This window comes from Streptomyces sp. NPDC001858 (genome assembly GCF_053594615.1).
The window spans coordinates 1-57187 of sequence record NZ_JBSFEV010000016.1 but is presented as its reverse complement, the minus strand read 5'-3'; the positions used below and the strand labels follow the sequence as shown (position 1 = coordinate 57187).

General features: G+C 72.2%; 48 protein-coding genes and 2 pseudogenes (1 of these 50 cut by a window edge). 30 read left to right on the top strand and 20 right to left on the bottom strand.

Going from position 1 to position 57187, the window contains the following annotated elements; genetic code table 11:
* From ACWCPF_RS22840 to ACWCPF_RS22830, 3 genes are all read left to right on the top strand, one after another.
* On the top strand, nucleotides 1–234 hold the end of the coding sequence (locus ACWCPF_RS22840) for a peptidase C39 family protein (protein WP_451046895.1). Its footprint begins 1170 nt before the window's first position; only the last 234 of its 1404 coding nucleotides appear in the window; its start codon lies off the left edge, out of view; the stop codon is at nucleotides 232–234.
* Between the two features lie 46 nt (nucleotides 235–280).
* The gene (locus ACWCPF_RS22835) at nucleotides 281–421 is read left to right on the top strand and encodes an SCO1431 family membrane protein (RefSeq protein WP_451046894.1); all 141 of its coding nucleotides are present in this window, start codon (nucleotides 281–283) and stop codon (nucleotides 419–421) included.
* A gap of 74 nt (nucleotides 422–495) precedes the next feature.
* Nucleotides 496–1155 carry a TetR/AcrR family transcriptional regulator gene (locus ACWCPF_RS22830; protein WP_451046893.1) on the top strand — a complete coding sequence of 220 codons (660 nt, stop codon included), beginning with the start codon at nucleotides 496–498 and terminating at the stop codon, nucleotides 1153–1155.
* Between the two features lie 79 nt (nucleotides 1156–1234).
* Here ACWCPF_RS22830 and ACWCPF_RS22825 read toward each other — a convergent pair whose 3' ends face one another.
* The gene (locus ACWCPF_RS22825; RefSeq protein WP_451046892.1) at nucleotides 1235–2494 is read right to left on the bottom strand and encodes a glycoside hydrolase family 18 protein; all 1260 of its coding nucleotides are present in this window, start codon (nucleotides 2492–2494) and stop codon (nucleotides 1235–1237) included.
* A 310-nt stretch (nucleotides 2495–2804) separates the two neighbouring features.
* Between ACWCPF_RS22825 and ACWCPF_RS22820 the strand changes: the two genes are divergently transcribed.
* From ACWCPF_RS22820 to ACWCPF_RS22810, 3 genes are all read left to right on the top strand, one after another.
* A complete protein-coding gene (locus ACWCPF_RS22820) occupies nucleotides 2805–3980 on the top strand; it encodes an acyl-CoA dehydrogenase family protein (RefSeq protein ID WP_451046891.1) in 1176 nt (391 codons plus the stop codon).
* 470 nt (nucleotides 3981–4450) lie between these two features.
* Nucleotides 4451–5575: a hypothetical protein gene (locus tag ACWCPF_RS22815; RefSeq protein ID WP_451046890.1), complete on the top strand. Its 1125-nt coding sequence runs from the start codon at nucleotides 4451–4453 to the stop codon at nucleotides 5573–5575.
* A 4-nt stretch (nucleotides 5576–5579) separates the two neighbouring features.
* The gene (locus ACWCPF_RS22810) at nucleotides 5580–6713 is read left to right on the top strand and encodes a phosphotransferase family protein (RefSeq protein ID WP_451046889.1); all 1134 of its coding nucleotides are present in this window, start codon (nucleotides 5580–5582) and stop codon (nucleotides 6711–6713) included.
* A 28-nt stretch (nucleotides 6714–6741) separates the two neighbouring features.
* On the opposite strand, the gene ACWCPF_RS22805 is transcribed toward ACWCPF_RS22810, so the two are convergent.
* Nucleotides 6742–7197 carry a hypothetical protein gene (locus tag ACWCPF_RS22805; RefSeq protein WP_451046888.1) on the bottom strand — a complete coding sequence of 152 codons (456 nt, stop codon included), beginning with the start codon at nucleotides 7195–7197 and terminating at the stop codon, nucleotides 6742–6744.
* A gap of 287 nt (nucleotides 7198–7484) precedes the next feature.
* Between ACWCPF_RS22805 and ACWCPF_RS22800 the strand changes: the two genes are divergently transcribed.
* The 4 genes from ACWCPF_RS22800 to fxsA all read left to right on the top strand — a co-directional run bounded on the left by ACWCPF_RS22800 (nucleotide 7485) and on the right by fxsA (nucleotide 11616).
* On the top strand, nucleotides 7485–7925 hold the full coding sequence (locus ACWCPF_RS22800) for an Lrp/AsnC family transcriptional regulator (RefSeq protein ID WP_310433982.1): 441 nt from the start codon (nucleotides 7485–7487) through the stop codon (nucleotides 7923–7925).
* A 48-nt stretch (nucleotides 7926–7973) separates the two neighbouring features.
* Nucleotides 7974–9590 carry an amidohydrolase gene (locus ACWCPF_RS22795; protein WP_451046887.1) on the top strand — a complete coding sequence of 539 codons (1617 nt, stop codon included), beginning with the start codon at nucleotides 7974–7976 and terminating at the stop codon, nucleotides 9588–9590.
* Between the two features lie 624 nt (nucleotides 9591–10214).
* Nucleotides 10215–11051, top strand: a complete 837-nt coding sequence (locus ACWCPF_RS22790; protein ID WP_451046886.1) for a polyprenol monophosphomannose synthase — start codon at nucleotides 10215–10217, stop codon at nucleotides 11049–11051.
* Nucleotides 11052–11097: 46 nt separating this feature from the next.
* Complete coding sequence (gene fxsA / locus ACWCPF_RS22785) at nucleotides 11098–11616, top strand: FxsA family membrane protein (protein WP_451046885.1); 519 nt, start codon at nucleotides 11098–11100, stop codon at nucleotides 11614–11616.
* Between the two features lie 223 nt (nucleotides 11617–11839).
* Here fxsA and ACWCPF_RS22780 read toward each other — a convergent pair whose 3' ends face one another.
* From ACWCPF_RS22780 to yczE, 4 genes are all read right to left on the bottom strand, one after another.
* Entirely contained in the window at nucleotides 11840–12214 is a 375-nt protein-coding gene (locus ACWCPF_RS22780) for an RNA polymerase-binding protein RbpA (protein WP_020128921.1), read from the bottom strand.
* A 278-nt stretch (nucleotides 12215–12492) separates the two neighbouring features.
* Nucleotides 12493–13863 (bottom strand): MFS transporter, encoded by a 1371-nt coding sequence (locus ACWCPF_RS22775; RefSeq protein ID WP_451046884.1) that lies wholly within the window; start codon nucleotides 13861–13863, stop codon nucleotides 12493–12495.
* 51 nt (nucleotides 13864–13914) lie between these two features.
* Nucleotides 13915–14682 (bottom strand): glycerophosphodiester phosphodiesterase, encoded by a 768-nt coding sequence (locus tag ACWCPF_RS22770; RefSeq protein ID WP_451046883.1) that lies wholly within the window; start codon nucleotides 14680–14682, stop codon nucleotides 13915–13917.
* Complete coding sequence (gene yczE, locus ACWCPF_RS22765; RefSeq protein ID WP_451046882.1) at nucleotides 14679–15344, bottom strand: membrane protein YczE; 666 nt, start codon at nucleotides 15342–15344, stop codon at nucleotides 14679–14681. Before yczE ends, ACWCPF_RS22770 begins: the two co-directional genes overlap by 4 nt.
* Before the next feature lie 99 nt (nucleotides 15345–15443).
* On the opposite strand from yczE, the gene ACWCPF_RS22760 reads away from it, so the two are divergent.
* Entirely contained in the window at nucleotides 15444–16943 is a 1500-nt protein-coding gene (locus ACWCPF_RS22760; RefSeq protein ID WP_451046881.1) for an SCO1417 family MocR-like transcription factor, read from the top strand.
* A 420-nt stretch (nucleotides 16944–17363) separates the two neighbouring features.
* Here the strand turns inward: ACWCPF_RS22760 and ACWCPF_RS22755 are convergent, their stop codons facing one another.
* Both ACWCPF_RS22755 and ACWCPF_RS22750 read right to left on the bottom strand, forming a co-directional pair.
* Entirely contained in the window at nucleotides 17364–18977 is a 1614-nt protein-coding gene (locus ACWCPF_RS22755) for a hypothetical protein (protein ID WP_451046880.1), read from the bottom strand.
* Nucleotides 18978–19017: 40 nt separating this feature from the next.
* Nucleotides 19018–19212 carry a hypothetical protein gene (locus ACWCPF_RS22750; protein ID WP_020128927.1) on the bottom strand — a complete coding sequence of 65 codons (195 nt, stop codon included), beginning with the start codon at nucleotides 19210–19212 and terminating at the stop codon, nucleotides 19018–19020.
* Nucleotides 19213–19475: 263 nt separating this feature from the next.
* Here ACWCPF_RS22750 and ACWCPF_RS22745 point away from each other — a divergent pair, with 263 nt between their 5' ends.
* The 5 genes from ACWCPF_RS22745 to ACWCPF_RS22725 all read left to right on the top strand — a co-directional run bounded on the left by ACWCPF_RS22745 (nucleotide 19476) and on the right by ACWCPF_RS22725 (nucleotide 25193).
* Nucleotides 19476–19868, top strand: coding sequence for an ankyrin repeat domain-containing protein (locus ACWCPF_RS22745; RefSeq protein WP_451046879.1), 393 nt, complete (start codon nucleotides 19476–19478; stop codon nucleotides 19866–19868).
* Between the two features lie 323 nt (nucleotides 19869–20191).
* Nucleotides 20192–21613, top strand: coding sequence for a HEAT repeat domain-containing protein (locus tag ACWCPF_RS22740; protein WP_451046878.1), 1422 nt, complete (start codon nucleotides 20192–20194; stop codon nucleotides 21611–21613).
* Nucleotides 21614–21829: 216 nt separating this feature from the next.
* On the top strand, nucleotides 21830–22957 hold the full coding sequence (locus ACWCPF_RS22735; protein ID WP_451046877.1) for a glycosyltransferase family 4 protein: 1128 nt from the start codon (nucleotides 21830–21832) through the stop codon (nucleotides 22955–22957).
* A gap of 122 nt (nucleotides 22958–23079) precedes the next feature.
* The gene (locus ACWCPF_RS22730) at nucleotides 23080–24318 is read left to right on the top strand and encodes a glycosyltransferase (RefSeq protein WP_451046989.1); all 1239 of its coding nucleotides are present in this window, start codon (nucleotides 23080–23082) and stop codon (nucleotides 24316–24318) included.
* Nucleotides 24315–25193 carry an SGNH/GDSL hydrolase family protein gene (locus ACWCPF_RS22725; RefSeq protein WP_451046876.1) on the top strand — a complete coding sequence of 293 codons (879 nt, stop codon included), beginning with the start codon at nucleotides 24315–24317 and terminating at the stop codon, nucleotides 25191–25193. The genes ACWCPF_RS22730 and ACWCPF_RS22725 overlap by 4 nt, the downstream gene beginning before the upstream one ends.
* 49 nt (nucleotides 25194–25242) lie before the next feature.
* Here ACWCPF_RS22725 and ACWCPF_RS22720 read toward each other — a convergent pair whose 3' ends face one another.
* The 5 genes from ACWCPF_RS22720 to ACWCPF_RS22700 are packed head-to-tail and all read right to left on the bottom strand — an operon-like array spanning nucleotide 25243 to nucleotide 29747.
* Nucleotides 25243–26115 carry a 5-oxoprolinase subunit C family protein gene (locus ACWCPF_RS22720; protein ID WP_451046875.1) on the bottom strand — a complete coding sequence of 291 codons (873 nt, stop codon included), beginning with the start codon at nucleotides 26113–26115 and terminating at the stop codon, nucleotides 25243–25245.
* Complete coding sequence (gene pxpB / locus ACWCPF_RS22715; protein ID WP_451046988.1) at nucleotides 26112–26765, bottom strand: 5-oxoprolinase subunit PxpB; 654 nt, start codon at nucleotides 26763–26765, stop codon at nucleotides 26112–26114. Before pxpB ends, ACWCPF_RS22720 begins: the two co-directional genes overlap by 4 nt.
* 2 nt (nucleotides 26766–26767) lie before the next feature.
* On the bottom strand, nucleotides 26768–27544 hold the full coding sequence (locus ACWCPF_RS22710) for a LamB/YcsF family protein (RefSeq protein ID WP_451046874.1): 777 nt from the start codon (nucleotides 27542–27544) through the stop codon (nucleotides 26768–26770).
* Between the two features lie 20 nt (nucleotides 27545–27564).
* Nucleotides 27565–28437 carry a putative hydro-lyase gene (locus tag ACWCPF_RS22705; RefSeq protein WP_451046987.1) on the bottom strand — a complete coding sequence of 291 codons (873 nt, stop codon included), beginning with the start codon at nucleotides 28435–28437 and terminating at the stop codon, nucleotides 27565–27567.
* A gap of 8 nt (nucleotides 28438–28445) precedes the next feature.
* On the bottom strand, nucleotides 28446–29747 hold the full coding sequence (locus tag ACWCPF_RS22700; protein WP_451046873.1) for an MFS transporter: 1302 nt from the start codon (nucleotides 29745–29747) through the stop codon (nucleotides 28446–28448).
* Nucleotides 29748–29920: 173 nt separating this feature from the next.
* On the opposite strand from ACWCPF_RS22700, the gene ACWCPF_RS22695 reads away from it, so the two are divergent.
* The 5 genes from ACWCPF_RS22695 (at nucleotide 29921) to ACWCPF_RS22675 (ending at nucleotide 37964) form a co-directional block, all read left to right on the top strand.
* Nucleotides 29921–30622: a GntR family transcriptional regulator gene (locus ACWCPF_RS22695; protein WP_451046872.1), complete on the top strand. Its 702-nt coding sequence runs from the start codon at nucleotides 29921–29923 to the stop codon at nucleotides 30620–30622.
* Between the two features lie 101 nt (nucleotides 30623–30723).
* On the top strand, nucleotides 30724–32250 hold the full coding sequence (locus ACWCPF_RS22690) for a hypothetical protein (RefSeq protein WP_451046871.1): 1527 nt from the start codon (nucleotides 30724–30726) through the stop codon (nucleotides 32248–32250).
* Nucleotides 32247–32396, top strand: a complete 150-nt coding sequence (locus ACWCPF_RS22685; RefSeq protein ID WP_451046870.1) for a hypothetical protein — start codon at nucleotides 32247–32249, stop codon at nucleotides 32394–32396. Before ACWCPF_RS22690 ends, ACWCPF_RS22685 begins: the two co-directional genes overlap by 4 nt.
* Entirely contained in the window at nucleotides 32393–33271 is an 879-nt protein-coding gene (locus ACWCPF_RS22680; protein ID WP_451046869.1) for a hypothetical protein, read from the top strand. The genes ACWCPF_RS22685 and ACWCPF_RS22680 overlap by 4 nt, the downstream gene beginning before the upstream one ends.
* A gap of 73 nt (nucleotides 33272–33344) precedes the next feature.
* Complete coding sequence (locus tag ACWCPF_RS22675) at nucleotides 33345–37964, top strand: hypothetical protein (RefSeq protein WP_451046868.1); 4620 nt, start codon at nucleotides 33345–33347, stop codon at nucleotides 37962–37964.
* 167 nt (nucleotides 37965–38131) lie between these two features.
* Here ACWCPF_RS22675 and ACWCPF_RS22670 read toward each other — a convergent pair whose 3' ends face one another.
* A complete protein-coding gene (locus ACWCPF_RS22670; RefSeq protein WP_451046867.1) occupies nucleotides 38132–38788 on the bottom strand; it encodes a hypothetical protein in 657 nt (218 codons plus the stop codon).
* 420 nt (nucleotides 38789–39208) lie between these two features.
* On the opposite strand from ACWCPF_RS22670, the gene ACWCPF_RS22665 reads away from it, so the two are divergent.
* From ACWCPF_RS22665 to ACWCPF_RS22645, 5 genes and pseudogenes are all read left to right on the top strand, one after another.
* On the top strand, nucleotides 39209–42115 hold the full coding sequence (locus tag ACWCPF_RS22665) for a nitrate- and nitrite sensing domain-containing protein (protein WP_451046986.1): 2907 nt from the start codon (nucleotides 39209–39211) through the stop codon (nucleotides 42113–42115).
* Entirely contained in the window at nucleotides 42112–42546 is a 435-nt protein-coding gene (locus tag ACWCPF_RS22660) for a roadblock/LC7 domain-containing protein (RefSeq protein WP_351917069.1), read from the top strand. Before ACWCPF_RS22665 ends, ACWCPF_RS22660 begins: the two co-directional genes overlap by 4 nt.
* Nucleotides 42547–42555: 9 nt before the next feature.
* Nucleotides 42556–42951, top strand: coding sequence for a DUF742 domain-containing protein (locus ACWCPF_RS22655; protein WP_451046866.1), 396 nt, complete (start codon nucleotides 42556–42558; stop codon nucleotides 42949–42951).
* A 24-nt stretch (nucleotides 42952–42975) separates the two neighbouring features.
* A pseudogene (locus ACWCPF_RS22650) lies at nucleotides 42976–43377 on the top strand (hypothetical protein); the annotation flags it as partial.
* Between the two features lie 81 nt (nucleotides 43378–43458).
* Nucleotides 43459–44064, top strand: a complete 606-nt coding sequence (locus ACWCPF_RS22645) for a GTP-binding protein (protein ID WP_451046985.1) — start codon at nucleotides 43459–43461, stop codon at nucleotides 44062–44064.
* A gap of 629 nt (nucleotides 44065–44693) precedes the next feature.
* Here ACWCPF_RS22645 and ACWCPF_RS22640 read toward each other — a convergent pair.
* From ACWCPF_RS22640 to ACWCPF_RS22630, 3 genes and pseudogenes are all read right to left on the bottom strand, one after another.
* Nucleotides 44694–45280: pseudogene (locus tag ACWCPF_RS22640) on the bottom strand (CBS domain-containing protein); the annotation flags it as partial.
* A gap of 192 nt (nucleotides 45281–45472) precedes the next feature.
* A complete protein-coding gene (locus tag ACWCPF_RS22635; protein WP_451046865.1) occupies nucleotides 45473–46663 on the bottom strand; it encodes a lipid-transfer protein in 1191 nt (396 codons plus the stop codon).
* The gene (locus tag ACWCPF_RS22630) at nucleotides 46660–47085 is read right to left on the bottom strand and encodes a Zn-ribbon domain-containing OB-fold protein (protein WP_451046984.1); all 426 of its coding nucleotides are present in this window, start codon (nucleotides 47083–47085) and stop codon (nucleotides 46660–46662) included. The genes ACWCPF_RS22635 and ACWCPF_RS22630 overlap by 4 nt, the downstream gene beginning before the upstream one ends.
* A 100-nt stretch (nucleotides 47086–47185) precedes the next feature.
* Here ACWCPF_RS22630 and ACWCPF_RS22625 point away from each other — a divergent pair, with 100 nt between their 5' ends.
* Both ACWCPF_RS22625 and ACWCPF_RS22620 read left to right on the top strand, forming a co-directional pair.
* Entirely contained in the window at nucleotides 47186–47995 is an 810-nt protein-coding gene (locus ACWCPF_RS22625) for a M15 family metallopeptidase (RefSeq protein WP_451046864.1), read from the top strand.
* Between the two features lie 47 nt (nucleotides 47996–48042).
* Nucleotides 48043–48579: an NUDIX domain-containing protein gene (locus tag ACWCPF_RS22620; protein ID WP_451046863.1), complete on the top strand. Its 537-nt coding sequence runs from the start codon at nucleotides 48043–48045 to the stop codon at nucleotides 48577–48579.
* Nucleotides 48580–48688: 109 nt separating this feature from the next.
* Here the strand turns inward: ACWCPF_RS22620 and ACWCPF_RS22615 are convergent, their stop codons facing one another.
* Nucleotides 48689–51055, bottom strand: a complete 2367-nt coding sequence (locus ACWCPF_RS22615; protein ID WP_451046862.1) for a glycoside hydrolase family 31 protein — start codon at nucleotides 51053–51055, stop codon at nucleotides 48689–48691.
* Nucleotides 51056–51269: 214 nt separating this feature from the next.
* Here ACWCPF_RS22615 and ACWCPF_RS22610 point away from each other — a divergent pair, with 214 nt between their 5' ends.
* On the top strand, nucleotides 51270–53237 hold the full coding sequence (locus tag ACWCPF_RS22610) for an acetoacetate--CoA ligase (RefSeq protein ID WP_451046861.1): 1968 nt from the start codon (nucleotides 51270–51272) through the stop codon (nucleotides 53235–53237).
* Between the two features lie 187 nt (nucleotides 53238–53424).
* Nucleotides 53425–54318: a hypothetical protein gene (locus ACWCPF_RS22605; RefSeq protein WP_451046860.1), complete on the top strand. Its 894-nt coding sequence runs from the start codon at nucleotides 53425–53427 to the stop codon at nucleotides 54316–54318.
* A gap of 90 nt (nucleotides 54319–54408) precedes the next feature.
* Here the strand turns inward: ACWCPF_RS22605 and ptsP are convergent, their stop codons facing one another.
* Together ptsP and ACWCPF_RS22595 are read right to left on the bottom strand one after the other, a co-directional pair.
* Entirely contained in the window at nucleotides 54409–56079 is a 1671-nt protein-coding gene (gene ptsP, locus ACWCPF_RS22600) for a phosphoenolpyruvate--protein phosphotransferase (RefSeq protein WP_451046859.1), read from the bottom strand.
* 80 nt (nucleotides 56080–56159) lie between these two features.
* Nucleotides 56160–56609, bottom strand: coding sequence for a PTS sugar transporter subunit IIA (locus ACWCPF_RS22595; protein WP_451046858.1), 450 nt, complete (start codon nucleotides 56607–56609; stop codon nucleotides 56160–56162).
* Nucleotides 56610–57187 lie beyond the last annotated feature (578 nt).

Genomic DNA, 57187 nt, shown 5'->3' with positions numbered 1-57187 from the left:
GGCTTCACAGCGGCGGGCGATGTGATCGCCAACGATCCCTACTCGGCGGACGACCTGGCGGTGCGGCGCGTGTACCGGCGGCGGGAGTTCGAGAACATCTGGCTCAGGACCAAGCGCCACAACGCGAGCGGCAACGTCGTCTCCGGCACCGGAGGCGTCTGCTACCTCTACTTCCCGGCGCGCCCGACCGCGCGCCAGCGCCAAGCCCTCACCGCGGTGGGCGTCCCCATGTGAGCAAGGTCTCCGCCGCAAATGCCTCGTGCGGTGGCAAGGTGGACGTATGACCGCACACACAGCCAGCGCCGAACGCACCCGCACCGGCGGGCCCGAGACCGACGGCCCGAAGCTCCTGGAACACATCATGGGCTGGGTTCTCGTCGCGGTCGTCGCGATGCTGATCACCCAGCTCGGACTGCTGTGACGGGTGGGACCTGACGCGCGGTTGACCTGACATACTGCGGATGTCCCGCAGACTGCCCGAGACCAGGGTCGAAATTGAATATCAGTGAACAGCGCGAAGTCGCCCGTCCCCGGGCACGCGGCACCGAGCGCTCACTGGCGCGTCGCGCCGAACTCATCTCCATCGGGCGGAAGTTGTTCGCCGACACGTCCTACGACGCGCTCTCGATGGACGACATCGCCCGGCAGGCGCATGTCGCCAAAGGGCTGATCTACTACTACTTCCAGTCCAAGCGCGGCTACTACCTGGCGATCATCCAGGACTCCGTCGCCGATCTGGTCACCTTCGCCGCGAGCGGTCACGAACTGCCCCAGGTGGACCGGGTGCACCGCACCATCGACAGCTACCTGCGCTACGCCGAGCACAACCAGGCCGCCTACCGGACGATCGTCAGCGGCGGCGTCGGCTTCGACACCGAGGTGCACGCCATCCGGGACGGGGTGCGCGCGGCGATCGTCGCGACCATCGCCGAGGGCGCGTACGGCGGAGGCGACATCCCGCCACTGCCCCGCATGGGCCTGCTGGCCTGGGTGTGCAGCGTCGAGGGCGCCACCCTGGCATGGATCGACCGCCCCGAACTCTCCCGCGAGGTCATGGGCGACCTGCTCGTGAAGACCCTGGGCGGCTCCATGCGCGCCATCGAGGAACTCGACCCCGCCTTCCCCGCGCCGAAGTCGGCCCGGCGCGAGGACTGACGCGAGGGCTGACGCGCCGGACAACGGCACTTGAGGCGAAGGCTCGTGGTCCTCCGCCCCAAGTGCCCTGCCCGGTGGGCTACTTGATCGCCTTGATCAGCTCACCGTTCGCGGTGTCCCCGCTCAGCTCCCAGAAGAACGTGCCGCCCAGGCCCTGCCGCGACTTGTACCGCATCTTCGTGGCGATGGTCGCCGGGGTGTCGTAACTCCACCAGTCGTTCCCGCACTTGGCGTACGCGGTGCCGCCGACCGTGCCGGTCGCCGGGCACTTGGTCTTGAGCACCTTGTAGTCCTCGTTGCCCGCCTCGTACGTGCCCGCCGCCGGCCCGGTGGCCGTGCCGCCCGGCTTCGTCTGTGTGACGCCGGTCCAGCCGCGCCCGTAGAAGCCGATGCCGAGGAGCAGTTTGCGGGCCGGGATGCCCAGGCTCTTCAGCTTGGCGATCGTGGCGGCCGTGTCGTAGCCCTGCTGCGGAATGCCGGGGTACGAGGTCAGCGGCGAGTGCGGCGCCGTGGGGCCGGTGGCCGCCCAGGTGCCGAAGTAGTCGTACGTCATCGGGTTGTACCAGTCGACGTACCGGGCCGCGCCGCCGTAGTCCGCCGCGTCGATCCTGCCGCCGCTCGTGGCGTCCGCGGTGATCGCCGCCGTGACCAGCTCCCGCTTGCCGAACTCGGCGCGCAGCGCCTTCATGACGTCCCGGAAGGCTTCGCGGCCGCTGGTGTCGCAGGTGAGGCCGCAGGCGTTCGGGTACTCCCAGTCGATGTCGATGCCGTCGAAGACGTCGGCCCACCGGGGGTTCTCGACGAGGTCGTGGCAGGACCTGGCGAAGGCCGCCGGGTCCTTGGCCGCCTCGCCGAAGCCGCCCGACCAGCTCCAGCCGCCGAACGACCAGACGACCTTGAGGTTCGGGTGCAGCTTCTTCAGCTTGCGCAGCTGGTTGAAGTTGCCGCTGAGCGGCTGGTCCGCGGTGTCGGCGACGCCGTCCACGGACTCTGTAGCGGTGAACGGCTTGTCGGTGTCCGCCCAGGAGTCGCCGAGGGCGCACTTGCCGTCGGTGACGTTGCCGAAGGCGTAGTTGATGTGGGTGAGCTTCTTCGCGGAGCCGGACGTCTCGATGTTCTTGACGTAGTACTGGCGGTCGTAGATGCCCCAGTCGGTGAAGTAGCCGACGACCTTCGAGCCTGCCGAGCCGGTCGCACCGGTGGCGTGCCCCTTGGTGGGGCCGGGCTCGCGGGCGCTGGCGGTGCCCGCGCCGGCGAGCAGGGCGGCGCCGAGAGCGGCGCAACAGGCGGCTGACAGGAGCGTCCGGAACCGGGCGCGAGAGCGGAGCGGGGTGTGCATCGGGGGTCTCCTCGCAGGGGACAGGGAGGGGATCGCACGCCGATCGGCATGAACGCGGGGAGGCGTTGGACCGAAACGGTAGGTGGACTAGACCAGTTCGGTCAATGGTTCGGACCAATCAACCGTGCGGTGAGGCCGGCTCGGACCGATCGACTCTGCGGTGTCGGCCGGTTCGGACCGATCGGCCGTGCGGTGACGGCGCCCCGCGCGCATACTCACAGCGCGAAGCCGTGCGAAGCCGTGCGAAGCCGCGTGAAGCCCGTGCGAAGCTGCGCGAAGCCGCGCGTCGGCCAGCGAGGAGGAAGCCGCCATGCCCGACCGCCCGCCGACCCCGGTGGACCGCGTCCTGCCCACGGCCGAGGCCCGGCACCTCATGGCGCTGGTCCGCGACATCGCCCGCCGCGAGATCGCCCCGGCGGCCGCCGCGGAGGAGGACGCCGGACGCTTCCCGCGCGAGCTGTTCACCCTCCTGTCCGCATCAGGGCTGCTCGGTCTTCCCTACGACTCCGCGTACGGCGGCGGCGACCAGCCCTACGAGGTCTACCTCCAGGTCCTCGAAGAGCTGGCCGCGGCCCGGCTCACCGTCGGACTCGGGGTGAGCGTGCACACCCTGGCCGCCTATCCGCTGGCCGCCCACGGCACCCGGGAGCAGCGGGCCGCGCGGCTGCCGGCCGTGCTCGGCGGCGGGCTGCTCGGCGCGTACTGCCTGTCCGAGCCGTCCTCCGGCTCGGACGCGGCCTCGCTGCGGACCCGGGCCGTGCGGGAGGGCCGGGGAGACTGGGTGATCACCGGTACCAAGGCCTGGATCACCCACGGCGGGATCGCCGACTTCTACACCGTCATGGCCCGCACCGGCGGCGAGGGCGCGCGCGGGATCACGGCCTTCCTGGTGCCCGCCGACGCCGACGGCCTGACCGCCGCGGCCCCCGAGCGGAAGATGGGGCTGAAGGGCTCGCCCACCGCCCAGGTCCACCTCGACGGCGTACGCGTCCCGGACGACCTACGCATCGGCGCCGAGGGTCAGGGCTTCGCGATCGCCCTGGCCGCGCTGGACTCCGGGCGGCTCGGCATCGCCGCCTGCGCGGTCGGCCTCGCCCAGGCCGCCCTCGACGAGGCCGTCGCCTACGCGGGGCGGCGACGGCAGTTCGGGCGGCCGATCGCCGACTTCCAGGGGCTGCGCTTCCTGCTCGCCGACATGGCGACCCGGATCGAGGCGGGCCGGGCCCTGTACCTGGCCGCCGCGCGGCTGCGCGACGCCGGCCGGCCCTTCGCCCGGCAGGCGGCCATGGCCAAACTCCACTGCACGGACGCCGCCATGCAGATCACCGTCGACGCCGTGCAGGTGCTGGGCGGGTACGGCTACTCCGCCGACTTCCCCGTCGAGCGCTACCTGCGCGAGGCCAAGGTCCTGCAGATCGTCGAGGGGACGAACCAGATCCAGCGGATGGTCATCGCCCGTCACCTGCTGGGTCCGGAGACCCGCTGAACTGCCCCGGCCGCACCTGCGGGGCCGCCAGCCGCGCCCACTCCGGGTCGTGGCGTCCCGGCAGGGTGCGACCCCGGTCGGCCCACAGGCGCAGCAGCGCGCGGTAGATGGGCGGGTCCTGAGGGGTCGGCGGAGCCAGCGGAACCGATCCTGCACGACCGGCCTCGGCGCGAAGGGACTCAGCGCGGACGGGTTCGGTACGGACGGACTCAGTGCGGATGGACTCAGTGCGGACGGATTCCGGGCGGACGGGTTCCGGGTGAAGGGGGGTGAAGAGCTGGCGGTGACGCCCGGGCGCAGCCGAATAGGTGGGGGTCATACCAGGGCAACGCGCGGCCGCGGGGCAGGTCACCGGCGGGCGTGGTCGAGCGTGAGTTCGGGCAGTGCCCCGGTTCCGGACCGACTTTCATCTGGTCGCGGGACCGCGTCTGACGTACCGTCAAATCCCTTGCCCTCAGGGAGGTGTGCTCATGGGCGACGACCGCCCCGTGCCGCTCGACGAGTACCCCGTCCACCAGGTGCCCCTGTCGATGAAACACGTCGCGACCGGGGACCGGAACGCCTACGACCGCTGCATCTTCCACGTCCTCGACCACGAGGGCCGGGCGCTGCTCATCGTCGGCCTCGGGGTCTACCCCAACCTCGGCGTGATCGACGCCTACGCCACCCTGCGCCTCGGCGATCGCCTGTACGCGGTCCGCGCCTCCGACGCCCTCGGCGAGGACCGTATGCGGCTGGAGGTCGGCCCCCTGCGCATCCGGGTCGAGCGCCCGCTGCGGGACTTCGTGCTGAGCTGCGCGGCGGACCCGGACGACCCGGAAGGGCTGTCGTACGAGGTCCACTGGTCGGCGGACTTCCCGGCCCTGTGGGAGCCGCACCACCAGCAGCGGCGCGGTGGCCGGCTCACGCTGGAGGGGAAGCGGTTCGTGCAGGCGGGGCGGTGCGTGGGGTGGCTGCGCGCGGGCGGCGCCTCGACCCGGCTGACGGCCGGCTCGTGGACCGGCACCCGCGACCGCAGCTGGGGCGTACGGCCGGTGCCGGGCGAGGAGGGCGGGCGGCTCGCCCAGGACCATCCGACCGAGGGATTCCACTGGATCTGGTGCCCGGTCCGCTTCGACGACCGCTTTCTGATGGTCATCACCCAGGAGGACGCCGACGGCTACCGCTCCCTGAACGACGCCACGCTCGTCCGCCCCGGCCGCCGTGACCGCCAACTCGGCTGGCCCCAGGCGGAGATCGCCTACCGGCCCGGCACCCGCCAGCCGGAGCGCGCCCTCATCCGGCTGGGGGACCTCCGCAAGCCGCTGGAACTGGAGGCGGAGATCCTCACCTCCTCCCCGCTCGCCGTCGGCGCCGGCTATCCCCCCGCCGACGACTGGCAGCACGGCACCTGGCGCGGCCCCCGCTGGACCGACCGCCGCAGCTACGACCTGACCGGCCCGCACCCCCTGGCCGGGTACGGGGTGACCGACCACGCCGCCCGCTTCCGGCTCGACGGCCGGGAGGGCCACGGGATCTTCGAGCACGGTTCGTTCGGCCGCCACGACCCGAGCGGCTTCACCGGCTTCGAGTCGGTCGCTCCGCAGGGGAGTTGAGAGCATGCCCACGGCACCCCGTCCCCGCACCACCACCCGGGACCCGGCGGAGATCGCCGACCGGCTGTCGGCCTGGCTCGCCGCCCGGCTGCCCGGCGCCAGGGCCGGCGCGATCACCGTGCCCGCCTCCAACGGGATGTCCAGCGAGACCCTTCTCTTCGACATCGAGCACCCGGCCGAGCATGAACTGCCCTTCCGGGGCTGCGCGTTGAGACTGGCCGCCGATCCGTCGGCATACACGGTGTTCCCGGTGTACGACATGGTCCGCCAGTACCGCACCATGCGTCTGGTGGGCCGGCACACGGACCTGCCCGTGCCGCGCGTGCTCTGGCTGGAGGAGGACCCCGGCCCGCTCGGCGCACCGTTCTTCGTCATGGAACGGATCGAGGGACGCGTACCGCCCGACGTCATGCCGTACACCTACGAGGGCAATTGGCTGCACGCGGCGAGCGACGCGCAGCGCGAACGCCTGGAGGCGGCCACCATCGGCCTGTTGGCCCGACTGCACGACCAAGTTCCCGTCGACCAGGCGAAGTTCCTCGCCCTCCCCGGAGACGGAGACGTAGACGGAGGCGGAGGCGGAGATGCGGACGTCTTGCGGCGGCACGTCACGGCCCAACGCGCCTACTACGACTGGGTCGTCGACGGCCTGCCCCGCTCACCGCTCATCGAGGACGCGTTCGACCGGCTCGCGCAGCTCTGGCCGCGCGATCCGGGCGCACCGGTGCTGAGTTGGGGCGACGCACGCATCGGGAACGTCGTCTACGACGGCTTCGAGCCCGTCGCCGTCCTCGACTGGGAGATGGCGGCCCTCGCCCCGCGCGAGGTGGACCTCGGCTGGACGCTCTACCTGCACCGCTTCTTCCAGGACCTCACGGTCGCCTCCGGCGGGCGCGGACTGCCCGACTTCCTGCGCCGGGAACGCGTCGAGGAACGCTATGCGCGGCTGACCGGCCACACCCCGCGGGACATGGACTTCTACACGCTCTACGCCGCGCTGCGGCAGGCGATCGTGATGCTGCGGGTGGCCTACCGGCAGGTGCACTTCGGCGAGGTCGCCGTCCCGGCCGATCCGGACACACTGATCCTGCACCACGGCAGTCTGCGGGCCATGGTGCAGGGCAGCTACTGGGGTTGAGCCGGCGAGACGAGCGCGGGAGCCGTGCTCAGGCGGCCGCGCGGCGCATCGCCGGCACGCGCATCGGGCGCGAGGCCGGGCCGCCGACGTGCGAGAAGGGCTGGGTACGCCAGTCCAGCCCCTGAGGGAGCGTCAACAGCAGCGCGGTGTCCTGCTCCTGGAGCTCGAACGACTCGTCCGCGGGCCGCGCCTCGGAGGCCCCGCGCCCGGTCCCTGCGCAGACCGTCAGCCCGAACGGGTTCCACGGCGAGGCGCACAGCGCGTGCTCCGGCAGCACCTCCTCGTCCGCCAGCAGCGCGATGGGCTGCGTGCAGTCCGGGCAGATCACCCGGTACATCTCGAAGGTGTCGTACGCGTCGAAGTGGTCGGCGTCATCGCCGTCGAAGCCGTCGGCGTCGAAAGGTTCGACGCCCTCCGGCTCGGGCTCGACGACCGACTGGAGCCGCTTGGGCGCGGTGCGACCAGGGCGCTTAAGACTCTGCATGGGATTCTCCCCCTCGGGCTGGGCCGTGAAGGCACTGCGGCCTCGACCACAGCAAGCACTTCCCAACCCGTCTCGGCGGTAATCACGAGGGCATCACGAAGCCTTGACGAGAGCTGTGGCATTCGTCACATGCCACTTGCAGGTGCCCAGGCGCGGCCGGGTGCGGCAGTGACTCACGAGCGACCCACAGCGGGCTCGCGGCCGGCCTCCGCGCACATCACAAACCGGCTATGACCTGGGCTGTATAGGTATACGCGGAGTTCGCGCGCACGGTAGGTTCTTGCGCCATGGAGGAGCTGGACCGACAAATCGTGCAGCTGCTCGTCAAGGACGGGCGGATGAGTTACACCGATCTGGGCAAGGCCACGGGCCTGTCCACCTCGGCCGTGCACCAGCGCGTGCGCCGGCTGGAACAGCGCGGCGTCATCCGCGGGTATGCGGCCGTCGTCGACTCCGACGCCGTCGGGCTGCCCCTGACCGCCTTCATCTCGGTGAAACCGTTCGACCCCAGCGCCCCCGACGACATCGCGGAGCGGCTGGCCGGCGTGCCGGAGATCGAGGCCTGCCACAGTGTGGCCGGCGACGAGAACTACATCCTCAAGGTCCGCGTGGCCACCCCGCACGAGCTGGAGGAACTGCTGGGACGGCTCCGCGCGCTGGCCGGGGTGTCGACGCGCACGACGGTCGTGCTGTCCACCCCCTACGAGGCCCGGCCGCCGCGGATCTGAGGGGTCCCCGTGCCGGGGCGGCCCGGGCGAGGCGCGAGACTGTTCCCCATGAGCGAGCGCACCCCCGAGCCGAACACCGTCCTGCTCCGCCGAGGAGAGGTCCACAGCCCCGCCGACCCGTTCGCGACCGCGATGGTCGTCGAGCGCGGCCAGGTCGCCTGGGTCGGCTCCGAGGGCGCCGCCGACGCCTTCGCGGACGGCGTCGACGAAGTCGTCGACCTGGACGGCGCCCTCGTCACCCCGGCGTTCACCGACGCCCATGTGCACACCACCGCCACCGGCCTCGCGCTGACCGGACTCGACCTGTCCGCCGCCCCCTCCCTGTCCGCCGCCCTCGCCCTGGTACGGGACTTCGCCGCGGCCCGTCCGCAGGACAAGGTGCTGCTCGGCCACGGCTGGGACGCCTCGCGCTGGCCGGAGGGCCGCCCGCCCCGGCAGGCCGAACTGGACGAGGCCACCGGCGGCCGCGCGCTCTACCTCAGCCGGATCGACGTCCACTCGGCCGTGGTGAGCGCAGCCCTGCTCGAACTCGCGCCCGGCGCCCGTACGGCGGTCGGCTGGGCCGACGGCGAGCCGCTCACCCGCGACGCCCACCACGCCGTCCGCGCCGCCGCGTTCGCGGCTGTGACGCCCGCCCAGCGCGCCGAGGCCCAGCGGACCGCGCTCGCGCACGCCGTCTCCCTCGGCATCGGCTCCGTGCACGAGTGCGCCGGGCCGGAGATCTCCTCCGAGGACGACTTCACCGAGCTGCTGCGGCTCGCCGCCGAGGAACCCGGCCCGCGGGTCGTCGGCTACTGGGCCGAGCAGGACGTCGACAAGGCCCGGCGGCTGGGCGCCCTCGGCGCGGCCGGAGACCTGTTCGTCGACGGCGCCCTCGGCTCCCACACCGCCTGTCTGCACGCCCCCTACACCGACGCCGCCCACACCGGCACCGCCTACCTGGGCGCCGCCGAGGTCGCCGCGCATGTGACGGCCTGCACCGAGGCCGGTCTCCAGGCGGGCTTCCACGCCATCGGCGACGCCGCCGTCACGGCCGTCGTCGAAGGCGTGCGCGCCGCCGCGGAGAAGGTCGGCCTCGCCCGGATCCGCGCCGCCCGCCACCGCGTGGAGCACGCGGAGATGCTCACCCCCGAGACGATCGCCGCCTTCGCCGAACTCGGCCTCACCGCCTCGGTCCAGCCCGCCTTCGACGCCCTGTGGGGCGGCGACGAGGGCATGTACGCCCAGCGGCTGGGCGCCGAGCGGGCCCGGACGCTGAACCCCTTCGCGGCCCTGCTGCGGGCCGGCGTCCCGCTCGCCTTCGGCTCCGACAGTCCGGTCACCCCCCTCGACCCGTGGGGCACCGTCCGCGCCGCCGCCTTCCACCGCACCCCCGAACAACGCGTCTCCGTCCGCGCCGCCTTCACCGCCCACACCCGCGGCGGCTGGCGGGCGATCGGCCGCGACGACGCGGGCCTCCTGGTCCCGGGCGCGCCCGCGGACTACGCGGTCTGGCGCACCGAGGAACTCGTCGTCCAGGCCCCCGACGACCGGGTCGCCCGCTGGTCCACCGACCCCCGTTCCGGCACCCCCGGACTGCCCGACCTGACCCCCGGCGCCGACCTGCCGTTGTGCCTGCGCACGGTGGTGGGCGGCCGCACGGTGTTCGTGCGGCCGAGCGAGTGATCTCCCGGGGCCGCACGGCGAAGATCACCCGTCCGCCCGCCGTAGTACGACCTGCGTCTCCTCCCCGCTGACCAGGGCATTGACCGAAGAGCCGCAGGTCGAACAGCTGTTGACAGCCGACTGCGCAGGGCCGGTAGGTTCGGCGGAGTCCACCACCGGACGCCCCGCCGGGGAACATCCGCGCACTCGCCGCGGCGCCGCTGGGTCAGGGACGGTGTGCCGCACCGGCACACCGCCACTGGCAGCCAGGCTCAGCGCCCGCGCCGCAGCGAGGGAACGTTCCGGCCGGTCGGGGAGGTGTGACCCGGGTGGGGCCCGGGCGCTCAGTAGACAACGGCTTTCGGTCGACCCGCAGCCAGCGGGTCCCGGGCCGGCCCGAAGGGCGCCGGGCCCCCATCCGCAGCAGGCTTGCCCGCACCCGTGCGGGGTAGGTGTGCAGATACGAGCCTGCAGATACGAGCCTGCACATACGAGCGGGCACATACGAGCGGGCACATACGAGCCCAAAAGCAGATTCTTACCCCGCCCTCGCGGAGACGACACCACCATTCGAACGTCCAGTCACGTCCGCTTCAGCGGCGGCCACTATGGTGGTCCCCTGCGTACGGACATGAAGGGGCAGTAGTGAACGACGGCGACGGGACCCTCGCGGCACAGGACCGAGCGAGGCGGTTCGGCCCGCTCGGCACGGCCTTGGTGATCATTCCGACCTACAACGAGGCGGAGAACATCAAGGGCATCGTGGGCCGGGTACGCAAGGCCGTCCCCGAGGCCCATGTCCTCGTGGCCGACGACAACAGCCCCGACGGCACCGGCAAGCTCGCCGACGAACTGGCCGTCGGGGACGACCAGGTCCGGGTCCTGCACCGCAAGGGCAAGGAAGGCCTCGGCGCCGCCTATCTCGCGGGCTTCCGCTGGGGCCTGGAGAACGGCTACGGCGTGCTGATCGAGATGGACGCCGACGGTTCCCACCAGCCCGAGGAACTCCCGCGCCTGCTCACCGCGCTCAAGGGCGCCGACCTGGTCCTCGGGTCGCGCTGGGTGCCGGGCGGCCGCGTGGTGAACTGGCCCAAGTCCCGCGAGGTCATCTCCCGCGGCGGCAGCCTCTACTCCCGCCTCGCCCTCGACCTCCCGCTGCGCGACATCACGGGCGGCTACCGCGCCTTCCGCCGCGAGACCCTGGAGGGCCTCGGACTCGAGGAGGTCGCCTCCCAGGGCTACTGCTTCCAGGTCGACCTCGCTCGCCGCGCGGTCCGGGCCGGCTTCCACGTCGTCGAGGTGCCCATCACCTTCGTCGAGCGCGAGCACGGCGACTCCAAGATGAGCCGCGACATCCTCGTCGAGGCGCTGTGGCGGGTCACGGCCTGGGGCGTGGGGGAGCGGGTCGGCAAGATCACCGGCCGCGCCGCCGACCAGCCGGAGCGCCCGGAGACCCCCGCGAAGTCTCACAGCGACGGCTGACGGTCCGCTTATCCCGTTCTGAGCCGGGTCCGGGCACACTGGACGTATGACGACAGGCGCCCCGACCCCCGCATACCCGACGACGACCTCCCCCCAGCAGCCCCGCCGCTCCCGTCTGCGCACGTTCCTGCCGCTGGGCCTCGCCGCGTGGCTGGTGCTGGAGATCTGGCTGCTGACCGTGGTCGCGGGCGCGGCCGGCGGTTTCACGGTCTTCCTGCTGCTGCTCGCCGGGTTCCTGCTCGGCGCGGTGGTCATCAAGCGGGCGGGCCGACGGGCCTTCAAGAACCTGAACGAGGCACTGCAGCGCGGCACTGCCCCCAGCCGCGGCGGCGGCAACGGCCTCATGATGCTCGGCGGCCTCCTGCTGATGATCCCCGGCCTGGCCTCCGACGCCCTGGGCCTGCTCCTGCTGCTCCCGCCGGTCCAGAAGGCCATCGGCGCCTACGCCGAACGCAAGCTCCGCCAGGCCGCCCCCGGCACCCTCGGCGACGCCTTCCAACAGGCCCGAATCCACCGCCCGGACGCCAAGATCGTCCCGGGCGAGGTCATCAGGGACGAACAGTGAGCAACTTTCTACGCGGGCCGGCACCCTCTTGAGCGGGCCGGCACCCTCCAGCCCGTCCGGCGTTTGAGGACAAGGCCCGTTCAGGGCCGTAGGGGGGTCTGGGGGCGCAGCCCCCAGGACCGGTAGCCCGACCAGGCCACACACGCCAATGACCGCGGGCGCCGTACGTGAAGTCACGTACGGCGCCCGCGGTCATTGGCGTGCGTTTCTTACCGGCCTTCGGCTATGCCGATTTGCGGCTGTCCCGGGGATGCACCGCAAGGTTCATCGCCCCGGACCGCAGCACGGCCAGCCGCTCCTCGAGGACCTCTTCGAGTTCCTCGCGGGTCCGCCGCTCCATCAGCATGTCCCAATGCGTACGCGCGGGCTTGGCCTTCTTTTCCTCAGGGCCGTCGCCGTCGACGAGGAGTGCAGGGGCTCCGCAGACCTTGCACTCCCACTCCGGCGGAATCTCCGCCTCGACCGAGAAGGGCATCTCAAAGCGATGTCCCTTCTCGCATGCGTACTCCACGGCCTGGCGCGGGGCCAGGTCGATACCGCGGTCCGTCTCGTAGCTGGTCACCACGAGGCGCGTGCCGCGAAGAGCTCGCTCACTCATGAATCGTGCCTCCCGGGCTTGTCGCCCACAGGACAGGTGTCGCTGTCGTCGTCATCCGGTCAACGTCCGGTCGGCGGTAAAGATTCCCGTTCCGAGTCCCGTTCCGGGTCAGGCGTCGCCGTCGTAGCCGCAGCCTTGTCAACCAGTGCAGTACCCACCGGCGTCCGGTTTGTCACATCTGAAAGGAGATGTCACCCAGCGTTTCGGCATCTTTGACGCGCAGTAACGGTACGCCTGGCAGGCCAAACGCGTACACTACCGCCCTTTCGCCTTGAGTGCTAAATCCTCTCGGGGACGGGATTCCCCACGGCCTCGATCGCCCGCCGCACGGGGACCCGCGCGAGCAGCAGGAACCCGATGACGAAGAAGACCACCAGGGAGATGATCGCGTCCCGATAGCTGCCGGTGACCTGGTAGGTGATCCCGAACAGCAGCGGGCCGAGCCAGCTCATGCCGCGGTCGCTCATCTCGTACGCGGAGAAGTACTCGGCCTCCTTGCCGGGCGGGACGAGATGGGAGAAGAGGGAGCGCGAGAGGGCCTGGCTGCCGCCGAGGACCAGTCCGATCGCGGCCGCCAGCAGGAAGAAGCCCACCGGCGCCCCGGCCGGCAGGAAGTACCCGGCGCCCAGCGTCAGCGTCCAGGCCACCAGGGAGCCGAGGATCGTCCGCTTCGCGCCGTACGCCCTGGCCAGGCGTCCCATGCTCAGCGCGCCCACGACGGCGAGCACCTGCACCAGCAGGACGGCGCCGATCAGCGTGGACTGGCTGAGGCCGAGCTCCTCGGAGCCGTAGACCGAGGCCTGGGAGATCACGGTCTGGATGCCGTCGTTGTAGACGAGGTACGCGAGGAGGAAGGCGAGGGTCAGCGGGTGGCGGCGCATGTCGCGGACCGTCGCCGCGAGCTGGCGCAGCCCCGGAGCCGTCGCCGTCTCCTTGCCTTCCGCGCCTTCCGCTCGGGCGGCGGCCGGACGGTCGCGCAGCCGCAGCAGCGGGACGAGCGTGAAGCCGCCCCACCACAGCCCGGCGGAGGCCAGACAGATCCGCACGGCCGTCGACTCGGAGACGCCGAAGGAGTCGTGGGCGAGATAGAGCACCAGATTGACGACCAGCACCAGCGAGCCCGCCGCGTAGCCGAACGCCCAGCCCCGCGACGAGACCGCGTCGCGCTCCTCGGGCGAGGCGATCTGCGGCAGGTAGGAGTTGTAGAGCATCATCGACACCGACTGGGCCGCGTTCGCCACGATCAGCAGCGCGCCGCCGAGCAGATAGCGGTCGCCGCCCAGGAAGAACATGCCGGCGGTGGCCGCGGCGCCCACATAGGCGGCCGCGCCCAGCAGCGGCTTCTTACGGCCGGTGCGGTCGGCGGCCGCGCCCACCAGGGGCATCACCAGGACGGCCACGATCACCGACAGGGACACCGAGTACGCGAAGAACGACCCCGCGCGGACCGGGATGCCCAAGGGGTGCACATAGCCGTCGGCATCCGCCGCATGCTTGGCGACCGACGTCAGATACGGGCCGAGGAACACGGTGAGCACACTCGTCGAGTAGACGGAGCACGCCCAGTCGTAGAAGTACCAGCCGCGCTGCTCGCGCCGCCGCTCGGCGGCCTCGTCGGACGCCGTCGTCCGCACGGTGTCGATGCCCACCCGCGCCCTCGCTTCCCGCTCCCGCAACCGCGCGCGGGGGCGGGCCCGAGGTCAGACCCAGACGCCCCGGTCCTCCATGACCTTGCGCAACGTGTCGATGTGATCGGTCATGATGCCATCGACTTCCAGGTCCAGGAGCCGATGCATCCGATCCGCGTCGTTGATCGTCCACACGTGCACATGCAGCCCGCGCGCGTGGGCGGCGCGGACGAAGTGCCGGTCCACGACCGGGATGCCCGATTGGGCCTCGGGCACCTGCGCGGCGACCGCCGAGCGGCGCAGCGCCGCCGGCACGCCCCAGGACCGCAGCCGCAGGTTGAGCACGCCCCGGGTGCCGTACGAGGTCGCCAGGCGCGGCCCGCCCAGCCGCTGGGCGCGCACGACCCGGGCCTCCGAGAACGAGCCGACGCAGACGCGGTCCCACGCGTTCTTCGACGCGATCAGCTTGAGCAGCGGGTGCAGGGCGGGCTCCGCCTTGAGGTCGACGTTCCACCGCACCTCGGGGAAGGCCTCCAGCAGCTCCTCGAAGAGCGGCACCGGCTCCTTCCCCGCCACGCGCGCGTGGCGCACGTCCGACCACGGGAGGTCGGCGATGCGGCCCGCGCCGTCGGTCAGCCGGTCCAGCGTCGCGTCGTGGAAGGCGACGAGCTTGCCGTCCCGCGTGGCGTGCACATCGGTCTCGAGGTAGCGGTAGCCCGCCTCGACGGCGCGCCGGAACTGCGCCACGGTGTTCTCCAGGCCGTCCGCGGCCCCGCCGCGGTGCGCGAACGGAATGGGCCCGGGATGGTCGAGGTACGGGTGGCGTATCACGGTGGTCACGGACGAAGTATTGCTCCCTGGGGTGTCCCGACGGCAACGACCGTGCTGCCGCCGGATGCCGCGGGAACGGCGAACACCCGAAGGAACAGCTGGGCGAGCGGACCGATCGCCACCGCGTAGAGCAGCGTGCCGACTCCGATGGTGCCGCCGAGGGCGAACCCGGTCACCACGACCGCCACCTCCACCGCGGTCCGCATCAGCCGGATCGAACGCCCGGTGCGCCGGTGCAGCCCCGTCATCAGCCCGTCGCGCGGGCCCGGACCGAAACGGGCCGCGATGTAGAGGCCGGTGGCCACCCCGTTCAGGACGATCCCGGCCAGCAGCAGGGGCACCTGAACGGCCAGGGCGTCGGCCTGCGGGACCCACGCGAGCGTGCCGTCCATCGCGAGGCCGACGACGAAGACGTTGGAGACGGTGCCCAGGCCGGGGCGCTGACGCAACGGGATCCACAGCAGCAGCACCGCCGCGCCGACGACGATCGACACCACGCCGATGGTCAGTCCGGTCAGCTCGGCGAGCCCCTGGTGCAGCACGCCCCAGGGCTCCAGGCCCAGCCCCGCCTCCACGAGGAGGGCGGAGCTGGCGCCGTACAGCGCGAGACCGACGTAGAGCTGGAGCAGCCGACGGGTGAGGCGGCGGTCTCGGGGTGGCGACTCGGACAACGGGTTCCCCTGGTGGTGGTAGTGGCCTGACTCATGACACTCTGTGGCTTGGAAGAGAACGTCATCCATGGCCAATTCGGGGAAGGTGGACTGATCTGCATGGCGCAGTGGACCTCTGCGGTGGGGGCCGCACAGCTCGCGCGACTGCTCAAGTCCCAGCAGGACCGCCCGGCGGGCCCGGGCACGCGCCGTCCGCCCGCCTACCGCGCGCTCGCCGACGGCGTCCGGCTGCTGGTGCTGGAAGGCCGCGTCCCGGTCGCCGCCCGGCTGCCCGCCGAACGCGAACTCGCCCTCGCCCTGTCCGTGAGCCGTACGACCGTCGCCGCCGCCTATGAGGCGCTGCGCGCGGAGGGCTTCCTGGAGTCCCGGCGCGGCGCGGGCAGCTGGACGGCCGTTCCGGCGGGCAACCCGGTGCCGGCGCGCGGCCTGGAGCCCCTGCCGCCCGAGGCCCTCGGCTCGATGATCGACCTGGGCTGCGCGGCCCTGCCCGCGCCGGAGCCCTGGCTCACCCGTGCCGTGCAGGGCGCGCTGGAGGAGCTGCCGCCGTACGCCCACACGCACGGCGACTATCCGGCGGGGCTGCCCGCGCTGCGGGCGATGATCGCCGAGCGGTACACCGCGCGCGGGATCGCGACCATGCCCGAGCAGATCATGGTGACGACCGGGGCGATGGGGGCCATCGACGCCATCTGCCATCTGTTCGGCGGGCGCGGCGAGCGCATCGCCGTCGAGTCGCCGTCCTACGCCAACATCCTTCAGCTGATGCGCGAGGCGGGCGCCCGTCTGGTGCCCGTCGCGATGGCCGACGGGCTCGCCGGCTGGGACATGGACCGCTGGCGCCAGGTCCTGCGCGACGCCGCTCCGCGCATCGCCTACGTCGTCGCCGACTTCCACAACCCGACCGGCGCGCTCGCCGACGAGGACCAGCGGCGCCGGCTCGTCGAGGCGGCCCGCTCCGCCGGGACCGTGCTGGTCGCCGACGAGACCATGACCGAGCTGTGGCTCGACGACGACGTCGAGATGCCGCGGCCCGTGTGCGGCTTCGATCCCGCGGGGTCGACGGTGATCACGGTCGGGTCGGCCAGCAAGGCGTTCTGGGCCGGGATGCGCATCGGCTGGGTGCGGGCGGCCCCGGACGTCATCCGCAGCCTGGTCGCGGCCCGCGCCTACGCCGACATGGGCACGCCCGTGCTGGAACAGCTGGCGGTGAACTGGCTGTTCAGCACCGGCGGTTGGGCGCAGGCCGTCGAACTGCGGCGCAGCCAGGCCCGCGGGAACCGGGACGACCTCGTCGCGGCGGTGCGCCGGGAGCTGCCGGAGTGGGAGTACGCGGTGCCCAAGGGCGGACTGACCCTGTGGGTCCGGGCCGGCGGCCTCTCCGGATCGCGGCTCGCCGAGGCGGGGGAGCGGGTGGGCCTGCGCGTGCCGTCCGGACCCCGGTTCGGGGTCGACGGCGCTTTCGAGGGATATGTGCGGCTGCCGTTCACCGTGGGAGGCGCGGTCGCGGAGGAGGCCGCCGCCCGGCTGGCCGCCGCCGCCCGCATCGTCGAGAGCGGCGGCACGGCGGGCGGCGAGGGCCCCCGCACATTCGTCGCGTAGCGAGGCGGACCGCCGTCGGGGGCAGGCGAGGCGAGGGCCCTCATACCGGCGGGCCTGACCGTCCGCCTGCCCTCGCCGACGGCTCCACGACGCCCCCGAGGCTGACGGCGGTCCGATCGCCCGGCCCGTGGTGCCCGGTGGCCCCGGTCACTCGCTTGATGCCGGTATCTGCTGTTCGACGGCTGTGTCAATGGCCGCTGCCCTGCGGTTGGCCGACGGGTCGGTGGGGTGCTCGCGGGTGCGGCGGTCTTGGCGGTCCGCCTGTGGTGCCTGGTGGGCCCGGTTCGCTCGGCTGGTGTCGGCGCCTGCTGTGCGGCGGCTGTGTCCCTGGCTGGGGCTCTGCGGTTGCCAGATGGGTGTGCCAGGTGTTCGCGGGTGAGGGCGGTCCGGTCGCCCGGTTGTGGTGGGCGGTTGGCCCGGTCAGCCGCCTGGGGTCGGGACCTGGTCTGCTGCCGCTGCCTCCGTGACCGGGGTCGCCGCGGGCTCGGCCTTCGTCGGTGGCGGCAGGGTCTTGGTTTCGGCCGGGGCGGAGCGTGGGGGCAGGAGGTCCAGGACGGCCTGGCGGTGGGCGGCGCTCGTCGCGTCGTCGTAGGGGTCCGGGGTCGCCGGTACCTGGAGGCGGTGCACCGGGCCGGATCCCAGCCGGGCGTAGCCGCGGCCCGGCGGGACCTGGTCGACGGGAGTGGTGTGCGGGGGCGCGCCGAGGACCGTTTCCACCTGGGCGGTCGTCGCCGGGCCCAGCACGACACGCGCGCGCGTGTGCTGCCGTACCGCGTCGCTCAGGGAGTCCATGGTGTCGAACTGTTCGGCCACGACGACCGTGACCGCCGCCGCGCGGCCGTGCCGGAGCGGCACCTGGAGGAGGGACTGCGGGTCCTTGCGGCCGTCCGCCTCGGCCAGATGGGTGAACGTGGTGGCGCGGTCGAGGAGGATCCACAGCGGCCGCTTGGTGTCCTCCGGCGGCGGGTGGCCCGCCTGGCGGGCCCGGTTGGCGGCGATGAGCCGGCGTTCGGTCTCACCGGCCGCCCACTCCAGGGCGGTCAGCGCCCCGGCCAGCCCGACCTCGACGCCCAGTACGCCGTCCCGGCCGGTGAGGCACGCGTACTCGCCCGTGCCGCCGCCCTCGACGACGATGACGTCACCGTGGTGCAGGGCTTGCAGGGCGATGGAGCGCAGCAGGGTCGATGTGCCGCTGCCGGGCTGGCCGACCGCCAGCAGATGCGGCTCGGTGGAGCGGACGCCGGTGCGCCAGACGACCGGTGGGACGTCGCGCCGGTCCTCGCCGTAGGCCAGCGGGAGCGTCCGCTGGACCCGGGAGGGGTCGGTGAAGCCCAGGACCGTCTCGCCGGGGGCGGTGACGAAGCGCTGGGCGCAGAGGTCGGTGGGAAGGGCGGGCAGGACGCTGACCGTGAGCTCGTTGCCCTCCTCGTCCCAGGCGAAGAGGTACTCCCGGCCGCGGCCGGACTTCGCGGCGAGCAACTGCTCGATCCGCGCGCGGGGGCCGGCCTCGCCGTCCGGGAAGTAGGCCGGGTAGCGGATCACCAGGTGGGCGACTCGGCCCGAGTCGTCGAACCCCTGCTCGGGGAAGACCTTCTCCCAGTCGCCGCCGTGGGCGTACAGGGGAGAAGGGTCGTCCGCCGTGGAGAAGTACGGGACCAGGGCCTCGTACAGCACCTGGAGTCGCTGGATCTGCGATTCGTCAGGGCCTTCGGGAACCGGTGGGGTGCGGTCCCTGCCCTGCCAGGCCGCCGCCGCCATCAGGGTGATGACGGCGAGCAGCGGACCGTACGGCACCAGTACGACGACCAGGATGACCGAGGCCGCCAGGAACAGCAGCGGCCCGCGCTTGTCCTTGGGCGTCTCGGCCCATCTGCGCCGCCCGGCCGAGGCCAGCCGGCGCAGTCCGCGGGTGATCGTGATCAGCGGATGGAGGACATCGGTGGCACTGTCGGCCGCCGTCCGGGCCAGCTCCCGACTCCGGGCGATCTGTGCGCTGCCTGTGCTCAGGATGCTGGGGAGGGGGCGCCGGGCCACTGCTGTCTCCTGGAGGTGCGTACGGGCGGGACGTGCGGCGTCAGAACTTGATGCCGCCGAGAAGGCTGGCCAGGCTCTCGCCGCCGGCCTTGATGCTCGGGGCGATGGCCGTGCTGGCCATGTAGAACCCGAAGAGGGCCGAGACCACGGCGTGGGACGCCTTGAGCCCGTCCTTGCGGAAGAAGAGGAAGACGATGATGCCGAGCAGGACTACGCCTGACATGGACAGGATCATTTGGGTTCTCCTGGTTCGCGTGGGGACAGTCACCATGAGTACTTCCAGGCTCACAGGATGTATCCATACGATAAAAGGTGCAACTGGGTGAAAAACGTCTGATTTCCCCCAGCTGGCGGACGGTCCAGAGGGTGTCTGAGCAGGAGAACTGCGTCGAAAGGGGCCGTCCGTGATCTTTGCCGACGGCCGTACCGGCCATGTGTCCGACGAGCCAGTACGCTGGCGATTCACCTGAACGGTTGTAGCGAGAGGCGGTCCGGCCGATGACTGAAGCCCCCGACCCCGAGGTCGTGGAGCTGGCGACCAAGATCTTCGATCTGGCCCGTCAGGGGCAGACCGAGGAGCTCGTGGCGTACGTCGACGCGGGCGTTCCGGCCAACCTCACCAACGACCGCGGCGACTCGCTCGTGATGCTCGCCGCCTACCACGGCCACGCCGACGCGGTCCGGGCCCTGCTGGCCCGCGGCGCCGAGGCCGACCGGATCAACGACCGAGGCCAGACCCCGCTCGCCGGGGCCGTCTTCAAGGGTGAGACCGAAGTCGTCAAGGCCCTGCTCGAGGCCGGCGTCGACCCCTCACAGGGCACGCCGTCGGCCGTCGACACGGCCCGTATGTTCGGCAAGACCGAGCTGCTGGAGCTCTTAGGCGCGCACTGAGCCGACGTGTCCTGAGCAGGTCAAAGAAGTTCCTGACCAGGTAGAACAACGACCACGGGGGAGGCGGTACAAGGCCGCCGGAAATTTCGGTCGCGGCAGGTAGAACAGCCGGGTCATCATGACGTCGTGATTCACGGACGCGATGGCTGGGCAGGTGTTGCCGCACCGCGCGGGCCGTGATGCGGTCCGCATGGGCCACCGACGAGAGGCAGAGGAAAATGGTCTACAGCAAGCAGGAAACGGCGGGCGCCCCGACGCGTTGTCACGCGGCCAGGTAATGCACGTCCCCGGTTGCGTCGACGCTTGATGTGAGGCTGTTTCCCATGTTCGATCCGGTCATAGCGCCCAGCGGTACGCTGCTCGGCCTGCTCCAGAGGGGCCGCGGCGACGGCACGCTGCACGCGCTCACCGCCCCGCGAGCCGAGGCGCTCGCGGCGCTGAACCACTGTGTGCTGCGGGACCCCCGCCACGACTGGCAGGTGGAGAACCGCTCCCTTTACTACGCCCGCCTCTACCTCGACCTCAGCGGCGAGCTGGACGAGATCGAGGCCCACCTCTTCGACGTCGAGGACGTCTTCGACACCGAGGAGTCACGCACGGGCCTCGCCCTGGCCGTCCTCGGCCACCTCGCCTCCTACGGCAGGCGGGACGCCCTCGACCTGCTGCGCAGATACGCCGCCTCAGGCTCCAACTGGGCCTGGGCACTGGACGAGCTCGCCCTGCGGGACGACGACGCCGGCCTGCGCGCCCTGGCCGCGCCGGTGCTCGCCCGGTTCGCCACCGACCCCGAGGGCGAGGCCGAACTGGCCGCCGTCGTCCGGGACGCCTTCGAACCACGGCCCTGGCGACTGTGGGCCGAGGATCCACGCGACCACGTCTCCACGCGTGTGCGTGCCGCTCAGGAGGCCGGCTGTTTCGACCGCTGGCAACGGCAGCTGAGCCCCGGCGGACCCCGTCCGGGCTGGAGCGTGCAGGCCGTGTTCGAGTGGGCCCAACAGGGCATCGAACGCGGAGCCGCGCTCCATGTCCCGGCCGCCCGCTGCCTCTCCGCCGTCGCCGGACCCGAGGACCGCCCCGAGATCCTCCGGGCGGCCCAGGACGGCACCGAGGGAGCCCGCTGCACCGCCCTGCGCTACCTCGCCGACGCCAATGATCCCGACGCCCTGCTCCTGATCGAACAGGCCGCCGCGACAGGACCGACGCCGGTCGTCGAGGCCGCCGTCGACGCCTTCGAGCGCATGCGCAGCGTCGCCGCCGTCGACCGGGCCCGCGGCTGGGCCCACCGGCCCGACGCCCTCGGCGCCGCCGCCGGCCGCATGCTCGCCTGCCGGGGCGGCACCCGCGACAGCGACCTGGTCCTCGGCGCCCTGCGCGAGGCCGTACGCGGCGAGGGCTGCGACGCGCCGACGCTATGGACCCTCGTCGACGGCGCCGGCCGGCTCGGCATCGTCTGCGCGGCGCCCGTGCTGCGCCATATCTACCGCGAGACGGCCTCGTCCCATCTGCGCGGGCGCTGCGCCCGCGCACTCGCCGCCACCGACCCCTCCTACGCCGCCGGCTTCGCCGTCGAATGCCTCTGGGACTGCGAGGAGGGCACCCGCGAGATCGCCGCCCGGCACGCCGAGACCGGCGACGCCCGGGTCGTGGAACGCCTGCGCCGGCTCGCCGCCGACCCGGCCGAGGAGGCCGAGGTCCAGACGGCCGTACGGAGCCGGATCGGACCGGACGCGGCGTCCGCCATGTGAACACGACGCAGGCCGCCGCCCGAGGGGAGCCTGGCGGGGGCCTGCGCCTGTTCATGAACACCGAGTGGCCGGTGGGGCGGACGGTCATGGACGGCGTCCGGCCTGCGCGGTCCGGACCGGTCCGCACCGACTGCGCAGCGCAACGCTCATGGGACGTTTGTCGTTCGGAAAGATCCACTTTGACGCGGGCACGTCCAGGGCGGCGACAACACGGGTATGCGTGTCGTCATCGTGACCGAATCCTTTCCCCCCGACGTGAACGGCGTGGCCCATTGCGCCTTCCAGACCGCCCGACACCTCGTCGATCGCGGTCACGCCCCCGTCGTCGTCGCCCCGGCCACCGCCGCCGGGACCGGGCCGGACGCCGAAGCGCCCTGCCCCGTCATCCGCATCCCCTCCCTCCCGCTCCCCGGCTATCCCCAGGTCCGCGTCGCCCTCCCCAGCCGACGCGTCGCCGCCGCCATCGCCGAGCACGGCGCCGAGATCGTCCATCTGGCCAGCCCGTTCATCCTCGGCGTCCGAGGCATGGCGGTGGCCGCCCGGCTCGGCATCCCCGCCGTCGCCGTCTACCAGACCGACCTGGGCGGCTACGCCCGCACCTACGTGGGCGCCGGCGAGGCCGCGGCCTGGCGCCGGCTACGGTCCGTCCACGCCGCCGCCGACCTCACCCTCGCCCCCTCCAGCGCGGCCCGGCACGACCTGGACACGCACGGCGTGCCCCGGGTGAAGCTGTGGCCGCGCGGCGTGGACACCGCGCGTTTCCGCCCCCACCACCGAGACGAGGCACTGCGCCGCACCCTCGCACCGAACGGCGAGCTGATCGTCGGCTACGTCGGCCGGCTCGCCCCCGAGAAGCAGGTCGAGCTCCTGGCCGGAGCCTGCGCGCTGGACGGCGTCCGGGTCGTGGTGGTGGGCGACGGGCCCAGCCGGCCCGGACTGGAGGACGCCCTGCCGGGCGCGGTCTTCCTGGGCAAGCGCACCGGCGACGAACTCGCCCGGATCTTCGCCTCGCTCGACGTGTTCGTGCACACGGGCCCCTTCGAGACGTTCTGCCAGACCGTGCAGGAGGCCATGGCCAGCGGCGTGCCGGTGATCGCGCCCGCCGCGGGCGGCCCCCTGGACCTGGTCGACCACGGGCGCACCGGGCTGCTCTTCCCGCCGCGCGACGCCGCCGCCGTGCGCGACGCGGTGGCGGCACTGGCCGCCGACCCCGCGCGGCGGAGCGCCTACGCCGCCGCCGGGCGGGCCGCGGTCGAGGGCCGCACCTGGGCCGCCGTCGGCGACCGGCTCATCGGCCACTACGAGGACGTGCTCGCCGCACGCCGGCTGGTGGTGGCGGCATGAGCGGCATGAGCGGTATCAGCGTCACGAACGGCTTGAGCAAGGGGAACGCCGTGACCGATGTGACCGACGTGCGCGATGTGACTGACGTGAGCGAGGCGAGTGGCGTGCGCGACGTGAGCGAGGTGAGCGGCAGGAACGTTTCGGGCGCGTGCTCCGGGCCGCTGCGGATCGTGCGCCTCGCCAACTTCGTCGCCCCCGCCTCGGGCGGCCTGCGCACCGCCCTGCGCGAGCTCGGCAAGGGCTACCGCGCGGCCGGCCACGACTCGGTCCTGATCGTGCCCGGCGAGCGGACGAGCGACCGGGAGACCGAGCAGGGCCGGGTCATCACCCTGCCGGGTCCGCTGCTGCCCGGCACCGGCGGCTACCGCGTGCTCGCCGACAAGCGGCGGGTCGCCCGGCTGCTGGAGGAGCTCGCCCCCGACCGGCTGGAGGTCTCCGACCGGACGACGCTGCGCTGGACCGGCAAGTGGGCCCGGCGGGCCCGGGTGCCCGCCGTGATGGTCTCCCACGAGACCGCCGACGGCGTCCTGCGCACCTGGGGCGTGCCGGAAGGAGCGGCCCGGCGCGCCGCCGACTCGCTCAACCTCCGTACCGCCCACACGTACGCGCGCGTGGTGTGCACCACGGAGTTCGCCGAGCGGGAGTTCGTGCGGATCGGGGCGCGCAACGTGGTGCGGGCGCCGCTCGGCGTCGACCTCGTCGAACGGCACCCCGCCCTGCGGGACGAAGGGCTGCGCGCCCGGCACGCGCGCGTGGACGAGACCCTGCTGGTGATGTGCACCCGCCTCTCCGTGGAGAAGCGGCCCGGCACCGCGCTGGACGCCCTGGAGGCGTTGCTGCGGCGCGGTGCGCGGGCGGTGCTGGTCGTCGCCGGGGACGGGCCGTTGCGGCCGCGGCTGGAGCAGCGGGCGCGCGAGCGCGGGCTGCCCGTGACGTTCCTCGGGCATGTCGCCGACCGCGGTGCGCTGGGGGCCTTGCAGGCCTCGGCCGACGTCTGCCTGGCGCCGGGTCCCGCGGAGACGTTCGGCCTCGCCGCCCTGGAGGCCATGGCCTGCGGGACCCCCGTCGTCGCGAGCGCCTCCTCGGCCCTTCCCGAGGTGATCGGGGCCGCCGGGGCCACCGCGGCCGACGGTGGCGAGGCGTTCGCGGAGGCCGTGGAGCACCTCCTGGAGCGCCCTGCGGCGGCACGCCGGGAGGCGGCACGCGCGCGTGCGGAGTGCTTCGGCTGGGGGACGGCGGTCGACGCGTTCCTCGCGGCCCACGACGCGACGCTGTCGACTCCTGTGGCTCCTGTGGCTCCTGTGGCCCCTGCGGCCCCTGTGGTGCCGCTGGCGCGCGTTGTGTCCGGAGGCCTCGGATGAGACCCGTCCGCTTCGTCGCCCTCGGTGACTCGCTCACCGAGGGCGTGGGGGACCCCGTCGGCGAGGGCTGGCGCGGCTGGGCCGCACTGCTCGCCGAGGGCCTCGCCACGGAGCCTGTGCAGCCCGAGCACGCCGCGCAGGCCGTCGAGTTCACCAACCTCGCGGTCAGCGGGGCGCAGACGCGGGACGTCCTGGAACGGCAGCTACCGGCCGGCCTGGAGCTGCGGCCCGACGTCGTCTCCGTCGTCGTCGGCGTCAACGACACCCTGCGCTGCACCTTCGACATCCACACCGTGGCCGCGCGGCTGGACACGGTGTACGCCGCCTTCGCCGGGCAGGGCGCGGTCCTGCTCACCGCGTGTCTGCCCGACCCGGGCGGCACGCTGGGGCTGCCCGGGGCCCTCGCGCGCCCGCTGGCCCGCCGGCAGCGCGCGGTCAACGCCGTCGTCCACGCGCTCTCCGAGCGTTACGGCGCCGTCCATCTGCACGCCTCCGAGGGCGCCTGGCTGACGGACCGGGCCATATGGAGCGCGGACCGGCTCCATCCCGGCGAACGGGGGCACCGGCAACTGGCGGTGCGCTTCCACGCGCTGCTGGCGGAGGCGGGCCTGGCGACCGGGCCCGCGCCCTCGCCCGAGCCCGAGTTCCCGGCGCCCACGACGTCGGCGAGCCTGTGGTGGATCGCGACGGCGGGCACCGGCTGGGTGGCCCGGCGGTGCACCGACCTGCTTCCGCAACTGCTCACGCTGGCCGCCGACGAGATGCGTCACCGCGCGCGCGGGACGAGCGCGCGGCTCGACCTGCGGGCATCCGCGGCCGTCTCCGCCGCACTCGCCGCGCTGTCGGGGGCGGAGCGGCAGCCGGACGCGGCGTGAGCGAGCACGGGCTGCATCGGCTGAGTCGGCGGCACCCTCTGCATCGGTGTCACCGTCGGCGTACGGCCACGAAGCGGACCGGTGTCCCCGGCACCGCCTGGGCGGCGGCCGGCAGGTCGGCCGCGCGCACGACCCCGATCACCGGGTAGCCCCCGGTGGTCGGGTGGTCGGCGAGGAAGACCACCGGCCGGCCGGCCGGCGGGACCTGTACGGCCCCCAGGACCATGCCCTCGCTGGCGAGTTCCCCGCCCACCGCTCGCTCCAGGGCGGGCCCGTCGGTGCGCAGCCCGATGCGGTTGCTCGCCGAGGACACGAGGAACGTCCGCGAGGTGAAAGCGCGCACCGCGTCCGGGGTGAACCAGTCGTCGCGTGGGCCGAGCGTCACCCGCAGGACGAGTTCGGCCGGGGGCGCCGGCTGCGGGGCGACGTCCACACGTGTGTGAGCCCCGGCGGGCTCTTCCCCCAGGGGGAGAACGGCACCGACTGCGAGCGGCGCGGGTCCGAGACCGGAGAGCAGGTCCGTGGACCGGCTGCCGAGGACCGGCTCGACGACGATCCCCCCGGCCACGGCCACGTACGCGCGTACCCCGCGGACGGCCGGTCCGACGTCCAGCACCGCCCCGGCCGGCACGCGCACGGGTGCGCCCCAGGCGGCGGGGCGGCCGTTCACGGTGACCCGGCAGGGCGCGCCCCCGACCGCCACGGTCATGTCGGAACGCGGCCTGAGGGCGCAGCCGTTGAGCGTCGTCTCCAGGACGGCCGCGTCGGGCGGGTTGCCCACCAGCCGGTTGACCAGGGCGGCAGCGGGCGCGTCGAGCGCACCGGAACGCGGCACCCCGAGATGCGCGTGCCCGGCGCGGCCCCGGTCCTGCACGGTGGTGAGCGCTCCGGCGCGGACGACGCAGAGTGCGCGTTCGCTCATGCGGGCGCCGTCGTCTTCACCGGGTCCGCCGCCGTCGCCGGTTCCGTCGGAACGAAGCGCACGCGCGTCCCCGGCGACAGCAGTGCGGCCGGCACGCGCGCGTGGTCCCACAGCACCGCCTCCGTCGTACCGATCAGCTGCCAGCCCCCCGGCGACGAGCGTGGGTACACGCCCGTGTACGGCCCCGCCAGCGCCACCGAACCGGCCGGCACGGCGGTGCGCGGGGCGGCCCGGCGCGGGACGTCGTAGCGCTCGGGCAGGCCGGTCAGATAGCCGAAGCCGGGCGCGAACCCGCAGAACGCGACCCGGAACTCGGCGGCCGAGTGGATGCGGGCCACCTCCTGTTCCGCGACGCCCCAGTGCGCGGCGACCTCGGCCAGGTCGGGGCCGTCGTAACGCACCGGGATCTCCACCACGTCCTGCACGCGCGGGGGAACGGGCGGCACGACGGAGGCGGCGAGCTCGGCCGCCAGCCGGTCGGGGTCCGTCAGGCCGTCCAGGAGGACGGTGCGCGCCGCCGGGACGATCTCGCGCGCGCCGAGCAGGCCCGCCGTCCGGCGCCTCAGCAGCTCGGCGTGCAGGGCCTCGGCCTCCGCGCCCGACGCCACCTCGACGAGCAGGGCGTCGTCGCCCACGGGCAGGACACGGATGCTCATGCGAAGGCCTCCACCCGCACGCCCGCTTCCTCCAGCCCGCGCCGGACCCTGCGGGCCAGCTCCACCGCGCCGGGCGTGTCGCCGTGCAGACACAGGGAACGCGCGCGTACCTCGACGGAGGACCCCGTGCGGGAGGTGACCCGGCCGAGGCGGGCCAGGCCCACCGACCGTGCCACGACGGCGTCCGGGTCGGCGACCACGGCTCCGGCCTGGGCACGCGGCACGAGCGTGCCCTCGTCGGTGTACGCCCGGTCCGCGAAGGCCTCCGGGACGGCCCGCAGCCCCGCCTTACGGGCCAGCTCCAGCAGGCGCGAGCCCGGCAGCCCGAGCACGGGCAGCGCGGCGCCGGCCAGGAGCACCCCGTCGACCACCGCGGCGGCCTGTTCCGCGTCGTGCACGATCCGGTTGTAGAGCGCGCCGTGCGGCTTCACGTATGCCACGCGCGCGCCCGCCGCCCGGGCGAACACCTCCAGGGCGCCGATCTGGTACGCCACCTCGGCGGCCAGTTCGGCCGCGGGCACGTCCATGGCGCGCCGCCCGAATCCGGCCAGGTCCCGATAGGAGACCTGGGCGCCGATCGCCACGCCGCGCCCGGCCGCCAGCTCGCACACCCGCCGCATGGTGGGCGCGTCCCCGGCGTGGAAGCCACAGGCCACGTTGGCGCTGGTGACGACGGACAGCAATCCCTCGTCGTCGGTCAGCCGCCAGTGCCCGAAGCCCTCGCCGAGGTCGGCGTTCAGATCGATCGCGGTCGTCGCGGTCGTCGCGGTCATGGTTCCTTCGTACCTCCTTTTCAGGCCACGCGGTACTGCTCGTCGCGGGCGTCGGTGAGGAACATCTGTCCCGGGGCGTGGGTGAGGGCGAACGGCGGGCGCGAGGCCGTCACCGCGGCCTGCGGGGTCACTCCACAGGCCCAGAACACCGGGATGTCGTCCGGCGCGGCGTCCACGGCGTCGCCGAAGTCGGGCCGTCCGAGGCCGTCGATGCCCAGTCCCGACGGATCGCCGCAGTGTACGGGGCTGCCGTGCACCGCCGGGAGCAGACTGCTCTCCCGGATCGCCGCCGCGAGGTGCTGCGGCGGCACCGGACGCATGGACACCACCAGCGGGCCGTGCAGCCGCCCCGCGGGCCGGCACTGACGGCTCGTCACATACATCGGGACGTTGCGCCCCTGCTCCAGGTGCCGGATCGGGACGCCGGCTCCGGACAGCGCCCACTCGAAGGTGAAGCTGCAGCCGATGAGGAACGACACCAGGTCGTCACGCCAGTACGCGCGCGCGTCCGTCGGCTCGGCCACCAGCTCGCCGTCCTGCCAGACCCGGTAGCGCGGCAGATCGGTGCGCAGGTCGGCGCCCTCGGCCAGGACCGTCGTCCAGGAGCCGGCGTCGGTGACGTCGAGGACGGGACAGGGCTTCGGATTGCGCTGGCAGAACAGCAGCATGTCGTACGCCCAGTCCGCGGGCACCGAGATCAGATTGACCTGGGTGTGGCCCGCCGCGACCCCGGCCGTGGGGCCCGCCAGACCCGCCCGGAAGCGGGACCGGGCCATGGCGGGGCTCCACGCGTACGCGTGCTCGTCGACGACGGTGACGGGACGGTCCGCGCCGCGAGGAGGACGGCCGTCCTCCGTGCGAAGGAGAGGGGGACGGCGGTCCTGAGTGAGGATCGGACGGTTCACAGCAGCTCCTTGCCGCGCGTCTCCGGCAGTCCCAGCAGCGCGAGGGCGGCGATCGCGTACCCGATCGCACCGAAGACCAGCGCGCCGCCCACACCCCAGCTGTCGGCCAGGAAACCGACCGTGGTGGGGAAGACGGCGCCCACGGCGCGGCCGGTGTTGTAGGTGAAGCCCTGTCCGGTGCCGCGCAGGGCAGTGGGATACAGCTCGCTGAGGTAGGAGCCGAAGCCGCTGAAGATCGCCGACATGCAGAACCCGAGCGGGAAACCGAGCACGAGCAGCAGGGTGTCCGCGCCGCTCGGGATGTTCGCGTACGCCAGGATGCACACCGCCGACAGCAGGGCGAACAGCCAGATGTTGCGGCGCCGGCCCAGCCGGTCGGTGAGATAGCCGCCGGTCAGGTAGCCGAGGAAGGCGCCCGAGATCAGGAAGGTCAGATAGCCGCCGGTGCCGACCACCGACAGACCGCGCTCCGACTTCAGGTACGTCGGCACCCAGGTCGCCAGGGTGTAGTAGCCGCCCTGCACACCCGTGGAGAGCAGGCCCGTGAAGAGCGTCGTGCGCAGCAGCGGACCCTTGAAGATCGCCGGGAACGAGCCCTTCTCGGCGTTCTGCCGCCGTGCCGCCGTGGCCTCCGGCGCGTCCTGCACCCGGCGCCGCATCCAGACGACGAGCAGCGCGGGCAGGGCGCCCGTCCAGAACATCACGCGCCAGGCCACGTCGTCGCCGAAGAACGAGAAGACCAGCGTGTACACGAGCGCCGCGAGGCCCCAGCCGACGGCCCACGAGCTCTGGATCGCGCCGAGCGTGCGCCCCCGGTGCTTCGCGCTGGAGTACTCGGCGACCAGGATCGCGCCGACCGCCCACTCGCCGCCGAAGCCGAGGCCCTGCAGCGAGCGGAAGACCAACAGGGTCTCGTAGTTGGGCGCGAAGCCGCAGGCGACGGTGAAGACGGCGTACGTGATCACCGTGATCATCAGGGCCTTGACCCGGCCGATCCGGTCCGCCAGGACGCCCGCGACGGCGCCGCCGACCGCGGAGGCGACCAGGGTGACGGTGGTGAACAGGCCGGTCTGGCCGCTGTCCAGACCGAAGTACGCCGCCAGCGCGACCATGCTCAACGGCAGCGTGAAGTAGTCGTAGGAGTCGAGGGCGTAGCCGCCGAAGGCGCCGGCGAAGGCGCGGCGGCCGCGCGGACCGAGGGCGCGCAGCCAGGCCAGCGCGCCGTCGTCGGGGGCGGGTCCGGCCGTCCCTGGGCGTACCTCGGTGGTGGGGGCCTTCGGTGGACGGGTTGTGCTCATGGGGCACCTCGCTGGGGGATGACGGAGGGTGCTGGGACTGAGCCGTGCCGTGCGGGAGGCGGGTCGCCGTGGTGGGGACGCGGCGCTGCCATGGAAAGGAAGGTAGAGGATCGTTGAACGATCCTTCAATACCCGTGTTGTTTCGTTCTCGTGTCTGCGGTTGAATTCCGGGCATGGCAGAGCAGCTGGCGGGACTGGCCGACGACCGCGCCCTCCTGGGCCGTACAAGCACGGCCGAACGGGTTTCGGACATCCTCAGAAGCCGCATCGCCGAGGGCTACTTCCCGCCGGGGACACGGCTGTCGGAGGACAGCATCGGCGGGGCGCTCGGGGTCTCCCGCAACACGCTGCGCGAGGCGTTCCGGCTGCTCACCCATGAGCGCCTGCTGGTCCACGAGTTGAACCGCGGGGTGTTCGTCCGGGTCCTGACCGTCGAGGACGTCGAGGACATCTACCGCACGCGCACGCTCGTCGAGTGCGCCGTCGTGCGGGGGCTGGGCGAGCCGCCCTACCCGCTGGAGGGCCTTCGGGCGGCCGTCACGGAGGGACAGCTGGCGGCCGTCGAGAATGACTGGAAAGGACTGGGCACCGCCAACATCCACTTCCACCGGGAACTGGTCGCCCTGGCCGGAAGCGTCCGCACCGCCGAGCTGATGAACAGTGTCTTCGCCGAGCTGCGCCTCGCCTTCCACGTCGTCGACGATCCGCGTCGACTGCACGAGCCGTACCTGCAGCGGAACCGCCAGATCCTCCAGGCCCTGGAGGCGCGGGACGCGAAGGAGGCCGAACGGCTGCTGGTCGTCTACCTGGCCGACTCGCTCGAACGCGTGGTCGACGCCTACCGGGGAAGGGTCGAGGGCGACAGCGCCCCGTAGCGGCGCGAGCCCGAAGAACACCTGGTGGTGGCCTGTCCGACCGCCGGAGGCGATAGGCGTCGTTTGGGTCGATGTCAGACCGAGGACCTAGTCTGTGCACCGTGACTTCGCCTGCTTCGACGGACCGTGTTCCGCCCCAGCTCAGCGCGGGGCCGCGACCCGCTCTGGGCCCGGCCGCCGACGAGGGCCTGGCGCGGCGGCTGCGCGCGCTCGCCTGCACCGCGCCGATCCACGACCTCGACGTGCGCAAAGCCAATCTCGCGGGTGAGTACTCGGTCTACGGCATGGCGGAGATCGCCCTCGCCGCCATCGACCTCGTCACGCTCAACATGGACTTCGACACCGGCGCCGACCACGACCAGATAGTGGCCCGTCTCCTGCCGCGCATCGCCGCACAGGCCCCGCAGCGGTCCGTCGCCGAGCACGAGCGGGTGGCCCGCTGGGTCCTGGAGAACCTGATCAACGTCGGCAGCGTCGACCGCGGCTTCCGCGCCGCGTACGGCACCTTCGCGCCGGACGGCACCTATGTGCGCCGCGACTACGACTTCAAGCTGATCGAGGAAGTCCCCGGCTACGGCGGCGTGGTCTACCTCCGGACGACCGACGAGGCGGTCAACGTCCTCGTCGGCGCCCTCGACACCGATGTGACCAGCGCGCAGATCGCCGCCGAGGTCAAGCTCGAAGTGCTCATCCGGCGCGGCCGCCTCGCCGACGCCCAGCTGGCCGCCGAGCAGGCCCGCTACCGGACCGTGCAGTACTCGGAGACGCTGCGCCGCGCCCTGGAGGCGACCCGGCGCAATGTGCGCGCGGTGGACTGGCTCAACGCGGTGCCCGACATGATCGCCGAGGCCCTCGACCACGTCGCCGACCGCTACCGCCACGAGAACGCGATCCTCACCAACATCCGCAAGGCACGGGACGAGATCGAGGACGCGGAGAACAAGCGGCGCGCCGCCGAGCTCGTCGACATCGTCAAGGACTGCATCCGCCGGCACACGCAGCTGCAGTCCCGGCTGCTGGAGGCCGGCCCGCTGTTCCGCGCCGAACAGGACCGGCAGGCCTTCGCCACGCCGATGACCTCGTCCGGGATCGACCTCTACGGACATCTCGTCGCGCCCGTGCTGCCGCTGCCCCTGGAGCAGGCGGTCCGGGTCACCGACGCCTTCTTCGCGCGCGGGACCGGGCTGCGCACACCGGTGTCCGTGCGGGTGGGCGACCTCGTCGACCTGCTGCTGACCCCGCCCGTGGAGCGCGAGCACCTGGGCGCGGAGATGCCGGAGCCGGACCTCATCGCGACGCCGGACGACAGCCGGTTCAGCGAGGAGCAACTGGCCGCGGCGACGGAACTGCTGGATCTGCCGGCCGACGCGCCGCGCCGACTGTCCGGGCTCCTCGCCGAGGCGCGCAGACGGGACGCGGATCTGCCGTACCTGGTGGCCCTGTTGGCGGTGCACGCGGCCAGCCCGGCGGTCGGCACCGCCTACCGGCAGGGCGAGCAGAAGCTGGTGTTCGCCGTGGACGACGGCACGGAGCTGGACGACCCCGAGTTCGGCGGAGCCGACCTCATCGTCGGCACCGCCCTGCTGGACGCCGCGGGGATGGCGGCCGACCGCACGGAGGCGGCATGAGCGGCACCGGAAACCGAACGAACGAGCGTGCGATCGGCAACGAGCGCGCGAGCAGCGACGAGCGTGAGACCAACGAAGAGCACGTGAGCATCAAAGAGCACATGAGCAGCAACGAGCGCGTGAGCAGCAAGGAGCCGAAGCCGTGACCGAGCACGTCGAGTGGAGTGACACGGAGGTCGCCGCCCCGGCGGCGCACGCCCCCGTCACCCCCGCCGACGCCGCCGACGCGGCGCGGCTCGTCGCCTTCGGGCTGCAGCCCAAACTGCAGCCCGCGCGGGACCAGGAGTACGCGGAACTGCTGCGGCGCCACCGGGAGGACCCGGCGTTCGCCCGGCTCGCCGACGCGGTCGCCGCCGGGCTCGGCCTGATCGTGCTGGAGGTGTCCCCGCGCGCGGGGATGGCGGTGACCGCTGCCGAGGACTCGGTGTTCGCCGTGCGGATGGGGGACTACGCGCGTCGCACGTCCGCCGACGGCGGCGACCGGTTCCTGCACGGGCTCGCCCATCTCGCCGTCGCCGCGATGGCCTTCCCCCGGCCCGAGGACCTGGCCGACGACGGATACATCGGGCGGGTCAGCGTCAACGGAGTCGACGCCTTCGTGCGCCAGGCCTGCCGTCGGCTGGAGGAGCGGGCGGAGGAACAGGGCGAGAACACCGACCCCGCGACCGACGCGCCCGGCCTGGAGGCCGCCTGGCGGATCTGGACCAGACGCAGCGCCACCGGCGCGACCAAGGACGCGCGCAGACTCGCCGGTTCGACGACCGGCATCGTCGGCAAGGCCGTCGCCTTCCTCACCGACTCCGGATTCCTGCAGCGGACCGGCGACGACAACGGCGGCACCTACCGGACGACCGCCCGCTACCAGCTCCAGGTGCGCGACATGGCCGGCAGCGCCGCCATGGCTGAGCTGCTGGAGCTGGGCGTCGTCCCGGTCACCGACGGCGCGCCGACCCTGTTGCCCGCCGAGGAGACCGACGACCTGGAACTGGTGTCCGACGCCAGCCTGCCCTTCCACTCGTAGAGCCCCAAGGCTCCTCCCTCCACGCCCCCCGATCTGTCGAAGACCGAAGACCGAAGACTTACGAGAGTCCGCCATGTACGAGCTGTCCCGGGTCCGCCTCTACTCCATCGGGCCTGCCGGTGCGCGCTACGCCGACACCGTGCTTGACCTGCGGGGTGTGGGCGACATCGTGCCCGACCCCGCCCCCACACAGGCGGAGTTCTTCGAAGAGGAGCCCGTCGGCCCGCCGCGCCGGCCCGCGCCCGCGGGCGTGCTCTTCCTGGAGAACGGCGGCGGCAAGTCCGTCCTGCTCAAGCTGATCTTCTCCGTGATGCTGCCGGGACACCGCAACACCCTCGGCGGCGCCAGCTCCGGCGTGCTGCGCAAGTTCCTGCTCGCCGACGACTGCGGGCACGTGGCGCTGGAGTGGCAGCACGTGCTCACCGGTGAGTGCGTCGTCGTCGGCAAGGCGAGCGAGTGGCGCGGACGCCAGGTGTCCAACGACCCACGGAAGTTCGCGGAAGCCTGGTACTCGTTCCGCCCCGGGCCCGGGCTGAGCCTGGACAACCTGCCCGTCGCCGAGTCCACCGCCGTGCGCCCGCCCGTCGAGGGCGCCTCCGGGGCGCACGGGCGGCGGCGCACCATGAAGGGGTTCCGGGACGCCATCACCGAGGCGGGGAAGGCGTATCCGCACCTGGAGGTGCACTGGGAGGAGATCCACGACCGCTGGGTCGAGCACCTCACCGAACTCGGCCTCGACCCCGAACTCTTCCGCTACCAGCGGGAGATGAACGCCGACGAGGGCGAGGCCGCCGGCCTCTTCGCGGTCAAGAAGGACTCCGACTTCACCGACCTGCTGCTGCGCGCGGTGACCGACACCCGCGACACCGACGGGCTCGCCGACCTGGTCAGCGGCTTCGGCAACAAGCTGGGCCGCCGCGCCGAGCTGATCGCCGAACGGGACTTCACCGCCGGGTCGGTGGACCTCCTCGGGCGGATCGTCGAGGCCGCCGAGGCCCGCTCACGCGCGCGTGACGTACACGCCGGCGCCGAGCGCCGCACCCGCGCGCTGGCACGACGGCTCACCGCGCGAGGCGGGCAGGAGAAGACACGGGCCGGTGACCTCGCCCAGCGCGTCACGGCCGCCGCCTACGCCGTCACCCACTCCGAGAGCGCACGCGAGCGCAGCGCGCTGATCGCCGCCGAACTCGCCTTCCGGCATGCCTCACTGGCGCTCGCCGCCGCGGAGAAGTCCGCCGCCGCGCAGAAGCGCGAACTCGCCGACGCCCGCACCCTGCACGCCGCCTGGCAGGCTGCCGAGGCCGTGCTGCGCCACCGCGCCGCCGCGGACCGCGTCGCGCGCGTCTCCGCCGCGATCCAGGAGGCCGAGCGCGACGCCGCTCCCGCGCTCGCCGCCCGCGCCAGGGCCGCCGTCGATCTCGTCCGGGCCCTGCACGCGGCCGCGGAGCGCGCCGAGACCCTGGCCAACGAGGAGGAGGAGCGCTCGGCGGCACTCCAGGAGGTCGGCGAGTCCGCGCACCGGGACGCGACCTCCGCCGCCACCGACGCCCAGCGCGCGCGCAGCGAGGTCGGACACCTGCGCCAACGCCTCTCCGAGGTCGAGCAGGAGACCGCCGAGGCCGTCCGCGCGGGCTGGCTCGACGACAGCGCACCCGACGCGGACCCCGCCCGCGCGGCCCTCGCCGCCAGCGACGCCGAGAAGACGGCCGTCGCCGCCTGGGACACCGCCCGCGAGGCCTCACGCCGGGCCGGCGAGCACGCGCGCGAGGCCGCCTCCGCCGAGTCCCGCGCCGAACTCACCGCGGCCCGGGCCGCGGACGCCGCGACGGCCGGGCGACGGTCCTACGACGCCGAGCGGCGGCTCGCCGAGTCCCTGGCCGGCGAGGAGCGCCTCGCGGAGCTCCTCGGGCTGACCGGCGGCGGCGCGCGGCGGCCGATTCCGCAGCCCCGGCAGGACGGCGAACCGCAGGACGGCCCCTCGCTGACCCCCGAGGACCTGGACCGCTGCGCCGACGACCTGCGCGAACTCCTCGACGACGCCGTCTCCTCCGCCGAACGGCAGCTCTTCGAGCTGCGCACCGCCGCCGCCGACGACTCCCGCATCCTCGGCGCGCTCGGCGACGGCGGACTGCTGCCGCCCGGCCCGGACGTGCTGGCCACCGTCGAGTTCCTCGGCGAGCACGGCATCCCCGCGCTGCCCGGCTGGCGCTACCTCGCCCAGGCCGTCGACCCCGCCGACCACGCGCGCGTGCTCGCCGCCCGGCCCGAACTCGTCGACGGCGTGATCATCACCGATCCCGACTCGCACGCACGCGCGCGTGAGGCGCTCGGCGACGCCGCGCTCCTGCCGCGCTCGGCCGTCGCCGTCGGCACGGCCGCCGCCCTGCTCGCACCGACACCACCGGCCCATGCTCACAGCGACGACGTCTTCCTCGTCCCGCCGAACCCCGCCATGCACGACGAGCGCGCCGCCGACGACGAACGGCAGGCGCTGCGCGCCCGGGCGACCGAACGGGACGAGGACATCCGCCGGCTCGCCGCGCGGCTCGGCAAGGACCGTGAGCTGGCGGCGCGGCTCGCTTCCTGGCGTACCGGCTGTCCGGCCGGGCGGCTCGCCGAACTGGCCCAGGCCGCCGGGGAGGCGCGCGCCTTCGCCGAGGAGTCCGAGGCCGAGCTGGCCGAGGCCCGCACCGTGCGCGCGGAGGCCGACGAGACCGCCGCCGAAGCCGCCCAGCTGCGTGACGAGCGCCAGGAGGCCGCGCAGAAGGCCCGGCGTGCCGCCGACGCCCTCGCCGGGCTCGCCTTCCGGCTGCGCGAGCGCGCCGGCTGGCAGGTCAAGGTACGTGAACTCGCCGACGAGGCCGCCGAGTCGGAGGCCCGCGCCCAGTCCTGCCTGGAGCGCGCCCGCGCCGCCGACGAGGACCGGCGCGGCGCCCAGCGAGCCGCCGACGACGCCCGCCGCACCGCGCGTGCGCTGCGCGCCGAACGTGCCGAGATCGCCGGAGCCCCCGACGACGTGCCGGCGCAGGCCGCAGACGCCGCCCAGTCCTCCCTGCCTGCCCTCCGCGAGGCCTACCGGGCAGCCTCCCAGCTGTACGAGAAGGTCGGCGTCGGCGCCGATCTGCGCGCCGAGCAGGCCCGCGCCGAGAGTGACGAGAGCGGGGCCCGCACCGAACTCGACCGGCTCAGCAACAAGGTCCGCACCCGCGCGGAACTGCTGCTGCAGTCGCCCGACGGCTCCGACGGGCCCTCCCGGCAGGCCGCCGCCGCGCGCGCGGAGGAGCTGGTGCAGCTCCTGGAGACCCGCGTCTCCACCTCGAGCGAGCAGCTCGGACGGCTGCGCGGCGAGGCCGAGCGGCACGCGCCCGAGGACGGCGAGGCCCACACCGAGCTGACCGAGGAGCTCCAGCCGCGCGACGCCGAACACGCCCAGGCCCTGCTGCGCACGGCGACCGCCGAACTCGCCTCCCGCACCGACGCGTTGAGCCAGGCCCGCGACGCCCACGCCGAACTCCTGGCCGCCCACCGCGCCGCCGAGGACGCGGCCGGCGGCTTCGACGAGATCGCCGCGATGCTCCGCGACCTGCTGCGTGAGCACCCGCCCGAGGACGAGCAGGAGGAGCCGGAGCCCTACCCCGGCACCCTGGAGGAGGCCCGCCAGTCGGCCGCCGAGGCCCGCCGCTCACTGCGCGGCTGCGCCGCCGACCTGTCCGCCGCGGAGTCGGCCGTGCGCGAGGCCGGAGACATCCTCGTACGGCACGCCAACTCCACCCGCTACGAGCAGGTCCGCACCCCGGCCCGCCAGCAGATCCGCGAGCTGCCCGCCTCTGCGCTGCCGGAGCACGCCCAGAAGTGGGCCGACGCCTTCGCGCCCCGACTCCGTGTCCTCACCGACGAGTTGGCCCAGCTGGAGCGCAACAGGGACTCGATCGTGGACCGGCTGCGGGGCCTCGTGGAGTCCGCGCTCGCCACCCTGCGCTCGGCCCAGCGGCTCTCCCGGCTGCCCGAGGGCCTCGGAGAGTGGTCCGGGCAGGAATTCCTGCGCATCCGCTTCGAGGAGCCCGATCAGGCCACTCTCACCGAGCGCCTCGGCGAGGTCATCGACGAGGCGACCCGGGCGGCCGTGAAGAAGAACTCCGACTTGCGGCGCGACGGCATGTCGCTGCTGCTGCGCGGCGTCGGCGCGGCTCTCCAGCCCAAGGGCGTCGCCGTCGAGATCCTCAAACCGGACGCCGTCCTGCGCGCCGAGCGCGTCCCCGTCGGCCAGATGGGCGACGTGTTCTCCGGCGGCCAGCTGCTCACCGCGGCCATCGCCCTGTACTGCACGATGGCTGCGCTCAGGAGCAACGACCGGGGCCGGGACAAGCACCGCTACGCCGGCACACTGTTCCTCGACAACCCCATCGGGCGTGCCAACGCGACCTATCTGCTGGAACTCCAGCGCGCGGTCTCGGACGCCCTGGGTGTGCAGCTCCTCTACACCACCGGCCTGTTCGACACGACGGCGCTGGCGGAGTTCCCGCTGGTCATCCGGCTGCGCAACGACGCCGACCTCCGCGCGGGCCTGAAGTACATCAGCGTCGAGGAACACCTCCGGCCGGGCCTGCCGCAGCCGGCGCCGGCCGCCGAAGGCGACGCGGCCCAGGTGCACAGCGAGATCACGGCGACCCGGATGTTCAAGCGACCGGCATAGCCCCGGCCGATCCGGGTCGCCCGCCCCGACCAGCTCGACGAGGTGGACGGCGCCCGCCTCTCCCCACCACGGGGAGGAGACGGGCGAGCCCGGCCCAGGAAGCGAGGGGACCGCACCGCGCGCGGTGGCGCGGTCCCGTGACTCGCTTCAGGAGCCGTCGATCCACCTCAGGAGTGGGACAGCTGTCCGGTGCCCTGCGTGCGTATCCGCTCGTGCGTCCGCTCGGTGGCCCGCGCCTGCCGTCGCGCCCGGCGGCGCTCGCGGCGCAGCGACCGCGCGGTGCTGCTCGGCGTCGACACCACACCGTTGCGCTGATTCCACACCTGCCGCGTCACCCAGATGTCGAGCGCGCCCCACGTGGCCAGCACCGTGCTGACCACACTGCTGATCACCATGGGGAAGGCCAGCCAGGACCCGGCCAGGGTGCACAGGAAGGCGACCATCGCCTGAATCAGCGTCACGGCGATGATGAGCACCGCTCGTACGGCCGCCGTGCGCACCGGGTCGGGCATCCGCCGTCGGCGCGCGGGCTCCTCCACCCACAACGGCCGGTAGGCCGCCCGCTCCCGTCCTTTCACGGAGGCACCGCCGACGCCGGTGTCACCGCTGCGCCGGACGCCTTCCCGCGTGGCTGCGACGGCGCCCGAGGCTGCCGGGACGGCGCGGCCGGGCGACTCGCGCCTGACCGCCGGAAGGTCGCGCCGCTCCGCTGTCACGTGCCCGTTCCCAGGAATGCCGCGTTCAGCTGCCTCGGGATCCCGCAACGCTGTACCGCGCGCCGTTGCACCCTCCTCGGGTGCCCCGCGCCGCTCCGCCGTGCCCATCACCGTGTCACTCCCCACCGCCGACAGACCGCTTGCCTCCGGGTCGAAGACCCGGCTCCCCAGTGGCTGCCCGGCTTGCGCTGATTTACGCCGCCCAGGTGCGGCATACGGCTCGTGTGGCCGATTCCGCCCCCAATTCCCAATGAGTAGGACGAACGACGTGCCCCGAAGATTCCCAAGTTGCGAAAAATTCTGGCCAACTCGTTTGCACGGCCGATCGGTTCCGGCCGGGCCCGGCCGACCGGAATCAGGGAGGGAACCTCCCGCATTGCCCGGACAACACACCATGTCTCGCCCTCGGTACGGAGGTTCAGCTTCCGGACAGCTCTTCGAGTTAACTGTGTGTCGGTAGTAGGCTCACGCCGTTTGTTGACGCACATGCGTACCCCCCACCGGTGGGGGTTCGAGCTGGGGGAGGCCATGCGCTTTCGCGGGAAGTCCATCCGCCGGAAGATCGTGGCGCTGCTTCTCGTGCCGCTGGTGTCTCTGACCGTCATCTGGGGCTTCGCCACGGTACTCACAGGACGCGAGGCGGGCCGCCTGTTCACCGTGTCGTCCCTGGTCGAGAACGTCGGCTACCCCATCGAGGACACCGTCCGCGTCGTCCAGCAGGAACGCCGCCAGACCCTGGTCTACCTCGCCGACCCTCGTGCCTCCGACGCACTCTCCGCACTGCGCAGCACCCGGACCGCCACCGACGAGGCGCTCGCCGAGATCCGCGGCAACGCCCAGGACCCCGATGTACGCGACGTCCTCGACCAGGACGACGGCGAGGGCCTGACCGCCGTGCTCGACGCCTTCGAGGGCGTCGACTCCCTGCGCCGCAGTGTCGAGGAAGGCACCGTCACCCGAGCCCAGGCCCTCGACCTCTACACGCAGTTGATCGACCCGTGCTACGCCCTGCTGGCCAGGCTGGACGTGGTCGACAGCGTGGAGATGGACAAGCAGTACCGAGCGCTCGTCAGCGTCGCCCGCGCCCGTGAGCTGCTGTCCCAGGAGGACGCGCTGCTCGGGTCCGCCCTGGTCGTGGGCCGCCTCAGCAGCGAGGAGATCCGCGACGTCTCCGATCTCGCGGCCCAGCGGGAGGTGGTCTACGAGATCAGCCTCGCCCAGCTGCCCACCGCGGAACGCGAACGCTACGAGAGCTTCTGGAAGAACGCCACCACCGCCCCGCTGCGCACGGTCGAACAGGCCGTCGTCGCCGCCACGCCCGGCGACCTCCCCCGGGGCGCCAGCGCCAAAAATTGGGACACCGCGGCCGGAAACGTCCTCGACGAGCTCGGCGCATTGGACCAACAGGCCAACGACCGCTATCAGAACCGCGTCCGGCCGGTGGCGATCGAGGTCATCGTCCAGGCCATCTTCGCGGGCGTCTTCGGCCTGATAGCCCTGCTCGTCTCCCTCGTCCTGTCCGTACGCATCGGCCGCGGCCTCATCCGCGATCTGCGCCAGCTGCGGCTGGAGGCCCACGAGGCGTCCGGCGTCCGGCTGCCGAGCGTCATGCGCCGGCTGTCCGCCGGCGAGCAGGTCGACGTCGAGACCGAAGTGCCGCTGCTGGAATACGACAAGAACGAGATGGGCGAGGTCGGCCAGGCCCTCAACACCCTCCAGCGCGCCGCCGTCGAAGCCGCCGTCAAACAGGCCGAGCTGCGCTCCGGAGTCTCCGAGGTGTTCGTCAACCTCGCCCGCCGCAGCCAGGTTCTGCTGCACAAGCAGCTCACCCTGCTCGACACCATGGAACGCCGCACCGAGGACACCGAGGAGCTCGCCGACCTCTTCCGCCTCGACCACCTCACCACCCGCATGCGCCGACACGCCGAGGGCCTGGTGATCCTCTCCGGCGCCGCTCCCTCCCGGCAGTGGCGCAAACCCGTCCAGCTCATGGACATCGTGCGCGCCGCGGTCGCCGAGGTCGAGGACTACGAACGCATCGAGGTCCGCCGCCTGCCACGCCTCGCGGCCACCGGCCCGGCCGTCGCCGACCTCACCCACCTGGTGGCCGAACTCCTGGAGAACGCCACCGTGTTCTCCCCGCCGCACACCGCCGTCCAGGTGTTCGGCGACCGGGTCGCCAACGGCTTCACCCTCGAGATCCACGACCGCGGCCTCGGCATGGCGCCCGAAGCCCTCCTGGAAGCCAACCTCCGGCTCGCCGAGACCCCGGAATTCGAACTGTCCGACACCGACCGCCTCGGGCTCTTCGTCGTCAGCCGACTCGCCCAGCGGCAGAACGTCCGCGTCTCTCTCCAGCCCTCCCCGTACGGCGGGACGACCGCCATCGTCTTCATCCCCGACGCCCTGCTGACCGACGACGTCCCCGACACCAACGGCATCGGATTCCGCCTCGACCGCCCCCGCCCTCCGAAGGACGCCGAGTCGACGGAGGCGCGCAGGCCCGCACTCTCCCCGGCCTCGGTCCAGCTTCCCGGAGTGCCCGCCACGCTGCTCGACGGTCCGGTCGAGCTGGAGGCCCCCGTCGGCCTGGACGCCCTCGGTGGCTTCCCGGCCACCCTGGACGAGGAAGACGACGACCACGGCGGCCTCTTCCGCCCCCGCCGCTCCCTCACCCGCGGCCCCGAGGACGAACCGGCCGCAGGCACCATCGACCCGCACCGCAGGCTGTCCGACAGCCCCGGCGAACCCGGCGGGTCCGGCACCGACGACCCCGAAGCCCCTGTCCCGCTGCTGCCCGGCCGCCGCGCCCCCAAGCTGGTCAGTTCGCACGGTCGCCCGGTCCCGGAACAGCGGCTCCGGCGTGCGGAGACGGACGCGGAGCCCCCGGCCCGGCCCGGACCCCGCGGCATGGAGACCGAAGGGCCGGCGCCTCTGCCGTCCCGCCGCCGCGGCATGGCCGCCCAGATACCCCACAGCGGCGGCGCGATCGAGCGCCCCGCGCTGCCGGGTCCGGAGCAGCCCGGCCGCGGTGCGGAACAGCCTGCTCAGCCCCCCGTCCTCCCACGGCGCACGCGGCAGACCGCGGCCCGCCCCGGCGGTCCGATCGACCCAGCCGAGCGCGCCGACACCGCGTCCGCCCCGGCAGGAGCCGGCGCCCGGAGCCAGGGAAGCGCGGCTCATGACACCGGCTCCGGCACAGGAGCGCTGCCGCGGCGCGTGCGGCAGGCGAACCTGGCCCCACAGCTGAGACAGGGCCCGGCTCCGCGCACCGAGAACCGAGCCGACCCCGCAGACCGGGACGCCGACGAGGTACGCAGCCGGATGGCCTCGCTCCAGCGCGGCTGGCAGCGCGGCCGTGTAGAGAACGCCGCGGGCGATGACGCCCACAGCGGCACAGCACCACAAGGAACGAACAAGGGGGACGGTCGATGACCGCACCGAAGGCGACTGGCGAAAGCACCACCGGCAACGGCGAGCTGAACTGGCTCCTCGACGAACTCGTCGACCGCGTCGCCAGCATCCGCAAGGCGGTAGTCCTCTCCGGCGACGGCCTTGCGACGGGGGTGTCCAGAGACCTGACCCGGGAGGACGGCGAGCACCTGGCCGCCGTCGCCTCCGGATTCCACAGCCTCGCCAAGGGCGTCGGCCGCCATTTCGAGGCCGGCAGCGTCCGCCAGACCGTCGTCGAGCTCGACGACGCCTTTCTGTTCGTCACGGCCGCCGGTGACGGCAGCTGCCTCGCCGTCCTCTCGGACGCCGACTCGGACGTAGGGCTCGTGGCCTACGAGATGACGCTCCTCGTCAAGCGGGTCGGCGTACATCTGGGCACCTCCCCACGCACCGATCTGCCCGCAGGCGGGTAGTGGGATGGCATGAGCACAGACGGTCAGGGAAGAAGTCGCTGGTTCGACGACGAGGCCGGACCGGTCGTCCGTCCGTACGCCATGACGCGCGGCCGTACCACCAGTGCGGTCCAGCACCGCCTCGATCTGATCGCGGTGGTCGTCGTCGAGCCCCACGCCGACGATCCGGACGCGGACTCCTCGCTGTCCCCCGAGCACGTGGACATCGTGGATCTGTGCCGGGACGCTCCGCAGTCGGTGGCCGAGCTCTCCGCCGAACTCAACCTGCCCATCGGAGTCGTACGGGTCCTCGTCGGTGACCTCGTCGACGCGGAATTCGTCCACGTGAACCGGCCGGTACCCCCGGCCGAGCTGCCGGACGAGGGTATTCTGCGCGACGTCATCAACGGCCTCCGAGCGCTGTGAGCAGCGCGGAAGCGGGGTGAAGACGTGAGCGGCCGGCAGTTCTGGGCGAACCGGGGCGGCGCCTTCACGGACACCGTCGCGCGCCGCCCGGACGTCCGGCTCGTCGAAGCGCTCTCCATCGAAGCCACCGCCATCACTCGACCTCCTGACCTGTCGGCCCTCGCCCCGTACGAAGGCCGCGCCGCCGTGCCCGTGACCCATGACGGGCATCTGGTCTTGGAACGCACGGCGATTACGCAGAGTTCCGATCCGGGTACGAAATCCGACCCGGTTCTGCTTGAGGCCTTCAACAACCTCTGCAGCGTCAAAGAGACCGTCCGCTGCCGCGGTTCGGCATTGCGCCTCGGCCCCGGCGACGCCCACGAGGTCAGCGATCCGTACCACGGGGGCACGCACCCACCCCATGTCACCGCGATCACCCCAGTCTTCGACACTGGCAGGACCGAGCTCCGGAGCCCGCCGCCCGACCACCCCCCCAGTCAAGCCATCAAGCAGGAGAAGCAATCGATGATCTTCGGGCGTTCTGAGCGCGGCAAGCCCCCGGTCGAGCCGGTCACGCTCAAGATCCTGGTGGCCGGCGGCTTCGGCGTCGGCAAGACCACGCTCGTCGGCGCCGTCAGCGAGATCAGGCCGCTGCGTACCGAGGAGTACCTCACCGAGGCCGGCCTGCCGGTCGACGACACCACCGGCGTCGAGGGCAAGCACACCACCACCGTCGCCATGGACTTCGGGCGCATCACCCTGCGTGAGGACCTCGTGCTCTACCTGTTCGGCACGCCCGGACAGGAACGGTTCTGGTTCATGTGGGACGAGCTCTCCGAGGGCTCGCTCGGCGCCGTCGTGCTCGCCGACACCCGCCGGCTGCAGGACTGCTTCGCCGCCGTCGACTACTTCGAACGACGCTCCATACCCTTCCTCATCGCCGTCAACTGCTTCGAGGGCGCGGATCGTTACCCGGAGGAGGACGTACGCGGGGCCCTCGACCTCGACGACGACGTCCCGGTGATGCTGTGCGACGCCCGCGACCGAAGGTCGGTCCGAGACGTTCTCGTCGGCGTCGTCCAACACGCGATGGACTACGGAGCCGAGCGCCGCAAGGCCGTCACCACCTGAGACGCCCGCCCGCACGGTTGGCACGGCCCGTACCCCCGCCGACCGGGGTACGGGCCGTGGCTCAAAGGGACACGCGCGTGCGAGACGCGCCGAGGATCGTCGTACCGATGACCTCGCCGACGAACAGGTCTCCGTTGCTCGTGGCCGAATCGCCCCTGGGGGAGTGGGTGTTCCCGTCGGGCAGCCCGTGTCGCGCGTGCCTGGATACGCCGAGAATGTACGGCGATGTCGGCTGACACCGGGAAGTTTTCACCGGCGCCCAGGGAGCGTCAAGGAGGCCGACGACAACGGTTGGGAGTACAGGAGCCGGAGGATCGCGACCGCCGCACCCGGACACCGCGGCCGCTGAAGCCACTCGCTGGCCGCACAGGCGGGTCCCTGACCAATTCGGGCCCCCCACACGCCTCTGACTGACCCTCGGACCGCCTGCCGACCGTTCCAGCCGCTCGCGGCATCGAAGCCACCGGCCGTCAGCGGCCTCAGGGCTGTCGGCCCCGGATCAGCCCATCCCCGGCTCCACACCCACCGCCCCGGTCCCCGCAGCCATCGGCTGCGACCCGCGCCGGATCTCATATCCGGCCGGCCCCGCCTGCCCCACCACCCAACTCGCCCCTCGCAATGACTTCGCAGCCTCCCGCGATCCGGCGCTCCACCTCCCCGGTGATCGCGTCCGAACCGGGCAGCCGCGTCAGCGGATTCAGCCCGGCCGCCTCCTCGCCCCGGCTCTCGGCCAGCGCCCGCACGAGGTCCGCGAGCCGGACGACGCCCACGCACCGCGCGTCGTGATCGACCACGGCCACGTCGTCGGAGGTGCGGTCCCGGTCGCCGTCCGCGACCGCATCCAGTACTTCCCACGCGGTCGCGTCGACGCCCACCGTCCGCGGCGGATCGCCGAGCGTGGCGGCGGGGCGGTCCGCGTACAGGGCGTGGCCGTAGCGCCCCGACATCGACAGCAGGAACCGCGAGCGATGCACCGATCGGACCGGGACCCCCGTGCGGTCCACGAGCAGTACTCCGGACACCTTCGGTGACCCGGTCAACAACGCCCGTACCTGACCGGCGGACGCGGTCGCCGACAACAGCGCCGCCGGTCGGACGAACTCCCGCACCGACGGCCCCGACCTCGTCGCCGACACGAAACCGGGGCCGAGGAACGGCTATACGCGTTCGCTTCGGGCAACCGGCTCGGCGGCGCGAACAGTGCCCCCTGCGCCAACCCGTCGGGCCTGGGTCAGGACGTCGCCTCCCTCCGGGCGGGCGAGCATTTCCAGCCCTGCGACCCCTCCGATGGCCAGGTTGACCACCGGTTGGAAGGCGAAGCAGAGAGTGCAAGTCCTCGGTCAAGGGCGCAAGGGCACAGGGGCGCAAGGACAGACGGGCACAGGCGCGCGAGGCTTCTCCGCGCTCTTCATCGCACCGCGATCACCGCCGACCCATGACCGAACAGCCCCTGGTTCGCCGTGACGGCCACGCGCGCGTTCGCGATCTGACGATCGCCCGCCTGCCCCCGCAACTGCCAGGTGACCTCGCAGACCTGAGCGATCGCCTGCGCCGGCACCGCCTCCCCGAAGGAAGCCAGCCCACCGCTCGCGTTGACCGGTATACGCCCGCCGGGCGCCGTCGCGCCCTCCCGGAGCAGCTTGGCGGCCTCACCGTCGCCGCACAGGCCCAGGTCCTCGTACCACTGCAACTCCAGTGCGGTGGAGAGGTCGTAGACCTCGGCGAGCGAGAGATCCTCGGGACCGATGCCCGCCTCCTCGTAGGCGGCTCGGGCGATCGAGGCCCGGAACGGTTCTCCGGCCGGATCGGCCCCTGCCGCGGAGTCGGTCGCGATGTCCGGCAGGTCCAGCACCATATTGGGATAGCGCGGCGTCACGGTGGACACGGCCCTGATCCGCACCGGATCCACCGCTCCGTGCCGACGGGCGAACTCCATGCTGGACAGCACCAGCGCCGCACCGCCGTCCGACGTAGCGCAGATGTCCAGCAGCCGCAGCGGATCGGAGACCACCGCGGAGGCGGCGACCTCCTCCGCGGTCACGCGCTTGCGGTACCGCGCGTTCGGATTCAGTGCTCCCATGGCTGCGTTCTTCACCTTGACCTGCGCGAAGTCCTCCGGCGTGTCCCCGTGCACGGCCATGCGCCTGCGCGCGTACAGCCCGAAGTACGTCGGATTGGTCGCCCCGAGCACCCGGAACCGCAGCCAGTCCGGGTCGTCCGGCCGGTCCCCGCCAGCCGGGCGGAAGAAGCCCTTGGGGGCGGAGTCGGCCCCCACCACCAGCACCACGTCCGCCAGCCCCGCCAGGATCTGGGCCCGGGCCGTGTTGATCGCCTGCGCCCCCGACGCGCACGCCGCGTACACACTCGCGACCCGGGCTCCCTGCCACCCCAGCGCTCTCGCGAACGTCGCACCGGCTACGTACCCCGGATAGCCGCCACGCACCGTGTCCGCGCCGACGATCGAATCGACGTCCCGCCAGTCCACACCCCCGTCCGCGAGGGCCGCGCGCGCCGCCTTCACCCCGTACTCGACGAAGCCGCGACCCCACTTGCCCCACGGATGCATTCCCGCGCCGAGCACCGCCACCTCTGCCGTCATCCCGCCACCCCCGTCGGCCGCCATCGCCAGGTCGTCCAGGTCGTCTCGGCGTCCTCTGCGAGCACGCCCGGTACGACCTCCACCTCCATGCCCACCGCCAGATCGGTGACGGTGACCCCGGGAACCGCCTGTCCCAGCACCACGATCCGCTCGGACTCCAGCTCCACAGCGATCAACGCGTACGGTTCCCACGGAAGTTCCGGGTCGGTCACATAGGGTGACGGAGGGCGGTACCGGCTGTCCGTGTACGACCAGACGCGTCCCCGCTGCGAGAGCGGGACCTCCTCCAGCTCGCCACCCTGGCAGCCCGGATTGCGGCAGTGCGTGTCCTCGCGCGGGAAGAACACCGCCCGGCACCCCGAGCACCGCGTCCCGAGCAGTCTGAAGTCGTCGCCCTCCCCGGTGAACCAGCCGGCGACCACGGGTGTACGTGTACGCGACAAGGGGTCTCCCTCCGGGTGTGTCATCTGACGGGTCGTCAGGAGTGTGGCATGCGCGCCCGGAATTGGGCAGGGAGCAGACATGACACGACTGTCCAGTGCCGTACGCAGCCTCGTCACCGTGCTCGCCGCCCTGCTGACTGCGACCACCGCCTCCGCCACGGCGCGAGCGCACACCGACCCCGAGGCGCCCGCCGACTTCGTGGCCCTGAGAACCGTGGACCCGACCATCCTTCAGCAGATGCGCTACTTCACCCCGCACAACTTCGTCGGCGAACCCATCGACGGCTACCGGCAGCCCGTCTGCCTCCTCACCCGGCCGGCCGCCGAAGCCCTCCACGAGGCCCAGACGACCCTGCTGCGGCAGGGATACACGCTCAAGGTGTACGACTGCTACCGCCCCCAGCGCGCCGTGAACCACTTCGTCCGCTGGGCCGAGGACCTGAACGACGAGACCACGAAGGCCGAGTTCTATCCGAACGTCGACAAGACCCGTCTGTTCGCGGACGGTTACATCGCCGAGAAGTCCGGTCACAGCCGAGGCTCGACCATGGACCTCACCATCGTGAAGCTGCCGGCCACGCCGACCAGGCCCTACGTGCCCGGCGAACCCCTCGTTCCCTGTTACGCACCGCAAGAGCAGCGCTTCCCCGACAACTCGGTCGACATGGCCACCGGCTTCGATTGCTTCGACACATTGGCCCACACCCTGGACACGCGCGTGCAAGGGCAGCAACGGGCCAACCGGCTGCTCCTCAAAGGCACCCTGGAGGACCTCGGCTTCGTGAACCTCGCCGAGGAATGGTGGCACTACACCTTCAAGCCCGAGCCCCACCCCGACACCTACTTCGACTTCCCAGTCTCCGTAGAGTCCCTCTCAAACGGCCGCTGAGCAGCCTCCGTACGACGCCCTCGCCAAGATCGGATACGCTCCGCCGCGTGTCCGATACTCTGCACTCCACTTCGAACTCCGCGCGCGACTCCCACTGTTCGAGTTGCGGAGCGCCCTACGGGGAGGGCGTCACCGGCTGGCCCCGCACCTGTCCGGCCTGCGCCGCCGTGGCATACCGCAACCCGCTACCGGTGGCCGTCGCGCTCCAGCCCGTCTACGACACGAAGGGCACCGCCCTGGTAGTCATCACCCGAACCATCGAACCCGCACGCGGGGGCGTCGCACTGCCCGGCGGCTACATCGACGACGGTGAGGACTGGCGACAGGCCATCGTCCGCGAACTCAGAGAGGAGACCGGCATCGAGGCCGCGCCCCGGGATGTGCGACTGGCCGACGCCATGAGCTCCTCCAACGGCCACCTGCTGCTGTTCGGGCTCCTGCCGGAGTGCCCCGCGGAGCGTCTCCCGGAGTCCGCCGCCACGGACGAGACCGAGGGCTGGCACCTCCTGCGCAGGGCGGAGGAACTCGCCTTCCCCCTGCACACGCTTGCCGCGCGGGCGTTCTTCGAGGGCCGCTACATCTAGGGCCCGCGCCTGCGGATCACGCCGGAGAGGCGGAGTCGGGTCCGTAGGCTCACTCGCGCCGATCAGACGCCTCCGCCTTTCCGACCTGATCCGCCGGACGGGCCAGAGCTCACCACTGGCCGAGCCCGCGTACGCGCACCGGGTAGGACGGTGCGTGCACGCCGTCCGCACCCTCCCGCTCGACGACGACCTGCGAGCCCTGCCAGCGCGCGATGTACCGTTCGGTCTCCGGCTCCTCCCAGCCGTCGCCGGCGTCCCGCACCACCAGGCCACCACCCGTCCGCCCCTTGACCGGTGCCCACACCTCCAGCTCCAACCCGCCGTCGTCGCCCCGCACGGGCAGGACGGCGCCGGCACGCGCGAACACCGGAATACGCGACAACGGGGCGTCCACGAGCACCTGCCCCGGCCCCTGGTACCCCCGCCCCGTCGCCGTGTCGTACCAGAGCCCCCGCGGCAACTGCACCGCACGACGGTCCGTGCCCGGGTCCAGCACCGGCGCCACCAACAGACAGTCACCCAGCAGGAACGCGTCCTCGCAATCCCGCAACGCGCGGTTCCGGGGCGCGCCCCACCACAAAGGGCGCACATAAGGGGCGCCGGTACGCCGGGCCAGCTGCGCCAGCGTCACGAAGTACGGCAGCAGCCGCCGCCGCTCGACGAGCGCCACACGCGCGTGCTCCAACACCTCGGGACCGAACTCCCACGGCTCCCGGCGACCCGCCCGCAGGCTCGCGTGCGTGCGGAACAGCGGCAGGTACGCGCCCAGCTGGAACCAGCGCAGATACAGCTCGGGCGACGGACTGCCGTCGAAACCGCCCACGTCCGGCCCCGAATACGGCACCCCGCACAGCCCGAGCCCCATCACCAGGGACAAGGACGCCCGCAAACCCGGCCATCCCGTGGCGACATCCCCGGACCATGCGCCGCCGTACCGCTGCTGGCCCGCCCAGCCCGACCGCGAGAAGACGAACGGACGCTGGTCCGGAACCAGCTCCCGCAAGCCCTCGTAGGCCGCCCAGGCCATGCACAGCCCGTACACGTTGTGCGCCTCGCGATGATCACCGCCGCGCCCCTCCAGCGAGTGCCGCGCGGAGCGAGGCAACGTCGACTCCCCGAACGCCGCGAACGACGTCGGCTCGTTCATGTCGTGCCAGAACCCCGAGAACCCCTCCGCGATCCGTTCCGCGTAGAGACCGCCCCACCACTGCCGCACACGCGCGTGCGTGAAGTCCGGGAAAACCGCCTCTCCAGGCCACACCACCCCCTCGACGACCTGTCCCGACGCATCGCGCACGAACGCGTCCTCGGCGACCCCGCCGTCGTACACGGCGTTGCCCGACGCGGCCTTGACCGCCGGGTCGACGACCGACACCAGACGTATCCCGTCCCGCCGCAGCTCGTCGGCGAGCACCGAAAGCTTCGGGAAGCGGTCCTGGTCGACGGTGAACACCTGGTGCTCGTCGTAGTGGTCGATGTCGAGATGGACCGCGTCCAGCGGCAGGCCGTGCTCCTGATAGCCCGCCACGATCCGCCGAACCTCCTGCTCACTGCCGAAGCCCCAGCGCGCGTGATGATGACCGAGCGCCCACACGGGCGGCACCGCCGCAGCCCCCGTGAGCGACGCCCAGGCGAGGAGCACGCGCGCGGGAGTGCCCACGATCACCCAACGGCGCAGAGGTCCGCCGTCCATCCGCACCTCGCACGAGCCCGGCCGGTCGTGCCCCGAGCCGGCTCCCTCCTCGCCCTCGCGCAGCATGACCGTGCCGTCCCAGGACGTGTCGTGGAACACCAGATGGGTGGCGGCGTCGGCCACCACCAGTTGCACCGGCATCGTCAGATAGAGCGGATCATCACCACGACCGAACGCGTGCCCGGGATCTGTGTTCCACAACCGATACGTCCCGTCCCGCAGCCGCGGCCCGGACGCCCGCCCCCCTAGACCGAAGAAACGCGCGTCCGCCGCCACCTCCGAGCGCTGCATCCAGCGCGCCTGGCCCCCGTCCTCCGGATCCCACCACCGGGGCGGCAGATCACGGCGCAACATCACGCCTCCCGGCGTGCACACCTCGACAGCGCCGTGCCGGGAGACCACAACCGTCACCCGCTCGGCGACGACCCGCCACCCGCCGTCCTTGTCCGGCTCCAGCACCGCCCGGGGATCCGGCTCCGGACAACGTCCGGCCAACGCGTACGACGGCTCCGGCTCCGCACCGTCCCAACCCCAGAACACGGCCCCGTTCACCGCGACATGGATCCTCAGCTCCGAGCGGCTGAACCGAAGCGTCCCCCCGCCGGGTCCCGGCTCCGCCTCCTGCACCGGACCCGGCACCCGCGCCCGCTCGGGACCCCGCACCGGCAACCCGGACGCGTCCGCACGCCTCCTGCGCCATGCGGACCTCACGGTGCGCAGACCCTGGGCCGTCCCCGCAGAACCGACCGCCTTCATCGAACGCACCAGGTCACGACCGTCCATGCTGTTCACCCTGTCACTGACCGCGCCACGCGCGCGGGTCGTTCAACTGCCGTTCACCTGTGGCGGGACCACATCTTCACGACACGGACCGTGCGGAGCCCACCCTGGTGCAGAAGTCGATCACATGGCATCGTCCGTGTCAGCCGCGTCACGCGCACCACCCCAGCTCGTGCGCGGGCGACGCACACGACGCGCAGAGTCCGGGAGCCGCCCCATGCCGACCGTGAACCCCGAGCCGCTCTGGCGGCCAGATGCACAGCGCATCGCCCAGGCCCAGGTGACGAAGTTCCAGACCTGGGCGGCCGAACACCACGGAGCCCCCTCCGAAGGCGGCTATCCGGCGCTGCACCGCTGGTCCGTCGACGAGCTGGACACGTTCTGGCAAGCCGTCACGGAATGGTTCGACGTACGGTTCTTGACGCCCTACGCGCGCGTGCTGGGCGACCGCGCCATGCCCGGCGCCCAGTGGTTCCCCGGCGCGACGCTGAACTACGCCGAGCACGCCCTGCGCGCGGCCGCCACCCGCCCGGCCGAACCCGCCCTGCTGTATGTCGACGAGATCCATGAGCCGAGCCCGGTCTCCTGGTCCGAGCTGCGCCGCCAGGTCGGCTCCCTCGCCGCCGAACTGCGCGCCCTCGGCGTCCGCCGCGGGGACCGGATCAGCGGCTACCTCCCGAACATCCCACAGGCCGTCGTAGCCCTCCTCGCCACGGCCGCCGTTGGCGGCGTCTGGACCTCCTGCGCCCCCGATTTCGGCGCCCGCAGCGTCCTCGACCGCTTCCAGCAGGTCGAACCCGTCGTCCTGTTCACCGTCGACGGCTACCGCTACGGCGGTAAGGAGCACGACCGCCGGGACGTCGTCGCCGAACTGCGCGCCGAACTGCCCACGCTCCGTGCCGTGGTCCACATCCCCCTCCTGGGCACGGAGCCGCCCGAGGGCGCCCTGGACTGGGCGGCCCTGACGGCCGCGGACCAGGAGCCCGTCTTCGAACAGGTCCCCTTCGACCACCCGCTCTGGGTGCTCTACTCCTCCGGTACCACCGGCCTGCCCAAGGCCATCGTGCAGTCCCAGGGCGGCATCCTGGTCGAGCACCTCAAGCAGCTCGGACTGCACTGCGACCTGGGCCCCGAGGATCGTTTCTTCTGGTACACCTCGACCGGCTGGATGATGTGGAACTTCCTCGTCTCCGGCCTCCTGACCGGCACGACGATCGTTCTCTACGACGGCAGCCCCGGCTACCCCGACACGGGCGCACAGTGGCGCGTCGCCGAACGCACCGGCGCCACCCTCTACGGCACCTCGGCGGCCTACGTCATGGCCTGCCGCAAGGCCGAGGTGCACCCCGCCCGCGACTACGACCTCTCGCAGATCCAGTGCGTCGCCACCACAGGCTCCCCCCTCCCGCCCGACGGCTTCCGCTGGCTGCACGACGAGGTACGCGACGACCTGTGGATCGCCTCCGTCAGTGGCGGCACGGACGTGTGCTCCTGCTTCGCCGGAGCCGTCCCGACGCTCCCGGTCCACACCGGCGAACTCCAGGCCGCCGGCCTCGGCACCGACCTGCAGTCCTGGGACCCGAGCGGCCGCCCCCTGATCGACGAGGTCGGCGAACTCGTCGTCACCAACCCCATGCCTTCCATGCCGGTCCGCTTCTGGAACGACCCCGACGGCAGCCGCTACCACGACAGCTACTTCGACACCTACCCCGGCGTATGGCGCCACGGCGACTGGATCACCATCACCTCACGGGGCTCCGTCGTCATCCACGGCCGCTCCGACTCCACGCTCAACCGCCAAGGCGTGCGCATGGGCTCCGCCGACATCTACGAGGTCGTCGAACGGCTCCCCGAGATCAAGGAATCCCTGGTCATCGGCATCGAACAGGCCGACGGCGGCTACTGGATGCCCCTCTTCGTGCACCTCGCCCCCGGAGCGGTCCTCGACGAGGCACTCCTCGCCCGCATCAAACAGGCCATCCGCGAACAGCTCTCGCCGCGCCACATCCCCGACGAGGTCATCGAGGTACCCGGAGTCCCGCACACCCTCACCGGCAAACGGATCGAGGTCCCCGTCAAACGCCTCCTCCAGGGCACCCCACTGGAAAAGGCCGTCAACCCCGGCTCCATCGACAACCTGAACCTCCTGCACTTCTACGAGGACCTCGCCCGCAAGCGGTCCTGAGCCCGCACTCACAGTCACCAAGGCGATCGCGCCGGCGCTTTCGGCGGGCTCGTCCTCGATAGCACTATGGTCGTGACCTGCACGTTTCGCCGCGACAGGGTTGGAGGTCGACTGGCGAGCCCCCGATTGTCAGTGCCGTCGATTACTGTGAGTGAGCATTGATCGACTGTGCACACAGGGGGAAAACATGGCACACATCGACCGCCGAACGATGCGACGCGTCCTGCGCCGTGAAATCGCCGGCACCATCGGCCTGCTCACCGACGAACACGACTTCCGTGCCATGCGGCGCTACCGCACCTTCACCTTCGACGATCACCCGACGTACCTCCAGCAGGTCGAAGACCTCCTGCGGACACGCGCACTGCAGGGCAGCCACACCACCGTGGCGCTCTTCGACCCGCAGGAGTACGCCGAGTACTGCACCACCAAGGGCCTCGACCCCGACATCCCCGCCAACCGCACCCGCTTCACGGCCGAACTCGCCACCACCGGCCCCACCATCCCCTACGAGGGCCAGCCCCTCACCGACCTCCTGCCCGCCCTCGTCGATGAAGCCGTCCGACAGGCGACCTGGGAGTACGCGGCCACCCTGCTGGCCCGCCTCGGCGCCTGCGCCACCTGCGGGGAGGACATCGGCCGCGCGGCCTTCACACGCGCATCGGATCTCGTCGCCCGCATCCTCGACACGGCATCACCCGGCAACCGGCATCTCGTCTGCAGCGTCACCGGCACACCCGAAACGCTCGTCGCCGTGCTCCACGCGGACGAAGAGGCCGACGGCGCCACACAACTCGACGAGGCCGAAGCACTCGAGTTCACCACCGTCCTCGCCCTGGGACTCGCCACGCAAAGTCCGGGCGGCCTGGTCATGCGCACCAGCGCTCCCGACACCCCCGACCGGATCTACGGGTGGCGTCTGCGCGGAGAAGGCCTCGAACCCCTGACCGCCGGGGAGGTCTTCGACGCCTATTGCACCGACGTCGAATCCGGCGACCTCATCTCACCCGAGTCCGGCGTGGACTACTGCTTCCCACCGGACCTCGGCCCGGACGGACGGCCGCCGGGCCACCACCACTGAACGAAACGGAACGCCCACATACAGCAGGGGCGCGCCACCCGAAGGCGGAGCGCCCCTGCTCACCGGCTCATCGCCGACCAGATCCGACCACTACTCGCCGGACAGCACGGCCTGCGCCGCGTTGCGTGCCTCCTCGGCACTGTCCGTGGCCCGCGCGGCTGCCGCGGCACGCTCGCACTGAGCCAGCGTGAACTTCGCCAGGGACGCCCGCACGTAGGGGATCGACGCCGACCCCATGGAAAGAGAGGTGACACCCAGACCCGCCAGCACACACGCGAGCAGCGGATCGGCAGCGGCCTCACCACAGACACCGCAGCTCTTGCCCTCGGCCTTGGCCGCCTCGGCGGACACGGCGACGAGGTCCAGCAGCGCGGGCTGCCACGGATCCTGCAGCCGGGACACCGCACCCACCTGCCGGTCGGCGGCGAAGGTGTACTGCGCGAGGTCGTTCGTGCCCAGCGACAGGAACTCCACCTCCTGCAGGATCGAACGAGCCCGCAGAGCGGCCGACGGAATCTCCACCATCGCGCCGAACTTCGCCTGCAGGCCCGCCTCACGGCACGCGTCCGCGAACGCCTTCGCGTCGGCGCGGTCCGCCACCATCGGCGCCATCACCTCGAGGTAGACCGGCAGCCCCTCGACGGCCTTCGCCAGCGCCGTCAACTGGGTCCGCAGGACGTCGGGGTGGTCCAGCAGCGTCCGAAGCCCACGCACACCCAGCGCCGGGTTGGGCTCGTCGGCCGGAGTCAGGAAGTCCAGAGGCTTGTCCGCACCCGCGTCCAGCACCCGCACGACGACTCGTCCCTCGGGGAAGGCCTCGAGCACCTGGCGGTAGGCCTCGACCTGCTTCTCCTCGGACGGGGCATGCTTGCTGTCGTCGAGAAAGAGGAACTCGGTCCGGAAGAGCCCGACGCCCTCAGCGCCGGCCTCGACGGCCGCAGGCACATCGGCGGGTCCGCCGATGTTCGCGAGCAGCGGCACCTTGTGACCGTCCGCAGTGGCACCCGGACCGGTCGAGGCGGCCAGCGCCGCCTTGCGCTCCGCGGCCGCTGCGCGCAGCCGGCCCTTCTTCTCGTCGCTCGGGTTGACGAAGATGTCGCCGGTGCTGCCGTCGACGGCGATCACCGTTCCCTCGGCGAGCTCACCGGCTCCCGGCAGAGCCACGACAGCCGGCACACCGAGCGCGCGGGCGAGGATCGCACTGTGGCTCGTCGGCCCGCCCTCCTCGGTCACGAAACCGAGCACCAGCGTGGGGTCCAGCAGCGCGGTGTCGGCGGGCGCCAGGTCCCGCGCAACCAGCACATAGGGCTCGTCACTGTCCGGGACACCCGGCATCGGAACACCCAGCAGACGGGCGACGATACGATTCCGCACATCGTCGAGATCGGCTACGCGGCCGGCGAGGTACTCGCCTGCTCCGGCCAGCAACTCCCGGTACGCGGCGAATGCGTCGTACACAGCGCGCTCGGCCGTGCTCCCGACGGCGATACGCCGGTCCACGTCGACCATCAACTCGGGGTCCTGAGCCATCATGGCCTGCGCTTCGAGCACTGCCTGGGCTTCACCCCCCGCCAGATTGCCGCGAGCCATGAGGTCGGCTGCCACGGCCTCCACAGCTTTGCGGGCGCGCCCCTGCTCGCGCTCCGCGTCCTCCGCAGGTATCTGCTTGGCAGGCGGTTCGAGCACCGCCGTTCCCATGTGCCGAACCTCGCCGATCGCCACTCCGTGACTGACACCGACGCCTCGCAGCGTTGTCTCCATTTCACCCGTCTCCGATAGTGCGGCGGGTCCCGCCGCCGCGGTGATTGTCCTGTTGCGCCGTCGACATGACGGCCTCGGCACTACTGCCAGGAAAAGAGGACGTCGCCGGCCTTCACGTCGCCATCTTCACGGAGTTCACCGAGAGAATCAGCCGTGGCCTCCAGTGCGACGATCGGGCACACCGGGGACTTGCCGGCCTCCTCGACTGCGCCCGGGTTCCACCGCACGATGCTCTGCCCACGCGTGACGGTGTCGCCCTTGTTCACGAGCAGCTCGAAGCCCTCGCCGTTGAGCTGCACGGTGTCGATCCCGAGATGGGTGAGCACTCCATGCCCGTCGGCGTCCACCACGACGAAAGCGTGCGGATGGAGGGAGACGATGACTCCGTCCACGGGGGCGACGGCCTCGGAAGGCTCACGCACCGGGTCGATCGCTGTGCCCGGGCCGACCATGGCTCCGGAGAAGACCGGATCCGGCACCGCTGCCAGCCCGATGGCGCGTCCTGCAAGAGGGGACGTCACGGTGGTCATGGGAAGCCTCCCGGGGGTGGAGATGTATATGGGCCGTTACTGCCTGTCCAGGACGGCGCACTGTGCAGCAGGGTATGTCATACGAAGTACCGCTTCCGCACGAGAGCTCCCGATCCATGGTCTAGACCACTAGCCTAATCGATTTGCAGCGACTCCGTGGCCCCGTGTACAGTCGTGCTCCTGCTTGAGGGTGAGCGACGCGAACAAGCGCGCTTGCCGAGCAGCATCCAACTTGTCAGATCCTATCTTTGGATCATCTTCTGCATGCCTGCAGGACGGTGGTCAGAAGGCCGGAAAAACCCTGATAGAGTCTGGAACGCAAGACCGAAGGGAAACTGCCCGGAGGAAAGCCTGAGTGAAGCTCGGGTAAGTACAAAGGAAGCGTCCGTTCCTTGAGAACTCAACAGCGTGCCAAAAATCAACGCCAGATATGTTGATACCCCGTCCCCGGCAGTGATAGCTGAGGATGAGGTTCCTTTGAAGTAAAACACAGCGAGGACGCTGTGAACGGCCGGGCTTATTCCGCCTGGCTGTTCCGCTCTCGTGGTGTCGTCCCGATTACGGGAAAACATTCACGG

Bases quoted from the DNA above. Each gene is read 5' to 3' on its own strand.
- ACWCPF_RS22835 (WP_451046894.1), top strand. From the start codon at position 281: ATGACCGCACACACAGCCAGCGCCGAACGCACCCGCACCGGCGGGCCC.
- ACWCPF_RS22825 (WP_451046892.1), bottom strand. From the start codon at position 2,494: ATGCACACCCCGCTCCGCTCTCGCGCCCGGTTCCGGACGCTCCTGTCA.
- ACWCPF_RS22820 (WP_451046891.1), top strand. From the start codon at position 2,805: ATGCCCGACCGCCCGCCGACCCCGGTGGACCGCGTCCTGCCCACGGCC.
- ACWCPF_RS22815 (WP_451046890.1), top strand. From the start codon at position 4,451: ATGGGCGACGACCGCCCCGTGCCGCTCGACGAGTACCCCGTCCACCAG.
- ACWCPF_RS22810 (WP_451046889.1), top strand. From the start codon at position 5,580: ATGCCCACGGCACCCCGTCCCCGCACCACCACCCGGGACCCGGCGGAG.
- ACWCPF_RS22805 (WP_451046888.1), bottom strand. From the start codon at position 7,197: ATGCAGAGTCTTAAGCGCCCTGGTCGCACCGCGCCCAAGCGGCTCCAG.
- ACWCPF_RS22800 (WP_310433982.1), top strand. From the start codon at position 7,485: ATGGAGGAGCTGGACCGACAAATCGTGCAGCTGCTCGTCAAGGACGGG.
- ACWCPF_RS22795 (WP_451046887.1), top strand. From the start codon at position 7,974: ATGAGCGAGCGCACCCCCGAGCCGAACACCGTCCTGCTCCGCCGAGGA.
- fxsA (WP_451046885.1), top strand. From the start codon at position 11,098: ATGACGACAGGCGCCCCGACCCCCGCATACCCGACGACGACCTCCCCC.
- ACWCPF_RS22780 (WP_020128921.1), bottom strand. From the start codon at position 12,214: ATGAGTGAGCGAGCTCTTCGCGGCACGCGCCTCGTGGTGACCAGCTAC.
- ACWCPF_RS22760 (WP_451046881.1), top strand. From the start codon at position 15,444: ATGGCGCAGTGGACCTCTGCGGTGGGGGCCGCACAGCTCGCGCGACTG.
- ACWCPF_RS22750 (WP_020128927.1), bottom strand. From the start codon at position 19,212: ATGATCCTGTCCATGTCAGGCGTAGTCCTGCTCGGCATCATCGTCTTC.
- ACWCPF_RS22745 (WP_451046879.1), top strand. From the start codon at position 19,476: ATGACTGAAGCCCCCGACCCCGAGGTCGTGGAGCTGGCGACCAAGATC.
- ACWCPF_RS22740 (WP_451046878.1), top strand. From the start codon at position 20,192: ATGTTCGATCCGGTCATAGCGCCCAGCGGTACGCTGCTCGGCCTGCTC.
- ACWCPF_RS22735 (WP_451046877.1), top strand. From the start codon at position 21,830: ATGCGTGTCGTCATCGTGACCGAATCCTTTCCCCCCGACGTGAACGGC.
- ACWCPF_RS22725 (WP_451046876.1), top strand. From the start codon at position 24,315: ATGAGACCCGTCCGCTTCGTCGCCCTCGGTGACTCGCTCACCGAGGGC.
- ACWCPF_RS22720 (WP_451046875.1), bottom strand. From the start codon at position 26,115: ATGAGCGAACGCGCACTCTGCGTCGTCCGCGCCGGAGCGCTCACCACC.
- ACWCPF_RS22710 (WP_451046874.1), bottom strand. From the start codon at position 27,544: ATGACCGCGACGACCGCGACGACCGCGATCGATCTGAACGCCGACCTC.
- ACWCPF_RS22700 (WP_451046873.1), bottom strand. From the start codon at position 29,747: ATGAGCACAACCCGTCCACCGAAGGCCCCCACCACCGAGGTACGCCCA.
- ACWCPF_RS22695 (WP_451046872.1), top strand. From the start codon at position 29,921: ATGGCAGAGCAGCTGGCGGGACTGGCCGACGACCGCGCCCTCCTGGGC.
- ACWCPF_RS22685 (WP_451046870.1), top strand. From the start codon at position 32,247: ATGAGCGGCACCGGAAACCGAACGAACGAGCGTGCGATCGGCAACGAG.
- ACWCPF_RS22675 (WP_451046868.1), top strand. From the start codon at position 33,345: ATGTACGAGCTGTCCCGGGTCCGCCTCTACTCCATCGGGCCTGCCGGT.
- ACWCPF_RS22670 (WP_451046867.1), bottom strand. From the start codon at position 38,788: ATGGGCACGGCGGAGCGGCGCGGGGCACCCGAGGAGGGTGCAACGGCG.
- ACWCPF_RS22665 (WP_451046986.1), top strand. From the start codon at position 39,209: ATGCGCTTTCGCGGGAAGTCCATCCGCCGGAAGATCGTGGCGCTGCTT.
- ACWCPF_RS22660 (WP_351917069.1), top strand. From the start codon at position 42,112: ATGACCGCACCGAAGGCGACTGGCGAAAGCACCACCGGCAACGGCGAG.
- ACWCPF_RS22655 (WP_451046866.1), top strand. From the start codon at position 42,556: ATGAGCACAGACGGTCAGGGAAGAAGTCGCTGGTTCGACGACGAGGCC.
- ACWCPF_RS22645 (WP_451046985.1), top strand. From the start codon at position 43,459: ATGATCTTCGGGCGTTCTGAGCGCGGCAAGCCCCCGGTCGAGCCGGTC.
- ACWCPF_RS22635 (WP_451046865.1), bottom strand. From the start codon at position 46,663: ATGACGGCAGAGGTGGCGGTGCTCGGCGCGGGAATGCATCCGTGGGGC.
- ACWCPF_RS22625 (WP_451046864.1), top strand. From the start codon at position 47,186: ATGACACGACTGTCCAGTGCCGTACGCAGCCTCGTCACCGTGCTCGCC.
- ACWCPF_RS22615 (WP_451046862.1), bottom strand. From the start codon at position 51,055: ATGGACGGTCGTGACCTGGTGCGTTCGATGAAGGCGGTCGGTTCTGCG.
- ACWCPF_RS22610 (WP_451046861.1), top strand. From the start codon at position 51,270: ATGCCGACCGTGAACCCCGAGCCGCTCTGGCGGCCAGATGCACAGCGC.
- ACWCPF_RS22605 (WP_451046860.1), top strand. From the start codon at position 53,425: ATGGCACACATCGACCGCCGAACGATGCGACGCGTCCTGCGCCGTGAA.
- ptsP (WP_451046859.1), bottom strand. From the start codon at position 56,079: ATGGAGACAACGCTGCGAGGCGTCGGTGTCAGTCACGGAGTGGCGATC.
- ACWCPF_RS22595 (WP_451046858.1), bottom strand. From the start codon at position 56,609: ATGACCACCGTGACGTCCCCTCTTGCAGGACGCGCCATCGGGCTGGCA.